We start from the raw sequence: 57,671 nt of genomic DNA, 5'->3' as shown, positions 1-57,671 counted from the left end.
ACCCAGTCGATCCCCATGTCACGGGCGGCGTCGACGGCGGCGAGGGTGTTCTCGGGGGCGTACGCGGAGGCGCCGCGGTGCGCGACGGTCACGACCGGTGCGGCGGAATCGGAGTCGGCTGCGGGCTCGGCAGCGGTCGCGGTGGCGGACGTGGCGGCCGCGGTGAGAACGAGGCCGGCCAGCGCCGTCAGGGCGCCGGACGCGCGCGTAAGCGTGCGGGAGGGCATGCAGTCTCCTCGACTAGAGGTGATCACTTGTCGCCGCAGGGTCCCAGTGGCAGGCGACAGAGTACGAGGCCGCGGATGGCCAGAGATTGAACGCCGATATCGGCGCGGTGAACGCCTGCCGCATCCGGTCGGCGCAGGTGGCAGGCTTGAGGAAGCGCTTGCTATGCCGTTTCCGGCCCCTCCGATCTGGCTGGAAATGATCTGGTCGGGGGCCCGGGGTGTTCGGTATTGGGCCAGGTCAGCGAGGAGCCCGGGGCGATGCGTGCCGCGTTGTCAGTGGCGAGTCGTACGGTGGGGGCATGCGGCCCGTCACAGACATCGAACGCACCATGGCGCCCTTCGAGGTAGTCAGCCCTTATCAGCCGAACGGCGACCAGCCCGCCGCCATCGACGAGCTCGAACGGCGGATCAGGGCGGGCGAGCGGGACGTCGTGCTGCTCGGCGCGACCGGCACCGGCAAGTCGGCCACGACGGCCTGGATGGTCGAGCGCCTGCAGCGCCCCACGCTGGTCCTCGCGCCCAACAAGACGCTGGCCGCCCAGTTGGCGAACGAGTTCCGCGAGCTCCTGCCGAACAATGCGGTGGAGTACTTCGTCTCGTACTACGACTACTACCAGCCCGAGGCGTACGTCCCCCAGACGGACACGTACATCGAGAAGGACTCCTCGATCAACGAGGAGGTGGAGCGCCTGCGCCACTCCGCGACGAACTCGCTGCTCACCCGGCGCGACGTCATCGTGGTCGCCTCCGTCTCCTGCATCTACGGCCTGGGCACGCCGCAGGAGTACGTCGACCGGATGGTGCCGCTGAAGGTCGGCGAGGAGATCGACCGGGACCAGTTGCTGCGCCGCTTCGTCGACATCCAGTACTCCCGCAACGACCAGGCGTTCACGCGCGGCACGTTCCGGGTCCGCGGCGACACCATCGAGATCTTCCCGGTCTACGAGGAACTGGCCGTCCGCATCGAGATGTTCGGGGACGAGATCGAGGCCCTGTCCACGCTCCACCCGCTGACCGGCGAGGTCATGAGCGAGGACGACAGCCTGTACGTCTTCCCGGCCTCGCACTACATCGCGGGGCCCGAGCGCATGGCCAAGGCCGTCGCCGGCATCGAGACCGAGCTGGACGAGCAGCTCGGGACGCTGGAGAAGCAGGGCAAGCTGCTGGAGGCGCAGCGGCTGCGCATGCGGACGACGTACGACCTGGAGATGCTCCAGCAGATCGGCACCTGCTCCGGCGTCGAGAACTACTCGCTGCACATGGACGGCCGCGAGACCGGCTCCCCGCCGCACACCCTGCTGGACTACTTCCCGGAGGACTTCCTCCTCGTCATCGACGAGTCGCACGTCACCGTCCCGCAGATCGGCGCCATGTACGAGGGCGACGCCTCCCGCAAGCGCACCCTCGTCGACCACGGCTTCCGGCTGCCGTCCGCGCTGGACAACCGCCCGCTGAAGTGGGAGGAGTTCCTGGAGCGCATCGGCCAGACGGTCTACCTCTCCGCCACCCCCGGGCCGTACGAGCTGTCCCGCGGCGACGGCGTCGTCGAGCAGATCATCCGGCCCACCGGGCTCGTCGACCCCGAGGTCGTCGTCAAGCCGACCGAGGGCCAGATCGACGACCTGGTGCACGAGATCCGCACGCGCGCGGAGAAGGACGAGCGCGTCCTGGTCACCACGCTGACGAAGAAGATGGCCGAGGACCTCACGGACTACTTCCTGGAGCTGGGCATCCAGGTGCGCTACCTGCACAGCGACGTCGACACGCTGCGCCGCGTCGAGCTGCTGCGCGAGCTGCGCGCCGGGGAGTACGACGTCCTGGTGGGCATCAACCTGCTGCGTGAGGGCCTCGACCTGCCCGAGGTCTCCCTCGTCGCCATCCTCGACGCCGACAAGGAGGGCTTCCTCCGCTCGGGCACGTCGCTGATCCAGACCATCGGCCGTGCCGCGCGCAATGTCTCCGGCGAGGTGCACATGTACGCGGACAAGATCACGCCGGGCATGGAGAAGGCGATCGACGAGACCAACCGGCGCCGCGCCAAGCAGATCGCGTACAACGAGGAACACGGGATCGACCCGCAGCCGCTGCGCAAGAAGATCAACGACATCGTCGCCCAGATCGCCCGCGAGGAGGTCGACACCGAGGCGCTCCTCGGCTCCGGCTACCGGTCCACGAAGCCCGACGCCGCGGCGAAGGCGCCGGTGCCGGAGCTGCGGCAGAAGACGAAGCCCGCCCGCCGGGGCGAGGCCGAGGCCGGTGCGGCGCCCACGGAGACGCCCGCCGCCGACCTGGCCGCGCAGATCGAGGACATGACCGCCCGGATGCGGTCCGCCGCCGCGGACCTCCAGTTCGAGGTCGCGGCCCGGCTGCGCGACGAGGTGGCGGAGATGAAGAAGGAGCTCCGGCAGATGAAGGAGGCGGGGCTGTCGTAGGCCCGGGTTGTGCGGGGCGTGGGAGCGCCCCCGGGCGTACGCGGAGCGTGGCCGTCCGGGAGCGCACAACCGGTGGTGTGTAGCAGGAGCGCCACAAATCCTCCTCCGGGGGGAGCACAGGGCCGCTGTCCTGCGTAATGTGCGTGGCAGCGCGCCGGTCATGGCGCGTTCGGAGCAGGAGGGGAACGTCAGCGTGTCGATCAACTTGTCCAAGGGTCAGGCCATCAGCCTGCAGAAGTCCGATGGCGGCAGCCTCAGTGCGGTCCGCATGGGGCTGGGCTGGCAGGCCGCCGAACGGCGCGGTCTCTTCGGTAAGCGCACGCGCGAGATCGACCTCGACGCCTCCGCGGTGCTCTTCGCCGACAAGGAGCCGGTCGACGTGGTGTTCTTCCAACACCTCGTGAGCGACGACGGCTCCGTGCGGCACACCGGTGACAACCTCGTCGGCGGCGCGGGACAGGGCGGCGACGACGAGTCGATCCTGGTCGACCTGCAGCGCGTGCCGGTGCACATCGACCAGATCATCTTCACCGTGAACTCGTTCACCGGCCAGACCTTCGAAGAGGTGCAGAACGCGTTCTGCCGGCTCGTGGACGAGAGCAACGGCCAGGAGCTGGCGCGCTACACGCTCACCGGCGGCGGCACGTACACCGCCCAGATCATGGCGAAGGTGCACCGGACCGGGTCCGGCTGGGGCATGACCGCCCTCGGCTCGCCGGCCAACGGCCGTACGTTCCAGGACCTGATGCCGTCGATCCAGCCGCTTCTCTAGGAGCGCGGGACGACCGGTTTCCGAGGCATGACGCGACGTCGACGGCCGCAGCGAGTGCAGGGGAGGGCCGCATGACGGCCGAGTTGGTCCGCGGGCAGAACCATCTGCTGCCGCAGACCCGGGTGGAGATCAGGATTTCGGCGGGGAGCCCGGTGACACCGGGCGCCACGCTGGGGGGAGAGGACGGCAGGGTCAGCGACCCGGGCCGGATCGCGCACCCCGGTGCGCCGCAACTGCCGGGCCTCGAAGTGCCGGGACAGGCGGCGGCGGAGCACCGGCTGGCGGTGGACCTGGACGCGGTGCCGCCGGACGTGGAGCGCGTGCACGTGCTGCTGGCGTTGCCCGCGGGCGTGCCGGGACCGCGGAGCTTCGGCGCCATAGCGCCGCCTTCTGTGGCCGTCACGGGCCTCGACGGCACGGCGATCGCGCGGTTCGTCATCACCGGTCTTGACAGCGAGTCGGCGGTCACCGCCGTGGAGCTGTACCGGCGGGGCGACGCGTGGAAGATCCGGGCCGTGGGCCAGGGGTACGCGGGCGGGCTCGCCGCCATGCTCGCGGACCAGGGCCTGCCGGAGGCGCAGCAGCTCGCCGCCGACATCGAACGGGCCGTGGCCGAAGGGCTGGCGCGTGCCGTCGCCCCGGCGCCGCCGCCGGTCACCGGCCAGCCGACCGGCCCCGGCGCCAGGCGGCCGCAGCAGGCCGCCGAGGAGCGGCAGACCCAGGCGGGCCCCGTCGACTACCGCCACCCCCGCCGCGCCGCGGCGGGTGCCGCGGGCGCATCGGGCGGCTCAAGTGGCGGACCGGGTACGCCGGGCGCGTCCGGTGCGCCGCGCGCCCCCGCGTCCGCCGCGGCGCCCCCGCCCCCCGGTGTCGGGGCCGGCGCCGGAGCGGGTGCGCGTCCCGCCGCGGGCGCGGGCAGCGCCGGCGGCGTACCGCCGCAGTCCGGCCGCTCGCAGTCGGGCCCCGCGGCGCCGGTCGCGGGCGACGCCCCCGGCTGGAGCATGGAGGAGCGGCTGTACAACCAGGTCTGGGGCATGTTCGAGGACCTGGCCCGTACGGTCGCGGCGTACCGCAGTGCCGTCGACTTTGCCGACTCCCGGATGGACCGCGAGCTCGACCAGCTCCTGGCAGACCCGCGCGCCCGCATGGGCTCCATCGCCGACTCCGCGCGCGCCGAGGTGCTCGCCCGCCACTCCACCCTGGTGGACCGGGCGCGCGAGGTCCTCGACCGCGACCTCGGGCAGCTCGTCGCCGAGGCCGGCGTCGTCGAGCCCGCCCTGCCGCCCGCGTTCGCCTCCTGGGCGAGCCCCGTGTGGCACGAGTACGAGGTGCCCGAGGACGCCCCGATGGCCCTGCGCCTCGGCGATCTCCACCTGCCCGAGCACACGGAGCTGCGCGTTCCGCTGCTCGTACGGCTGCCGCTGCAGCGCGGCCTGTGGGTGGACAGCGGCACCTCCTCGCTCGGCCCCGGCGCGCTCGAGGGCGACCCCGAGCACGGCTTCCCGGACTCCGCGGAGCGGCGCGCGCTGGCGCTCGACACCGCCGTGGCGCACGCCTCCCGGCTGCTGTCGGTGCACCCGGCGGGCGAGTTCAACGTGCACTTCATCGACCCGGGCGGCACGGCCACCACGGCGCTCACCCCGCTGCTCCACTCCGGCGTGCTCGCCGAGCCGCCGCCGAAGGGCGCCGCGGCCGTCACCGACACCCTCAGCCGGCTGACCCAGCGCATCGACCTCGTCCAGATGGCGCTGCGCAGCGGGGCGGCCGACGCATTGCCGCCGGACCTGGACCCGGCGCAGCAGCTCTTGGTGGTCAACGACTTCCCGCACGGCTTCGACGACCGCGCCATCAATCAACTGCGGTATCTCGCGGACGAGGGCCCGTCGGTCGGCGTGCACCTGCTGGTCGTCGCCGACCGGGAGGACGCCAAGGGCTACGGCCCGCTGCTGGACCCGTTCTGGCGCGGCATGCTGCGGCTCACGCCTACCCCGGACGACCACCTGGCCGACCCCTGGATCGGCCACGCGTGGACGTACGAGCCGGCGCGCGCGCCGATGGGCAGCCGGGTGCTGGAACAGGTGCTGGCCCAGGTCGCGGCGGCCCGCAGGGCGCTGCGCCGCTGACGGGTGGGTCCCGCGTCACCAACGGCCCGCAGGCACTGCGCCTGCGGGCCGTTCCGCGTACCGCATGTCCCGGCCTGTACAGGCTCCGACCTGCACACTTGGTCGGAACTTTGCCATCGCTTGGCTCGTTCTATACAGTCGACGGTTGGGGGTGAGCTTCCAGTTCCACGAGTGGAAGGCACGCCCGGCAACCATCACGCTGAACATGCCGGACCTGCCGCGGAGGACGAGTGGACGTATCGCTGACCCTGTGGGTGCTCACGATCGTGGGCCTGTGTGCCCTGATCGGCACCGACTTCTTCGTCGGCCGGAAGCCCCACGAGGTGACGCTCAAGGAGGCGGGCACCTGGACCATCATCTGGATCGTCCTCGCCGGGCTCTTCGGCATCGGGCTGTGGATCTGGGGCGGCGGCCAGGCGTCCGGTGAGTTCTTCGCCGGCTACGTCACGGAGAAGTCGCTGAGCGTCGACAACCTCTTCATCTTCGTGATCATCATGGCCAAGTTCGCCGTGCCGCCGCAGTACCAGGCCCGGGTGCTCATGGTCGGCGTCCTCATCGCGCTGGTGATGCGCGCGGCCTTCATCGCCGCGGGCGCCGCGCTGATCGCGTCCTTCTCCTGGGTCTTCTACATCTTCGGCGCGTTCCTCATCTACACCGCCTGGAAGCTGATCCAGGAGGCCACGGCCGACGAGGAAGAGGAGTGGGAGGAGAACCGGCTGCTCAAGGCCGTCGAGCGCCGCTTCGCCGCCACGGACAAGTACCACGGCACGAAGCTGTTCATCACCGAGAACGGCAAGCGGCTGATGACGCCGATGCTCATCGTCATGCTGGCGATCGGCACCACGGACCTGCTCTTCGCGCTGGACTCCATCCCCGCGATCTTCGGCCTCACCCAGGACCCGTACATCGTGTTCACGGCCAACGCCTTCGCGCTGATGGGCCTGCGGCAGCTCTACTTCCTCATCGGCGGCCTGCTCAAGAAGCTGGTCCACCTCTCGTACGGGCTGTCGGCCATCCTCGGCTTCATCGGCGTGAAGCTGGTGCTCCACGCCCTGCACGAGTCCGGGGTGCACGTCCCCGAGATCAGCACGGCGATCTCGCTGAGCGTGATCGGCGGCGTCCTGGTCATCACGACGATCACGAGCCTGCGGGCCTCCCGCCGCCTGGAGGCGGAGCAGAAGGACAAGGAAGAGAGCAAGGAAGAGGAGCCCGCCGAGGCCCGCCGGCCGGGCGCGGGCGACGACTGACACAGACCCTCTACGTGCCCGGTCCCGGAGGGCGTCCGGGACCGGGCACGTAGAGCTACACCGTCAGCGGGGCGCGTGGGTCGCCGCGAAGGCGACGAACGAGGCCCATGCCTCGGGCGACACCGTGAGCACGGGGCCCGAAGGGTCCTTGGAGTCGCGCACGTGCACTCGTTCGGGCGCGACGGCCACCTCTATGCAGTTGCCGCCGTCCGACCCGCTGTAACTGCTCTTCACCCATGCCGACTCATGCGAACTGCCGGTGTCCGCTGCCTGCTCCACGCTCATAGCTCTCCTGCCAGGCGGTCGATGAATCGTGCCGATTCATCGGGGTTCAGTGCCAGTGAGCGCATCTTTCCATACCGGTGAGTGAATGAACTGAGACGGTCAGCGTCCGATACGACGAACCCGGCCCCCTGCGATTCCACGTACCCCACCACCTCGTGCTCGGACGTCTCCATGACGACCATGGGTCCGTTGAGCCCCGGGTGGAAACCGCAGGTCCAGGGCATCACCTGGATCTCCACGTGCGGCAGATCCCCATGCTTCCGCAGCGCCTCCAACTGCTCGCGCTGTACCCGCTTTCCGCCCACCGGGTTGCGCAGGGCCGCCTCGCCGACGATGAAGCACAGCTCCACCGGCTTCTTCCTGGTGAGTAGCCTCTGCCGCGACATCCGGGCCTCGACGCTCAGCTCGACCTCCTCCTCGGCGAGGGGCGGGCAATGCGCCGAGAACAACGCCCGCGCGTAGCCCTCCGTCTGCAACAGTCCGGGCACCAACAGTGGATCCCAGTCGTACCGGCTCAACGCCTCCTCTTCCAGAAGCGCGACGTCCCGGAAGAACTCCGGCAGCTTTGCCCGGTCCACCTCCTCCTGGAGCACCATCAGCGTCCCCTGAGCGTCGAGTTCCCGCTCCGCGCCCTGAGTGAAGGCCAGCTTCGCCGGGCGTTTGGCCTGTTCGATGGCGGCGACCGTGTCCACCGAATAACCGACCAGGTCCGCGAGTTGGGGCTGTGTCATGCCCGCGCGCTGGCGGTGGAGCTTGACCAGCTTTCCGTACGCGACCCAGGTCGGCGGCGGCGCCTCCTTCTCCTTCTTGACGCGCTTTCCCGCTTTCCGCTGGTGCCTTGCCTGTTCACTGCCGCCCGTGCCCATACGCGTCACCCCTCGTCAGTCGTCGACGCGATCAGGCTATTCGCGTAGTCGTGCGACTACTCTGCGAATTCGCAATTCGCCACCCCCAAGCCACCCCACCGGGGTGCCGGGCCGGACGTCAGTCCTTCGGCTTGATGTTCGCATTGAGGTGGAAGAGGTTCGCCGGATCGTATTCCGCCTTCACCGCCGACAGCCGTTCGTAGTTCCTGCCGTAGCCCTCACGCAGGAGTTGCTCGCCTTCTTCAAGGAAGCCGGGGAAGTTGAGGTAGACGCCCCCTGCGGAGAACTGGCGCAGGTCGGCGAGGGTGTCGCGTACCCACGTCACGTTCTCGGCCGAATCGGCCTCCGCCTCCCAGTTCGCCTCGATTCCGATCAGGTAGGGAGCGGCGCGGTTGGCGAAGGCGGTCTCCTCCTCGCCGACTCGGGCCATGGCGCCGCCCTGGTACCAGACGTCGATGGTCGACTGGGGCGAAGGCGCCGCGGCGGCGTGCTCGGCGAGCCGCTCGATCAACTCGCCGCTGAGCGCGGGCACGTTCATGGACTTCCAGTAGTAGCACCAGCCGTCGGGGTACTCCTCGTCCACGATCGACTGGGCCTCGGTGTAGGGCATCGTCCCGCTGAGGTCGCCTATCGGGTCGGCGATCTCCCGCAGCGGGCGCAGGAGCCGCTCGCCCTCCGCCGGGTCGCCCGGATACGGCGCGAGCAGTGCCACGAAGTCCTTCCCGTGCGACTCGGGCGGGAAGTCCGCTGTCTCCGGGACCTTCCCGAGGAGCCCGATCGGGGCGAAGTCGTCCGGCCGCTGTGCCAGGTAGCGCTCGCAGGAGCGCAGCACCTCCTCGGCGCGGGCCGCTGGGTAGAGCACGAAGCAGACGAAGACCTCCGGCCCGACGGGATGCAGCCGGTACTCGAACGAGGTGACGACGCCGAAGTTGCCGCCACCGCCGCGGACCGCCCAGAACAGATCCTGGTTCCGGCTCCCGTCGGCGACCAGGAGGCGCCCGTCGGCGGTGACGATCCGTACCGACAGGAGGTTGTCGCAGCTCAACCCGTGCTTGCGCCGGAGCCAGCCCATTCCCCCGGACAGGGTCAGGCCGGCTATCCCGGTCCCCGTCACCACGCCCAGCGGAGTGGCGAGCCCGTAACGCTGGGTCTCCCGGTCGACGTCCCCCAGCGTGCAGCCTCCCTGCGCGACCGCCCGCCGCCCTTCCGGGTCGACGTCCACCTGTCGCATCTCCGACAGATCGATGACGAGACCGCCGTCGCAGACCGCGTGACCGGCGACGCCGTGCCCGCCCCCGCGCACGGCGACCGGCATCCCGTTGTCGCGGGCGAAGTCGACCGCGGCGACCACGTCCTCGTCGCCCGCGCACCGGGCCACCAGTGCCGGGCGCCTGTCGACCATGCCGTTCCAGAGTGCTCGTGCGTGCTCGTAGCCCGGGTCCCCGGGCCGGATGAGCTGTCCGGCCAACCTGGAGGCGAACGCGTTCACGAGCGGATCTGGAACGTCCGCCTCCGCGCCGCTCCGCTCCCTTCCCCCTGGCGTGCCACCGCTGTGGCCGTGGCTCCCGCTCATGCTGACCACCTCGCAGTTTCAGCATCACGCCAAGCGGGAGGAGACGCCATCCGGGGACTACGGGCGCTCCCTCACCAGCCGCGTTCGCGCCACTCCGCGAGGTGCGGGCGTTCCGCGCCCAGGGTGGTGTCGTCGCCGTGGCCCGGGTAGACCCAGGTCTCGTCGGGGAGCTCGGCGAAGATCTTGGTCTCCACGTCGTGCAGCAGTGACGTGAAGCGCTCCGCGTCGCCCCAGGTGTTACCCACGCCGCCGGGGAAGAGGCAGTCGCCCGTGAAGACGTGGGGGTGGCCGTGGGGGTCGTCGTAGACCAGGGCGATGGAGCCCGGGGTGTGGCCGACGAGGTGGCGGGCGGTGAGGGGGATCCGGCCCACCGTGATCGTGTCGCCGTCGTCCACGAGGACGTCCGTGGGGACGTCGATGTCGGCGGCGTCCGCGCGGCCCGCGTAGGTGCGGGCGCCCGTGGCCGCGACGACCGGGGCCAGGGCCTGCCAGTGGTCGCCGTGGCCGTGGGTGGTGACGGCGGAGGTGATGCCGTCGCGGCCGATGAGGGTGAGCAGCGTGTGGGGCTCGTTCGCGGCGTCGATCAGCAACTGCTCGTCCGTCGCGCGGCAGCGCAGCAGATAGGCGTTGTTGTTCATCGGCCCGACGGCGACCTTGGAGATCATCAGGTCCGTCAGCTCGTGTACGTCGGCGGCGCCGCCGACGGTGACCTTGCCCGTGTACGACATGGGGCCAGCTTCTCAGAGCGGGGGCAGGGTCGGCAGCGCGGCGCCGTTCTCCGTGCGTACGCCCGTACCCGTGGTGCGGCCGGCGAGCCAGCCCATCAGGGCGTACGGGGCGCCGGTGACCCGCACCGGATCACCGGCCGACGGCGGGGCACCGGTGGTCCAGGTGCTGCCGTCGGGAGCGGAGAGTGACAGCGGCGTCACCTGTTCGTCGCCCGCGAAGCGGGCGGTGAGGAAGTCGATCTCCCGGGTCACGAACTCCTCAGGGAGCCGGTCCAGGGTGTAGCCCGCGTCCAGGTCCACGTGGTGCAGCTCCACCTCCACCAGCCGCCGGAACGGGATCCGGGCCATGACATCCGTCACGCCGTTGCGCAGCTCGCAGCGGGCCGACCAGCCGTCCGCCGGGATGTCCGCCGCCGTCCCCGCCAGCCGGTCCGCGGTCGCCCGTACGTCGTCGAGCTGCTCGGTGAGCGAGCGGGTGGCGCCGGCCTCGATGTCGGCGTCGCGGGCTTCCGCGCTCGCGTACATGGGGCGGCCGGAGAGCACGTTGACCAGGGCGTCGGCGTTGCGGGCGAGGTGGGAGAGCACGTGGCCGCGGGTCCAGCCGGGCAGCGCGCTCGGCGCCCGTACCGCGTCGTCCCCGAGGCGGGCGGCGCTGTCGAGGAGCCTGTCGGTGGCGGCTCGTAGGGTGGCCATGTCGCGTACGGGGTCGTACGTGCGACCTGCGCTTTCTGTCATCGGATCCCCTGGTGGCGAGCGGGTGGGAATGCTGGGCCGGGCGTCGTTGTCAGACCCAGACGTTAGCGTGTGGCTCGATGGGAGAAAGCCGCGGACAGCTCCGCGGCCACCCCCATACGCTTGACAAGGGGTGCCGCCCGCCCGGACGGCCCCCGCCCATCATCAAGAAAGGTCCGACCGGCGTGGCCGACCGTCTCCTCGTCCGTGGCGCTCGCGAGCACAATCTGAAGAACGTCTCGCTCGACCTGCCCCGCGACTCCCTCATCGTCTTCACGGGACTCTCGGGGTCCGGCAAGTCGTCCCTGGCGTTCGACACGATCTTCGCCGAGGGCCAGCGCCGCTACGTCGAGTCGCTGTCCAGCTACGCGCGGCAGTTCCTCGGCCAGATGGACAAGCCGGACGTCGACTTCATCGAGGGCCTGTCGCCGGCCGTCTCCATCGACCAGAAGTCCACGTCGCGCAACCCGCGGTCCACGGTCGGCACGATCACCGAGGTCTACGACTACCTGCGGCTGCTCTTCGCCCGCATCGGCAAGCCGCACTGCCCGGTCTGCGGCCGGCCGATCACCCGGCAGTCGCCGCAGGCGATCGTGGACAAGGTGCTGGCGCTGCCGGAGGGAAGCCGCTTCCAGGTGCTGTCGCCGCTGGTGCGCGAGCGCAAGGGCGAGTTCGTGGACCTCTTCTCCGACCTGCAGTCGAAGGGGTACAGCCGGGCGCGGGTCGACGGGCAGACGTCGTCGCTGACCGACCCGCCCAAGCTGAAGAAGCAGGAGAAGCACACGATCGAGGTGGTCGTCGACCGCCTCACGGTCAAGGAGAGCGCCAAGCGCCGGCTGACCGACTCCGTCGAGACCGCCCTCGGGCTCTCCGGCGGCATGGTCATCCTCGACTTCGTCGACCTGGACGCGGACGACCCGGACCGCGAGCGGATGTACTCCGAGCATCTCTACTGCCCGTACGACGACCTGTCCTTCGAGGAGATGGAGCCGCGCTCCTTCTCGTTCAACTCGCCGTTCGGCGCCTGCCCCGACTGCACGGGCATCGGCAGCCGGATGGAGGTCGACCCGGAGCTGATCGTCCCCGACCCGGACAAGTCGCTGGACGAGGGCGCCATCCACCCGTGGTCGCACGGCCACACCAAGGACTACTTCGCCCGGCTCGTCGGCGCGCTCGCCGACGACCTCGGGTTCCGTACGGACATCCCGTGGGCCGGGCTGCCGCAGCGGGCGCAGAAGGCACTGCTCCAGGGGCACCGGACGAAGATCGAGGTGCGCTACCGCAACCGGTACGGGCGCGAGAGGTCGTACACCACCTCCTTCGAGGGCGCCGTGCCGTTCGTCAAGCGGCGGCACGCGGAGGCGGAGAGCGACGCCAGCCGCGAGCGCTTCGAGGGGTACATGCGGGAGGTCCCCTGCCCGACCTGCGACGGGACGCGGCTGAAGCCGGTCGTCCTCGCGGTCACCGTGCAGGACAGGTCGATCGCCGACATCTCGGCGATGTCGATCAGCGACTGCGCCGACTTCCTCGGTGCGATGGAGCTGACCGACCGCGAGAAGACCATCGCCGAGCGCGTGCTGAAGGAGGTCAACGAGCGGCTGCGGTTCCTGGTCGACGTGGGCCTGGACTACCTGTCGCTCAACCGCGCCGCGGGCACCCTCTCCGGCGGCGAGGCCCAGCGCATCCGGCTCGCCACGCAGATCGGCTCCGGCCTCGTCGGCGTGCTGTACGTGCTGGACGAGCCGTCCATCGGACTGCACCAGCGGGACAACCACCGGCTGATCGAGACCCTGGTCCGCCTCCGCGACCTGGGGAACACGCTGATCGTCGTCGAGCACGACGAGGACACCATCAAGACCTCCGACTGGGTCGTCGACATCGGCCCGGGCGCCGGCGAGCACGGCGGCACGGTCGTGCACAGCGGCCCGCTCAAGGAACTGCTGGACAACGACGCGTCGGTCACCGGGCAGTATCTGTCGGGGAAGAGGGAGATCCCGACGCCGGAGATCCGGCGGCCCGTCGACGGCGGGCGGCAGCTCGTCGTCCGCGGCGCGCGGGAGAACAATCTGCAGGACATCGACGTGGCGTTCCCGCTCGGGGTGCTCACGGCGGTCACGGGCGTCTCGGGCTCCGGGAAGTCGACGCTGGTCAACGACATCCTGTACACGCACCTGGCGCGCGAGCTGAACGGCGCGCGGAGCGTGCCCGGGCGGCACACCCGGGTCGACGGGGACGACCTGGTGGACAAGGTGGTGCACGTCGACCAGTCGCCCATCGGCCGTACGCCGCGCTCCAACCCCGCGACGTACACGGGCGTCTTCGACCACGTCCGCAAGCTCTTCGCGGAGACGACGGAGGCGAAGGTCCGCGGCTATCAGCCGGGCCGGTTCTCCTTCAACGTCAAGGGCGGTCGCTGCGAGAACTGCTCCGGTGACGGCACGATCAAGATCGAGATGAACTTCCTCCCGGACGTCTACGTGCCGTGCGAGGTCTGCCACGGCGCGCGGTACAACCGCGAGACCCTGGACGTGCACTACAAGGGCAAGTCCATCGCCGAGGTGCTGGACATGCCGATCGAGGAGGCGCTGTCCTTCTTCGAGGCGGTGCCGGCGATCGCGCGCCACCTCAGGACGCTCAACGAGGTGGGACTGGGGTACGTGCGGCTGGGCCAGCCGGCGCCGACGCTGTCGGGCGGCGAGGCGCAGCGGGTGAAGCTCTCGAGCGAGCTGCAGAAGCGCTCGACGGGCCGCACGGTGTACGTGCTGGACGAGCCCACGACCGGGCTGCACTTCGAGGACATCAAGAAGCTGATCGGCGTGCTCACCGGCCTGGTCGACAAGGGCAACACGGTGATCGTCATCGAGCACAACCTCGACGTCATCAAGACCGCCGACTGGGTCGTCGACCTCGGCCCCGAGGGCGGCAGCGGCGGCGGCCTGGTGGTCGCGGAGGGCTCGCCGGAGGAGGTGGCGGCCGTGCCGGCCAGCCACACGGGGAAGTTCCTGCGGGAGATCCTGGGCGACCGGGTGAGCGACTCGCCGCCGGCCCGCAGGCGTACGACGGCCAAGAAGCCGGCCAAGAAGGCGGCTGCCAAGACGGCGTCGGCCAAGGCACCCGCCAAGAAGGCGGCGGCGAAGAAGACCGCGGCCAAGCGGCGCGGCTGACGCCCGGACGACACGCGGCGGGCGTGTCGCGCGACACGCCCGCCCACCGTCCCACCTGGCACGGACCTTCCTGACACGATCTCAAATGACGGACCGGCGGCGGCAATTGTTCGGTCGGAGTTTGCGCGCGCCCTCTGGTGTAGACCACTCTCCACTGCCAGGCTGTGGCCCGCCGTGCGCAAGAAGCGTGCGTTCCCGTGTCCTTCCAAGGAGAAAACGTGCTCAGAGCGGGAGTACGCAGTAAACCCTTCCGACCCAGGGCCGTCGCGGCAGCGGCGGCTTCCTTGTTGCTCCTCGGCGCCCCCGCGGCCGTCGGTCAGGAGCGGCCCGCAGCCCCGGCCGGGGCCGCCGGCGCGGTGTCCGTACCGGCGGGCGAGGGCATGGACATCGCCTCCGTCTCCCGGCCCGTCGCCCCCGGCATGGAACTGACCTCCTTCGAGCGGCTGGAGACCGACAAGTGGCTCAAGGCCGACGCGCTCAGCGTCGACCTGGGGGCCGGCACCCGCGTCGACTACCTCGGCGGCAAGGTCTCCGAGCGCGCCTCCGTCTCCCAGCTCGCCGCCGAGCACGACCCCGGCCCCGGCCGCACCACCGTGGCCGCCATCAACGCCGACTTCTTCGACATCAACGAGACCGGCGCGCCCCTCGGCCCCGGCGTCGAGGAAGGCCGCCCGACGCACTCGCCCGCGCCCGGCGTCTCCGAGGCGGTCGGCGTCGGCCCCGACCAGGCGGGCCGCGTGCTCGACCTCTACTTCGACGGCACCCTCACCCTCCCGGACGGCGCACACCCGCTCGGCGGCCACAACGCCGCCAACGTCCCCGCGGACGGCATCGGCGCGTACAACGCCCAGTGGGGCGAGGCCGACCGCGCCATGACCGTCGACGGCGCCACCGAGGTCACCGAGGTCGCCGTGCGGGACGGCAAGGTCGCCGAGGTGACCGCCGGGCCGGGGAAGGGCGCGATAGCCGAAGGCACCACGGTGCTCGTCGGCCGCGACACCGGCGCCAAGATCCTCGCCCAACTGCGGCCGGGCGACGCGGTGCAGGTGGAGTACGACGTCCGTACCGACGACGGCAGCCCCGTGCCCCGTACCGCGGTCGGCGGCCGCGGCGTCCTCGTCGAGGACGGCGTGCCGCAGGACTGGGAGGGCCGGCCGAACAACACCGCCGCCCCCCGCACCGCGGTCGGCTTCTCCCAGGACGGCGGCACCATGCACGTGCTGACCGTCGACGGCCGCCAGGCGGATGCCGGCGGCGTCACGCTCACGCAACTGGCGAAGATGATGGACGCCCTCGGCGCGTACGACGCGCTGAACCTCGACGGCGGCGGCTCCTCCACCCTCGTCGCCCGCGCGCCCGGCTCCGACGAGCGGTTCGTGGAGAACTCCCCGTCCGACGGCGAGGAGCGGGAGGTCCCCAACGGCCTGGCGTTCACCGCCCCCGGCGGCAGCGGCACGCTCAAGGACTTCCGCGTCACCACCGCCGCGGACCCCGCGCTCGCGCCCGGCGTCGACCCGGTGCCCGGCGGCCACCCCGACCGCGTCTTCCCGGGCCTCACCCGCGAACTCGACGCCGCCGGCTACGACGAGACGTACGGCCCCGCGCCCGGCCGCCCGTCGTGGTCCAGCGACCGCGGCGACATCGGCGGCGTCGACGGCGACGGTACGTTCACCGCCCGCCGCGGGGGCACCGCGAAGGTCACCGCCCGGCGCGGCCACGCGGCCGGGAGCATCGAACTGACCGTCCTGGACAAGCTGGAGCGGATCACGCCCACCAGCGAGCGCGTCGGGCTGGCCGCCCCCGGGGACGCGGCGGCCTTCGGCATCGTCGGCCGCGACGCCCACGGCGCCAGCGCCCCCGTCGACCCCGCCGACGTACGCCTCGACTACGACCGCACGCTCTTCGACATCGCCCCCGACGAGCGCAGCGGCGGCTTCACCGTACGGGCCCGCACCACCGGGCCGACGGCCTCCGGCGTGCTCAAGGCGACCGTGCAGGGGAAGGTCACGCACGTCGCGCTCACCGTCGGGCTCACCGAAAGCGTGCTGGCGGACTTCGGGAACGCGGCCGACTGGAAGTTCTCCACCGCCCGCGCCACCGGCTCGCTCGCCCCGGAGCCCGCGGGCCACGCGGGCGCCGGGATGAAGATCACGTACGACTTCTCCCAGTCCACCGCCACCCGCGCCGCCTACGTCACGCCGCCGCAGCGCATCGAGATCCCCGGCCAGCCGCTCAGCTTCGGACTGTGGATCAAGGGCGACGGCAAGGGCGCCTGGCCGTCGCTCCAGCTCAAGGACGGCGCGGGCGCCGACCTGATACTCCGCGGCGACTACGTCACCTGGCAGGGCTGGAAGCAGGTGGTCTTCCAGGTGCCGGAGGGCACGCAGTACCCGCTGTCGGTCTTCCGCTTCTACCTCGCGGAGGCCAAGCCCACCAGCCAGTACAGCAGCGAGGTCGTCATCGACGAGCTGACCGCGCAGAGCCCGCCCGAGGTCGACCTGCCGCGCACGGCGGCGCACCGCGACCCGCTGATCGACTCCGGTGCCGCGACGGCGGGCCGGGACTGGCGGTACGCGGTGATGTCCGACGCGCAGTTCGTCGCCCGCGAGCCGGACAGCGCGCTCGTCCGGCAGACCCGGCGCACGCTGCGGGAGATCAGGGCGGCCCGGCCGGACTTCCTCGTCATCAACGGCGACCTGGTCGACGAGGGTTCGCCCGCGGACCTGACGTTCGCCCGCGGGATACTGGAGGAGGAGCTGGGCGACGCCGTGCCCTGGTACTACGTGCCGGGCAACCACGAGGTGATGGGCGGCTCCGTCGCCAACTTCGTCGCCGAGTTCGGCCCCGCGCAGCGGACGTTCGACCACAAGGGCACCCGCTTCCTCACCCTCGACACCTCCTCGCTGACCCTCCGCGGCGGCGGCTACCCGCAGATCGCGGAGGTGAAGCGGCAGTTGGAGGCGGCGGCGGAGGACCCGTCGGTGCGCTCGGTGACCGTGATCCAGCACGTCCCGCCGCGCGACCCGACCGCGCAGCGCGCCAGCCAGCTCAGCGACCGCAAGGAGGCGCGGGTGCTGGAGGACTGGCTGGCGGACTTCCGGGCCCGTACGGGCAAGGGCGCCGCGTTCGTCGGCGGGCACGTCGGCACGTTCCACGCCGAGCACGTCGACGGGGTGCCGTACCTGATCAACGGCAACTCCGGGAAGGCCCCGGCCACCCCGCCCGGCGAGGGCGGGTTCTCCGGCTGGTCGCTGATCGGCGTCGACCAGGTGACGCGCGGCGAGCAGCAGGAGGCGCGGAACGCGCCGTACCGCGGACTGCCCGACTGGGTGTCCGTGCAGACCAGGCCGCACGTGGACGGGCTGGCGGTGACCGCGCCCGAGGAGGTGCGCGTCGGCCGCTCGGCCGCGGCCACGGCAGCGGTCGCGCAGGGCACGCGGCAGGTGCCGGTGGCCTGGCCGGTGAGCGCGGACTGGTCCGGTACGGACCGGCTGCACATCGGCCCGCCGCGGGAGGCGGACCGGAGTGACATCGCGGCGTACGACCCGGCCACCGGCGAGGTGACGGGGCTGCGGCCGGGGACGGTCACGCTGACGGTGACGGTGAACGGCGTCACGCAGGGGGACCGGGTCACGGTCACCCGCTAGCGGGGAGGGCGGTCGCGGGGTCCCGCGGGACCCCGCGACCGCACCGCCGCGGTTCAGCCGTCCGCGAACCCGTCCAGCTCCGCCGCGTACGGCGGCTCGGCGCCCGCGCGCGAGCAGGTGATCGCCGCGGCGCGGGCGGCGTGGCCGAGCGCGGCGCGCCAGCCGTCGGGGCCGAGGCCGGCCAGGGCGCCGGGGGTGAGGGCGTCGTGGGCGGCGAACCAGTGCAGCAGCGCCGCGTTCACGGTGTCGCCGGCGCCGATCGTGTCGACCACGTCGACGGGCGGCGCGGCCACGTCGTACCGCTCCAGGCCCTCCGCGACGACCGCGGTCAGCCCCTCGCCACCGCGGGTCAGTACCACCGCCCGCGGCCCGGCCGCCAGCCACCCGGGCAGCGCCTCGGCCCACGGCCGCCCGCCGGCGAGCCACTGCGCGTCCTCCACCGACAGCTTCAGCACCGCCACGTGCGGCAGCCAGGCCAGGAAGCGGGCGCGGTAGGCGTCCGCGTCGTCGATGAGCCCGGCCCTGACGTTCGGGTCGAGGAGGGTGAACAGCCCGTCCGCGGCGGCCCGCTTCAGCAGCGTCTCGTACGCGGTCGCCCCCGGCTCCAGCACCAGCGAGCACGTCCCCACCGCCAGCGCCCGGGTCTGGGGAGGCAGCGCGTCCGGCGCCCGGAAGAGCCGGTCGGCGGTGCCCTCGGCGTAGAAGCGGAACCCGGCGGAGCCGTCCGGGCTGACGTCGGCGACGGCCAGCGTCGTGGGCTCCGCACCCCGCTGGACGAGCCCGGTCGCCACCCCCGCCGCGTCGAGCCCGGCCATCAGCGCCGCCCCGAAGGCGTCCGTGGAGACCCGCGAGGCGAACGCGACGTCCGCCCCGAGCCGCCCCAGCGCCACCGCCGTGTTGTACGGCCCGCCGCCCCGCACCGGCTGCAGCGCGGGAAGCACACCCCCGCCTCCGGCCGGCACGAGATCGATCAGAGCCTCACCACCAACCACGATCATGCGCCCAGCGTACGGTCCGGCCGCCGCCCACAGGTCCCCGGCAGGCAACACGGGCACGCCCCGGCGACCATACGGTCACCGGACTGTCGCGGGCTCGGCACACGGGTGTGGACGGACGGCTCCGCGTCAGTGGTCGACAGTAGGGTGGGAACCATGGCCGATCCGTCCAGTTACCGTCCCAAGCCCGGGCAGATTCCCGACTCCCCGGGGGTCTACAGGTTCCGGGACGAGCACGGCCGGGTGATCTACGTCGGCAAGGCCAAGAGCCTGCGGCAGCGGCTCTCGTCGTACTTCCAGGACCTCGCCGGGCTGCACCAGCGCACGCGCACGATGGTCACGACCGCCGCCTCCGTGGAGTGGACCGTGGTGGCCACGGAGGTCGAGGCGCTCCAGCTCGAGTACACCTGGATCAAGCAGTACGACCCCCGGTTCAACGTCAAGTACCGGGACGACAAGAGCTATCCGTCCCTCGCCGTGACGCTCAACGAGGAGTATCCGCGGGTGCAGGTCATGCGCGGCCCCAAGCGCAAGGGCGTGCGCTACTTCGGGCCGTACGCGCACGCGTGGGCCATCCGCGAGACCGTCGACCTGATGCTGCGCGCCTTCCCCGTGCGGACCTGCTCCGCCGGGGTCTTCAAGCGCAGCGCGCAGATCGGCCGGCCCTGTCTGCTGGGGTACATCGGCAAGTGCTCCGCGCCCTGCGTCGGCCGGGTCACGGCCGCCGAGCACCGGGAGCTGGCCGAGGAGTTCTGCGACTTCATGGCGGGCCGCACGGGCGCCTATCTGAAGCGGCTGGAGCGGCAGATGCACGAGGCCGCCGAGGAGATGGAGTACGAGAAGGCGGCGCGGCTGCGCGACGACATAGGGGCGCTGCGGAGCGCCATGGAGAAGAACGTGGTCGTCCTCGCCGACGCCACCGACGCCGACCTGATCGCCCTCGCCGAGGACGAGCTGGAGGCGGCGGTGCAGATCTTCCACGTCCGCGGCGGCCGGGTGCGCGGTCAGCGGGGCTGGGTCACCGACCGGGTGGAGGCCGTCGACACCGCCGGCCTCGTGGAGCACGCCCTCCAGCAGCTCTACGGGGACGAGCAGGCCGAGGCCATCCCGCGCGAGGTGCTGGTCCCGGCGCTGCCGCGGCCCGCCGGGCCCGTGCGGGAGTGGCTGACCGAGCGTCGCGGGGCCCGGGTGGACCTGCGGGTGCCGCAGCGCGGCGACAAGAAGGACCTGCTCGCCACGGTCGCGCGGAACGCCCAGCAGGCCCTCGCCCTGCACAAGACCAAGCGCGCCTCCGATCTGACCACCCGCTCCCGGGCGCTGGAGGAGATCGCCGAGGCGCTGGAGCTGGACTCCGCGCCGCTGCGCATCGAGTGCTATGACATCTCGCATCTGCAGGGCGACGACGTGGTGGGCTCCATGGTCGTCTTCGAGGACGGCCTCGCCCGCAAGAGCGAGTACCGCCGCTTCGAGATCAAGGGCTTCACCGGCCAGGACGACGTCCGGGCGATGCACGAGGTGATCACCCGGAGGTTCCGGCGGTACGTGCAGGAGAAGCAGAAGACGGGGGAGTGGGGCGACCCGGAGGCCGAGGCGGCTGCCGAGCGCGGCCGTGCCGGCACCGACGACGCCACTGCCGGCGCCGACGCGGCGGCGGAGGGGCCCGCCGGGCGGGATCCCGACACCGGGCGGCCCAGGAAGTTCGCGTACCCGCCCCAGCTCGTGGTCGTCGACGGCGGTCAGCCGCAGGTCGCCGCCGCCAAGCGGGCCCTGGGCGAGCTGGGCGTGGACGACGTGGCCGTGGTCGGTCTGGCGAAGCGCCTCGAAGAGGTCTGGCTGCCGGACAGCGACGACCCCGTCATCCTGCCGCGCAGCAGCGAGGGCCTGTACATGCTGCAGCGCGTACGGGACGAGGCCCACCGCTTCGCGATCGCCTACCAGCGCAAGAAACGGGCCAAGAGCATGAAGGCCGGACCGCTGGACGACGTGCCGGGCCTGGGGGAGAGCCGCCGCCGGGCGCTGCTGCGGCACTTCGGTTCGGTGAAACGGCTCAGAGCTGCGACTATTGATCAGATCTGTGAGGTTCCCGGCATCGGCCGCAAGACGGCCGAAAACATCGCCGCGACCCTTGCGCAGGCGGCACCTGCCGCGCCGGCGGTGAACACCGCCACCGGAGAGATCATGGACGAGTGAGGACCGGGGGACAGAGCGATGAACGACAACGGGACAGACGAGACCGACGAGACCACTGTGACCACGGGTGACCAGGCCGCCGCGCCGGGCGAGACGGGTGACTCCGCGCAGGCGGGCATCCCCGAGCTGGTGATCATCTCCGGGATGTCGGGCGCCGGCCGGAGCACGGCCGCGAAGTGCCTGGAGGACCTCGGCTGGTTCGTGGTGGACAACCTGCCGCCCGCGCTCATCCCCACCATGGTGGAGCTGGGCGCCCGCTCGCAGGGGAACGTGGCGCGGATCGCGGTCGTCGTGGACGTCCGCGGCCGGCGCTTCTTCGACAATCTGAAGGAGTCCCTGGCCGACCTGAAGGAGAAGGGGGTGCCCCGGCGCATCGTCTTCCTGGAGGCGTCGGACAACTCGCTGGTGGCCCGCTTCGAGTCCGTGCGCCGCCCGCACCCGCTGCAGGGCGACGGGACGATCCTCGACGGCATCGCCGCCGAGCGAGACCTGCTGCGCGAGCTGCGCGGCGACGCCGACCTGGTGATCGACACCTCCAGCCTGAACGTGCACGAGCTGCGCGCGAAGATGGACGCCCAGTTCGCCGGCGGCGAGGAGCCCGAGCTGCGCGCCACGGTGATGTCCTTCGGCTACAAGTACGGCCTGCCGGTCGACGCCGACCTGGTGGTGGACTGCCGCTTCCTGCCGAACCCGCACTGGGTCCCCGAGCTGCGCCAGTTCACCGGGCTGAACGAGGACGTCGCGCAGTACGTCTTCAACCAGCCCGGCGCCAAGGAGTTCCTCAACGGCTACGCGGAGCTGATGCACCTGGTCACCGAGGGCTACCGGCGCGAGGGCAAGCGGTACGTGACCATCGCCGTCGGCTGTACCGGCGGCAAGCACCGCTCCGTGGCGATGTCCGAGCGGCTGGCCCGCCGGCTCGCCTCGGACGGCATCGAGACCGTCGTCGTCCACCGGGACATGGGGCGCGAGTGAGCCGGATCGCCGGCGGCCGGAACCTCCGGCTGCGCCGCCGGGGCGCCCGCAGACCCGGTTCGCAGCCGAAGGTGGTCGCGCTCGGCGGGGGGATGGGCCTGTCCGCCTCCCTCGCCGCGCTGCGCCGGATCACCGGCGATCTCACCGCCGTCGTCACCGTCGCCGACGACGGCGGCTCGTCCGGGCGGCTCCGCGCCGAGCTGGGCGTGCTGCCGCCGGGCGACCTGCGCAAGGCGCTGGCGGCGCTCTGCGGCGACGACGACTGGGGCCAGACCTGGTCCCGCGTCATCCAGCACCGTTTCACCAGCCAGGGCGAGCTGCACGACCACGCCGTCGGCAATCTGCTGATCGTCGCGCTCTGGGAGCAGCTCGGCGACCATGTCGCGGCCCTCGACCTGGTCGGTACGCTCCTGGGCGCGCACGGCCGGGTGCTGCCCATGTCCGCGGTGCCCCTGGAGCTCCGCGCCGACGTGCGCGGCCACGCGCCGGAGCGCCCCGAGCAGGTCACCACCGTGGCCGGCCAGGCCACGGTGGCCCTCACCCCCGGCGAGGTGCAGCAGGTCTACCTGGTGCCCGCCGACCCGCCGGCCGTCCCCGCCGCCGTCGAGGCCGTCCGCGAGGCGGACTGGGTGGTGCTCGGCCCGGGCTCGTGGTTCTCCTCCGTCATCCCGCACCTGCTCGTGCCCGACCTGCGCCAGGCCCTGGTGGAGACCAAGGCCCGCAAGGTCCTCTCCCTGAACCTCGCCCCGCAGCCGGGGGAAACGGACGGATTTTCCCCGCAGCGTCATTTGGAGGTTTTGCGACGACACGCCCCTAAACTCGCCCTCGACGTGGTGCTGGCCGACAAGGATGCAGTGCCCGGTGCGGCAGAGCGCGACGGGTTGCGCGAGGCTGCGAAAGAGCTCGAGGGCTCGGTCGAGCTGGCGCCGGTGGCGCGGACCGACGGGACTCCCCGGCACGATCCGGAGCTGCTGGCCGCCGCGTACGACCGTATTTTTCGGATGCATGGAAGGATCGGGCCATGGCGATGACGGCAGCGGTGAAGGACGAGATCTCGCGGCTCCCCGTGACCCGGACGTGCTGCCGCAAGGCGGAGGTCTCGGCCACGCTCCGGTTCGCCGGCGGGCTGCACCTCGTCAGCGGCCGCATCGTGATCGAGGCCGAGCTGGACACCGGGGTCGCCGCACGGCGGCTGAAGAAGGACATCCTGGAGATCTTCGGGCACGGGTCCGAGATGATCGTCATGGCTCCGGGCGGACTGCGCCGCAGCAGCCGGTACGTGGTCCGCGTGGTCGCCGGCGGTGAGCAACTGGCCCGGCAGACGGGCCTGGTCGACGGCCGCGGCCGGCCCATCCGCGGGCTGCCCCCGCAGGTCGTCTCCGGCGCCACCTGCGACGCCGAGGCCGCCTGGCGCGGCGCCTTCCTCGCCCACGGCTCGCTCACCGAGCCCGGCCGCTCCTCCTCGCTGGAGGTCACCTGCCCGGGCCCGGAGGCGGCCCTCGCCCTGGTCGGCGCCGCCCGCCGGCTCAGTATCCCGGCCAAGGCCCGCGAGGTGCGCGGCGTGGACCGCGTGGTCGTACGGGACGGGGACGCCATCGGCGCCCTGCTCACCCGGCTCGGCGCGCACGAGTCGGTGCTGGCCTGGGAGGAGCGCCGGATGCGCCGCGAGGTGCGCGCCACCGCCAACCGGCTCGCCAACTTCGACGACGCCAACCTGCGCCGCTCCGCCCGTGCGGCGGTCGCGGCCGGCGCGCGCGTGCAGCGGGCGCTGGAGATCCTCGGCGACGAGGTGCCGGAGCACCTGGCGGCGGCCGGCCGGCTGCGCATGGAGCACAAGCAGGCGTCGCTGGAGGAGCTGGGCGCGCTCGCCGACCCGCCGCTGACGAAGGACGCGGTCGCGGGACGTATCCGCCGGCTGCTCGCCATGGCCGACAAGCGGGCGGGCGACCTGGGCATCCCGGGCACGGAGGCGAACCTCACGGAGGAGATGGTGGGCTGACGCCCGCCCGGCCCGGCGGCGCCCGGCGCCGATCCCGCACACCCCCTCAACAGCGGCCGTACCGCGGTTTCCGCACCCCTCCGGCATCTTGACGTGGACATGGGCCCCCCGCAGCCTGGCTGCTGTTCGTCCACGAGACAGACGACTCAAAGAGGGGCACATGAGACGAAGAGCCAGTGCGATCCTCGCATCAGCCGCCTTGCTGCTCGGCGGCCTCGCGGCCGCGCCCGTCGCCGGTGCCGCCGCCGGCGCCGGTCCGGGCCCGGCCGCCGGGACCGCCGCCGATGAGATCAAGGTCTTCACCGCCGACGTCACCCGCGCCCAGGTCCCGCTGCTGCTGGCCGCGGGACAGGACGCCCACGAACTCGGCGAGCGGGCCCCGGCCCGCGGCACCGCCGAGGTCGAGCTGTTCCTCACCGACGCGCAGGCCGCGAAGCTGGAGCGGCAGGGCGTCGACCTCGCCGAGCGCACCGTCCCGGCCCGCGCCGAGGCCCGCACGGAGGCCGCGGCGGAGGGTGTCTTCCGCCCGTACAGCGGTGCCGGCGGGCTGCAGGAGGAGCTGGCCGGGATCGCCCGGCAGTACCCGAAGCTCACCAAGCTCGTCTCGATCGGCAAGACCCTCCAGGGCAAGGACATCCTCGCCCTGAAGCTCACCAAGGGCGCCAAGACCTCCCGGGACGGCGCCAAGCCGGCCGTGCTCTACATGTCCAACCAGCACGCCCGCGAGTGGATCACCCCGGAGATGACGCGCCGGCTGCTGCACCACTTCCTCGACGGCTACGGCGCGGACCGCAAGCTCACCCGCATCGTCGACTCCACCGAGCTGTGGTTCGTGCTGTCCGCCAACCCCGACGGCTACGACTGGACGCACGACCCCGACGGCGCCCGCCTCTGGCGCAAGAACATGCGCGACGTCAACGGCGACGGCCGGTACACCAGCGGCGACGGCATCGACCTGAACCGCAACTTCTCCTACAAGTGGGGCTACGACAACGAGGGCTCCTCGCCCAACCCGCGCAGCGAGACCTACCGCGGCGCGGGCCCGGGATCCGAGCCCGAGACCCGCGCCATCGACGCCTTCCAGAAGCGCATCGGCTTCGAGTACGGGATCAACTACCACTCCGCCGCCGAACTGCTGCTCTACGGCGTCGGCTGGCAGGTCGCCACCGACACCCCCGACGACGTGCTCTACCGCGCGCTCGCCGGTACCCCGGAGAACTCCGCCGTCCCCGGATACCGCCCCCAGGTCTCCTCCGAGCTGTACACCACCAACGGCGAAGCGGACGGCCACGCCGCCAACGTCAACGGGATGATGATGTTCACCCCGGAGATGACGACCTGCCAGACGGCCTCCGCCCTCGACCCCGACGACCCCTGGAACCCGCGCGACTGCCAGTCGGGCTTCAACTTCCCCGACGACGAGAAGCTGATCCAGGACGAGTTCGCCAAGAACATCCCCTTCGCCCTCTCCGTCGCCGAGACCGCCGCCCACCCCGACCAGCCGGCGTCCTCCGTCGGCATCGAGGCCCCCGACTTCACCGTCGACGACTTCGCCGTCTCCTACGCACGCGGCGGGGCCGGGCAGGAGGTCTCCGTCGTCGCCCGCAAGTCCGTACGGGACAAGGAGCTGAACTACCGCGTCAACGGCGGCCGCACCCGTGACGAGGACGTCGGCTCGTGGAAGGGCGGCGAGACCTACGGCGGCGAGGACAACGTCCTCTTCGACGAGTACCGCGCCGAGGTCGAGGACGTCGGGCCCGGCGACGAGGTCGAGGTCTGGTTCACCGGCCGCACCCGCGCCGGCAAGCGGACCGCCAGCGAGCACTTCACCTTCACCGTCGCCGAACGCCCCCGCGCCGACACCCTCGTCGTCGCCGAGGAGGGCGCGCAGGCCCGGCACGCCGGCGCGTACGTCGACGCCCTGCGCGCCTCCGGCCGCTCCGCCGCCGTCTGGGACGTCGCGACCCAGGGGCCGCCGCACGCCCTCGGCGTCCTCGGCCACTTCCGCAGCGTGGTCCACTACACCGGCGCCGGCGCCCCCGGCGGCGACACCCAACTCGCCCTGCGCGCCTACCTCAACGAGGGCGGCAAGCTGGTCGAGGCCGGCGAGCGGACCGGCGGCGACGCGCTCGTCGGCCGGGCCCAGACGGACGACTTCAGCCAGTACTACCTGGGCGCCTACTCCCGCTCCGCCACCGTGGGGCCCGACGGCTTCACCGGTGCCGGGGTGCTCGGCGGCACGGCCGGCGGCCTCGGCGACGCCGCGGGCAACCCGCTGGACGGCGCCGGCGCGTACACCGTCACCTCCGACGCGCTCCCGCCCGCCGAGTTCCCGCAGTTCGACTCCGCGCGGGCCGGGGCGTACGAGGGCGGCGTCAACCCCTATGCCCCGTACGAGGGCGAGTGGATGGCGATCGCCGAGCACGAGAACAACGACTGGCAGCGCCTCACACGCACCGTGGACCTCACCGGCGTCACCGCCGCCGAGACGCCCGCGCTGCGCACCGCGCTCAACTGGGACACCGAGGGTGGCTACGACTTCGTGCTGCTGGAGGCCCGTACCGCGGGCGGGGACGACTGGACGACGCTGCCGGAGGCCGGCGGCGCCACCACCGACCGGGTGCCCGAGGAGTGCGGCCAGGGCTTCTTCATCCAGGCCCACCCGTTCCTGCGCCGGTACCTCACCCAGGGCGCGGACGGCTGCACCGCGAGCGGCACCAGCGGCGCCTGGCACGGCCTGACCGACTCCTCCGGCGGCTGGCAGGAGGTCTCGTACGACCTCTCCGCCTACGCCGGCAAGCAGGTCGAGCTGTCCCTGTCGTACGTCACCGACCCGGGCACCGGCGGCAGCGGACTCTACGCCGACGACACCGCCGTGGTGGCCGGCGGCACCGAGCGCGACACCGAGGGCTTCGAGAGCGGACTCGGCGCCTGGACGGCGCCCGGACCGCCGCCCGGCAGCCCCGCGACCGCCGCCGACTGGGCCCGTAGCGGCAAGCTCTTCGAGAGCTACGCGGCCGTCTCCACCCGCGACACCGTCCTCGTCGGCTTCGGGGTCGAGCACCTCGCCGACAAGCCCGCGCGCGCCGCTCTTCTGAGCCGCGCACTGTCCCATCTGAGGCGCTGATACAGGCCCGCTGACCGGCGGCGACGCCGGATCGCGGCGGCGGCCCGTAGCCCTACCGGGGGGTACGGGCCGCCGTCCGCGTCACCGGCGGGGTCCGGGCCGCCGCGCGGGGGCGGAAGCGGTAGGGTCGGCAGTGGTCGGGGATTCCCAGTCAGAGCACCGGTCGATGAAGGACCGGCGTACCAACGAGGAGATCGGTTCGTGACGATCCGCGTAGGCATCAACGGCTTCGGCCGCATCGGCCGCAACTACTTCCGCGCCATCCTGGAGCAGGGTGCGGACATCGAGGTCGTGGCGTTCAACGACCTGGGTGACGCCGCGACCATCGCACACCTGCTGAAGTACGACACGCTGCTCGGCAAGCTCAAGGCCGAGGTGAGCCACACCGCCGACGCCATCACCGTCGACGGCCGCCCCATCAAGATGCTCGCCGAGCGCGACCCGGCGAACCTGCCCTGGGGCGACCTGGGCGTGGACGTGGTGATCGAGTCCACCGGCATCTTCACCAAGTCCGAGGACGCCAAGAAGCACCTGGACGCCGGGGCGAAGAAGGTCATCATCTCCGCGCCCGCCAAGGGCGAGGACATCACCATCGTGATGGGGGTCAACGAGGACTCCTACGACCCGGCCGCCCACCACATCATCTCCAACGCCTCGTGTACGACGAACTGCGTCGCGCCGATGGCGAAGGTGCTGGACGAGAACTTCGGCATCGTGCAGGGCATGATGACCACCGTCCACGCCTACACCAACGACCAGCGCATCCTGGACTTCCCGCACAAGGACCTGCGCCGCGCCCGCGCCGCCGCCGAGAACATCATCCCGACCACCACCGGCGCCGCGAAGGCCACCGCGCTCGTCCTGCCGCAGCTCAAGGGCAAGCTGGACGGCATCGCCATGCGCGTGCCGGTGCCCACCGGCTCCGTCACCGACCTGGTGGTCGAGCTGAGCCGCGAGGTCACCAAGGACGAGGTCAACGCCGCGTACCAGAAGGCCGCCGAGGGCCAGCTCAAGGGCATCCTGGAGTACACCGAGGACCCGATCGTCTCCTCGGACATCGTCAACACCGCGCCGTCCTGCACCTTCGACTCCCTGCTGACCATGGCGCAGGGCAAGCAGGTCAAGATCGTCGGCTGGTACGACAACGAGTGGGGCTACTCCAACCGTCTGGTCGACATCACCACCTTCGTCGGCGAGCGCCTCTGAGGCGGCGCGGCCGCCCGGCCGGGGGGCCGCGGCTCCCCGGGCGGCTCACCCCCGCCGGGGCCCGGCCGCCGCACGGCGGCGGGCCCCGCCCGTTCCGACGACCAGGCCGTCGCGCGCGCCGCTCCGCGGCGGCGCGCGGGCGGTGTCAGCAGTGATGCAGGAGTCTCCATGAAGACGCTCGACGACCTCCTCGGCGAAGGCATCGCCGGCAAGCGGGTCTTCGTCCGCGCGGACCTCAACGTGCCGCTGGACGGCACCACCATCACCGACGACGGCCGCATCCGCGCCGTCGTCCCGACGATCGCCAAGCTGGCCGAGGCCGGCGCCCGGGTGGTCGTCGCCTCCCACCTCGGCCGCCCCAAGGGGGCGCCGGACCCGGCGTTCTCGCTCGCGCCGGTGGCGCGCCGGCTGGGCGAACTGCTCGGGGACTCCGCGAAGAAGACGGAGTTCGCCACGGACACCGTGGGCGAGAGCGCGAAGGCCACCGTCGCCGGGCTCGGCGACGGCGAGGTCACGCTCCTCGAAAACCTGCGGTTCAACCCCGGCGAGACCGCGAAGGACGACGCCGAGCGCGGCGCGTTCGCGGACGAGCTGGCCCAACTGGCCGACGTGTACGTGGGCGACGGCTTCGGCGCCGTCCACCGCAGGCACGCCTCGGTGTACGACCTGCCCGCCCGGCTGCCGCACTACGTCGGCTACCTGATCGCCGCCGAGGTGGGCGTCCTGCGCAAGCTCACCGAGGACGTCGCGCGGCCGTACGCGGTCGTGCTCGGCGGCGCCAAGGTCTCCGACAAGCTCGGGGTCATCGACCACCTGCTGGAGAAGGCCGACCGCATCCTCATCGGCGGCGGCATGGCGTACACCTTCCTCAAGGCCAAGGGGTACGAGGTCGGCTCCAGCCTGCTCCAAGAGGAGCAGGTGCCCGCGGTCCGCGAGTACCTGGCGCGGGCCGAGAAGCTCGGCGTGGAGTTCGTGCTCCCCGTCGACGTGGTCGCCGCCCGGGAGTTCCCGGACGTCAAGGCGCAGGCGCCGACCGAGCCCGTGACCGTGCCGGCAGACGCCGTCCCCGCCGACGTGATGGGTCTCGACATCGGCCCGGCGTCCGGCCGGCTCTTCGCCTCGAAGATCGCCGACGCCGCCACGGTCTTCTGGAACGGGCCGATGGGCGTGTTCGAGCACCCCGACTACGCCGAGGGCACCCGCGCGGTCGCGCAGGCCCTGGTGGACAGCTCCGCGTTCACCGTCGTCGGCGGCGGTGACAGCGCCGCCGCCGTCCGCATCCTGGGCTTCGACGAGAATGCGTTCGGCCACATCTCGACCGGTGGCGGCGCCAGCCTCGAATACCTCGAGGGCAAGACGCTCCCCGGCCTCGCCGCACTGGAGGACTGACCCGTAACGATGAACGACAAGCCGACCCGTATCCCGTTCATGGCGGGCAACTGGAAGATGAACCTCAACCACCTTGAGGGCATCGCGCACGTCCAGAAGCTCGCCTTCGCGCTCCACGACAAGGACTACGAGGCCGTCGAGGTGGCCGTCCTGCCGCCGTACACCGATCTGCGCTCGGTGCAGACGCTCGTGGACGGCGACAAGCTCAAGATCAAGTACGGCGCCCAGGACATCTCGCCGCACGACGCCGGCGCGTACACGGGCGACATCTCGGGCCCGATGCTGGCCAAGCTCCACTGCACGTACGTCGTCGTCGGCCACTCCGAGCGGCGGCAGTACCACGGCGAGGACGACGCGCTCGTCAACGCGAAGGTCAAGGCCGCGTTCAAGTACGGCATCACGCCGATCCTCTGCATCGGCGAGGGCCTGGAGGTGCGCAAGGCCGGCGAGCAGGTCGCGTACACCCTGGCGCAGCTCGACGGGGCGCTGAAGGGCGTCAACGCGGCGGACGCGGAGAGCATCGTCGTCGCGTACGAGCCGGTGTGGGCCATCGGCACCGGCGAGGTCGCCACGCCTGAGGACGCGCAGGAGGTCTGCGGCGCGATCCGGCAGCGGCTGGCGGAGCTGTACAGCGAGGAGGTGGCGGCCGCGGTGCGCATCCAGTACGGCGGCTCCGTCAAGAGCGGCAACGTCGCGGCGATCATGGCGCAGCCCGACGTGGACGGCGCGCTGATCGGCGGCGCTTCGCTGGACGCCGACGAGTTCGTCAAGATCGTCCGCTTCCGGGACCAGTGAGGTCCGCGGTCCCGGGCCCCTTCCCGCCGACCGGGGAGTAGGCCCGGGCCGCCTGTTCGTCGTAGGCTGTCGGGGGCCGGTCACGCAGGATGACCGCACCGGCCGTGTTTCGTGTCCGTCCGTCACCGAGAGAGTTGGAAAAGCCGTGACCGTAGGGTTCTCCATCGCCCTGATCATCTTCAGCGGGCTGCTGATGATGCTCGTCCTCATGCACAAGGGCAAGGGCGGCGGCCTGTCCGACATGTTCGGCGGCGGCATGCAGTCCTCCGTCGGCGGCTCCTCCGTCGCCGAGCGCAACCTGGACCGGATCACCGTGGTCGTCGGCCTGATCTGGTTCGCCATCATCGTCGTGCTGGGCCTGCTGATGAAGTTCGACGGCTGAGCCACCACGGCGACTGGCGGTACGTAGACTAGGGCGCCCGCGGCGGGGTCGCCGACGATGCCTCGCCGCATTTCACGCAGGGAGTTACGACCGTGGCAAGTGGCAACGCGATCCGTGGAAGCCGGGTCGGCGCCGGGCCGATGGGGGAGGCGGAGCGAGGCGAGTCAGCGCCGCGCCTGCGCGTCTCCTTCTGGTGCTCCAACGGGCACGAGACCCGACCCAGCTTCGCCACCGACGCGCAGATCCCGGACAGTTGGGACTGCCCGCGCTGTGGTTTCCCGGCGGGCCAGGACCGGGACAACCCGCCGGACCCGCCGCGCACCGAGCCGTACAAGACGCACCTCGCGTACGTGCGCGAGCGGCGCAGCGACGCCGACGGCGAGGCCATCCTCGCCGAGGCCCTCGCCAAGCTCCGCGGCGAGATCTGACCCCGGCCGAGCTCGCGGGCGGCCCCCGGCCCTGCCGAGCCGCCCGAGCCGCGCCGGCGGCACTCTCCTTCTTCCCCCCGGCACCGGCAGCAGTACCGGCTCCACCGGCAGCGCGCCGTCGCGCGCGCCGGGCCGTCACGCCGCAGGACCGGCCGCCCAGATCTGAGGCGGCGGATAGGGCAACCGCCCGAGGTGCCCCGGGCACCCGCGTACCTACGGTCCCGGCATGCGATCCGAGACCACCCACCCGCGGCAGACCGCCGCACCCGCCTGGCGCGGCGGCTTCGGACGGCTGTGGGCCGCCGCCGTCGTCTCCCGCTTCGGCGACGCCCTGCGGGGCGCCGCGCTGCCGCTGCTCGCCGTCGAGCTGACCGACTCCGCCCTGCTCGTCGCGCTCGTCACCGCCTGCGGCTTCCTGCCCTGGCTGCTCTTCGGGCTCATCGGCGGCGCCCTCGCGGACCGGGTCGACCAGCGGCGCGCGATGTGGATCACGGACGTGCTGCGCGGACTCCTCATGGCCGCGTTCGCGCTCGCGGTATGGCAGGAGCGGGCCGGGATCGCCCTGCTCCTCGTCCTCGCCTTCGCGCTCACCGCGCTCCAGACGGTCTTCGACAACGCCGCCACCGCCCTGCTGCCCGCCGTCGTGCCCACCGCAGCCCTCGGCACCGCGAACGGGCGGCTGCTGGCCGGCCAGGAGGCCGTGCACCGCTTCGCCGGTACGCCGCTGGTGCCCGTGCTCGTCGGCGCCGGGGCGGCCGTGCCGTACGCCGTGGACGCCGTCTCGTACCTGCTGGCCGCCGTCCTGGTCGCCGGCCTCCCGCAGCGTCGGCGGCCCGCCGCCCAGCGGCCCCGGACGCCGCTGCGCCGGGACGTCGCCGACGGGCTGCGCGCCCTGTGGACGGAACCGGTGCTCCGGGGCGTCTGCGCGGCCACCGTCGTCGCCAACACGGGCTTCGGCGCCCTCGTCGCCACCCTCGTGCTGCACCTGACCGGCTGGCTCGGCGCGGGCACCACCGGCTACGCCCTCGCGCTCACCGCGTACGGCATCGGCAGCGTCAGCGGCGGCATGGCCGCGGGCCGGGTCGCCGCCGCCCTCGGCGCCCCGCGCACCCTGGTCTGGGCGGGCCTCGCCCAGGCGGCGTGCCTGACCGCCTTCGGCACGGTACGCAGCCTGCCCGCGGCCGGCGCCGCGCTCGCCGTCCTCGGCTTCGCCGGCATGCTCTGGACCGCCACCGAGATCACCGTCCTGCAGCGGCGCAGCCCCGCCGGGGCCATCGGCCGGACGAGCGCCGCGTTCCGTACCCTGTCGATCTCCGTGGTGCCGCTCGGTGCCGTGCTCGGCGGGGTGCTCGCCGGCTCCCTCGGAGAGAACACCCCGGCGCTGGCCGCCGCCGTCCTCACCGCCCTCGGGGTGGCCGCGCTCGGACCGGCGGCGCGCTCCGGGATCAATTAGGTTGGACGGCATGGCCGACACCACGTCACGCACCAGGCTCGACCAGACCCCCGAGTGGCACGCACTCGCCAAGCACCGCGAGGAGTTCGGCGCCACGCACCTGCGCGAGCTGTTCGCCGCCGACCCCGAGCGCGGCCGCCGGTACACGCTCCGCGTCGGCGACCTCTATCTGGACTACTCCAAGCACCTCGTCACCGACGAGACCCTGCGCCTGCTGCGCGAACTGGCCGCCGCGACCGGTGTCGCCGAGCTGCGCGACGCCATGTTCCGCGGCGAGAAGATCAACATCACCGAGGACCGGGCCGTGCTGCACACCGCGCTGCGCGCGCCCAGCGCCGAGACCGTCGAGGTGGACGGCGTGGACGTGGTGCCCGGCGTGCACCACGTGCTGACCCGGATGACCACCTTCGCCGACCGGGTCCGCTCGGGCGACTGGCGCGGCCACACCGGCAAGCCGGTGCGCGCCGTCGTCAACGTCGGCATCGGCGGCTCCGACCTGGGCCCGGCCATGGCGTACGAGGCGCTGCGCGCGTACACCCAGCGGGATCTGACCGTCCGCTTCGTCTCCAACGTCGACGGCGCCGACCTGCACGAGGCCGTGCGGGACCTCGACCCCGAGACCACGCTCTTCGTCATCGCCTCCAAGACCTTCACCACCATCGAGACGATCACCAACGCCACCGCCGCGAAGCGCTGGCTGCTGGCGGGCCTCGGCGCCGGCGACGAGGCGGTCGCCAAGCACTTCGTCGCCCTGTCGACCAACGCGGCGAAGGTCGCCGAGTTCGGCATCGACACGGACAACATGTTCGAGTTCTGGGACTGGGTCGGCGGGCGCTACTCGTACGACTCGGCCATCGGCCTGTCCCTCATGGTCGCCATCGGCCCGGTCGCCTTCCGCGAGATGCTGGCCGGCTTCCGGCTCGTCGACGAGCACTTCCGCACCGCGCCGCCGGAGGAGAACGCGCCGCTGCTGATGGGCCTCCTCGGCATCTGGTACGGCAACTTCTTCGACGCGCAGTCGCACGCCGTGCTCCCGTACAGCCACTACCTGTCGAAGTTCACCGCCTACCTCCAGCAGCTCGACATGGAGTCCAACGGCAAGGCCACCGACCGCGGCGGCGAGCGCGTCGGCTGGCAGACCGGGCCCGTGGTCTGGGGCACGCCCGGCACCAACGGCCAGCACGCGTACTACCAACTGCTCCACCAGGGCACCAAGATGATCCCCGCCGACCTGATCGGCTTCGCCCGGCCGGTCCCCGAGCTGGGCGAGCTGACCGGGCAGCACGACCTGCTCATGGCCAACCTCTTCGCCCAGGGACAGGCGCTCGCCTTCGGCAAGACGGCGGCGGAGGTGGCGGCCGAGGGCGTACCCGAGGCGCAGGTGCCGCACCGGACGTTCCCGGGCAACCACCCGACGACGACGATCCTGGCCGACGGCCTGACGCCCTCGGTGCTGGGGCAGCTCGTCGCGCTCTACGAGCACAAGGTCTTCGTCCAGGGCGCGGTGTGGGACATCGACTCCTTCGACCAGTGGGGCGTCGAGCTGGGCAAGGTGCTGGCCAAGCGGCTGGAGCCGGCGCTGGCGGACGGCACGGAGGTCCCCGGCCTCGACGGCTCGACCCTCGCGCTGGTCGACGCCTACCGGGCGCTGCGCGGGCGGTGACGCACTGAGGGCCGCCGAACGGCGCTGACCTGCGGCGTTCGGCGGCGTTCTGCTGGCGGGGCGGGGTTCCGCGCGGCAGCCTGGAGAGATGCGGTGGCTGCGCGGGACCTCCTACTGGGTCGCGGGGGGCTTTCTGGCGGGCGCCACCGCCGTGGACATCGCGGCCGCGCAGGGCCACACGATGGAGGCCCTGTTCGCCGTGGTGCCGGTGTTCGTCGCGGTCAACGGCACGCGCCGGGCGATCCTCGTCGCCGGTGCCGGCGCGCTGATCCTCGGCACCGCGCTGAGCTGGTGGAACTTCAGGCAGCTCGATCTCGGCTTCTGGTCGGGCATCCTCGCCATCGGCTGCGCCACCGTGGTCGGGCTCGTCGTGTACCGCGAGCGCCTCGCCCGCGAGCGGCGGCTCACCAGCGTCATCCGGGTCGCCAACGTCGTACAGCAGGCCCTGCTGCCCGCGCCGCCCGCCCGCGCCGGGCCGCTGGAGGTGGCGCACTCGTACCGCTCCGCCGCCGACGAGGCGATGATCGGCGGCGACTTCTACAAGGTGCTCACCACCCGCTGGGGCGTCCGGGTCCTCATCGGCGACGTGCGCGGCAACGGCCTCGGCGTCGTCCGCACCACCGGCATGGCCATCGGCGTCTTCCGCGAGGCCGCGCACGAGGAGCCGGAGCTGGACCGGATCGCCGCCCGCATGGACCGCAGCCTCGCGCGCGACGGCGGCCCCGAGGACTTCGCCACCGTGCTGCTGCTGACGATCTCCGCGGAGGGCCTCTGCCGGGCCCTCAACCACGGCCACCCCCCGCCGCTGCTGCGCAGCGCAGCGGGCCGCGTCCGCGAGGCCGACCTGCACGGCGGGCCGCCGCTGGGTCTCGGTCTGTCGCGGTCCCTCCAGGACGTGGAGGAGACCACCATGGCGCTCGCCGAGGGCGACGAGCTGCTGCTGGCCACCGACGGCGTGCTGGAGGCGCGCAGCGCGGCGGGCGAGTTCTTCCCGCTGGCGGAGCGCTACGCCCGCGCGCCGCGCGAGCGCCCGCCGGCCGACGTTCTGGCCGCGCTGCGGCACGACCTCGCGGACTGGGCGCCCGACCTGCACGACGACTCGGCGCTGGTGCTGCTCCGCTACGCCCCGCGGCGGATCCGGCCCGCGTAGCGGGCCTCCAGGGCGGCGTTGTGCGCGTCGCCCTCGGGGATGTTCGCCGACAGGTACACCGGCGGCGTCACGCCGCGCTCCAGCAGCAGCCGGATCGCCTCGGCCACGACCTGCTGCACGAGCAGGGCGCCGGTGATCGACGACACCGCGCAGGCCGTGCCGCCGCCGGGCAGGGTGAGGACGGAGTCGCCGAAGGGGGCGCCGTTGTCGAGCACCACGTCGGCGTGGTCGGCCAGCCGCTTGCCCGAGGGGTGGCGGGACTCGGCGCGGGCGCCGTGGGAGAGCGAGGTGACGGCGACGAGCGGGTGCCCCTGCTCCTTCACGACGGCGGCCATCTCCACGACGCAGCCGTTGATGCCGGAGTTCGAGGCGATGACGAAGGCGTCGGCGGGGTGCGGCGCGGCCAGCTCGTACAGCCGGCGGGCGGTCGCGGGGTCGCGCTCCAGCTTGGCGTCGGAGAGCAGCGCCGGGGGCTCGCCGCCGTAGATCACGAGATCCCGCAGGGCGATCTTGTTCGTCGGTACGAAGCCGCCGGCGCGGCCGGCGATCTCGGTCGCCAGCGACTCGGAGTGCCCGGTGCCGAACGCCTGGATCACGCCGTCGCCGCCCAGCGCGTCCGCGAACACCGTCGCGGCGGCGCCGACCTCGGCGCGCTGCCCCTCGGCGACCCGCCGGAGTGAGGTCAGGGCCGCGGCGGTGAAGGCGGCCGCGCTGATCGGCTTGAGGGTCATCGGTGCTCCCGGGAGTGGTCTGGACAACAGGCCGTACGCGGGGTCAATCTCAGGCAGTGGCGCGCGGTGCGTCAAGGGCGCGGTGCGGGGCCGACCACCGGGAGCGGGCAGTGGAGAAGCTGGTCATCGGCATCGACGTGGGCGGGACGAGGATCCGCGCGGCGCTCGCACGCTCGGCGGGCGGCGGAGTGCTGCGGACGGCGTCGGCGGGGGCGGGAAACCCGCGCTCGGTGCCGCCCGAGGTGCTGGCGTCCCGGCTGGCGGCGTGCGTGGCGCCGCTGGCGGAGGCGGCGGAGGCGCCGGGCACGGGACGGATCGCGGCGGTGGTCGCGGGCGTCGCCGGTGCGGAGCCCCGCAACCCGGACGACGCGGGCACGCGGGTGGCGCACGCGGCGCTGCGCACGGCGCTGCGCCAGGGCGGGGTCCGGCCGGTGCCGCTGCAGATCCGCGGCGACACGGAGATCGCCTTTGCGGCCGGCCCGGACGCACCGTCGGAGGGGGTCGTGGCCATCGCCGGCACGGGCGCGTGCGCGGCCCGGATCAGGGACCGGCGGCAGACGGCGACGATCGACGGCCATGGCTGGCTCCTGGGCGACGAGGGCAGCGGCTTCTGGATCGCCCGGCAGGCGCTGCGAGCGGCGCTGCGGTCCCTGGACGGCAGGGGCCCGGCGACGGCGCTGGCGGGGCTGCTGACGGCGGCGACGGGCGGAGGAGAGCCGGGGGAGCGGGGCGCAGGCGCGACTGCTGTGCGGGCGGCGGCCGACCCGGTGGTCCGGATCGCGCTGGTGGATGCCGGGTTCGCGGGGGCGCCGGTGGAGATCGCGCGGCTGTGCCCGGTGGTCGTACGGGCCGCTGCGGCCGGTGACACGGTGGCCGGGGCGATCCTCGACGAAGCCGCGGACCACCTCGCGGAGACGGTCGCCGTGCTCGCCCCCGCGCCCGGCGAGCCCCTGGTGACCACCGGCGCGCTCCTCGCCCCCGCGGGCCCCCTCCTGCCCCGCTTCACGGCCCGCATGCGCCCGTACGACGTGACCCCGGCCCCGGTTCCGGACGGCCTGGCGGGCGCCGTGGCGCTGGCCCGGACGATGCTCTGACGCGAGCCCTCACCCGCGCGTACCGCTGCCCGTCTCCCGCGGCGCCCGCGCGCTACGGCGACGCCGGCGGGTACAGGGCCGGGGGGAGCAGGGCCGCGGCGGGGCGGTCCAGCAGCCAGAGAGTGCGGGTCCGGCCGCGGGCGCCCGCCGCCGGTGTCTGGATCTCCCCCGCGCCCGACAGCGCCATCGCCGCCGCCCGCGCCTTGTCCTCGCCCGCCGCCAGCAGCCACACCTCCCGCGCCGCCCGGATCGCCGGCAGCGTCAGCGAGATCCGCGTCGGCGGCGGCTTCGGCGCCCCGTGGACGCCGACGACCGTGCGCTCCGTCTCCCGTACCCCCGGCAGCTCGGGGAAGAGCGACGCGACGTGCGTGTCCGGGCCCACGCCCAGCAGCAGCACGTCGAACGCCGGGACCGGCCCGTGGTCCTCCGGCCGGGCCGCGGCGGCCAGTTCGCGCGCGTACGCCGCCGCCGCCGCGTCCGCGTCGGCGCCGAACTCCGCCTGCGCCGCCGGCATCTCGTGCACCCGCGCGGGGTCGAGCGGCACCGCGTCCAGCAGCGCCTCCCTGGCCTGGGTCGCGTTGCGGTCGGGGTGGTCCGCGGGCAGGAAGCGCTCGTCGCCCCACCACAGGTCCAGCCGCGACCAGTCGACCGCGTCCCGGGCCGGGGCGGCGGCGAGCGCCGCCAGCAGGCCGTTGCCGTTGCGGCCGCCCGTGAGCACGACCGACGCCGCGCCCCGGGCGGACTGCGCGTCCACGACCTTCGTGATCAGCCGGGCGGCGGCCGCCTCGGCCATCAGCTCCTTGTCGCGGTGGACGACGATCTGCGGCGTGCTCACGGCGCCCCGTTCACGACGACTTCGCCGAGGAGGACTTCGCCGCGGCCTTCTTCGCCGGCTGCTTCTTCGGCGCCGCCTTCTTCGCGGTCCCGGCCCCGGCTTCCGCCTCCGCCTCCGCTACGTCGGCCTCCACGGCCCCCGCGGGCGCCAGCCGCTCCACGCCGTACGCCACCGCCTGCGCGTACGCCTCGTCCGGGTCGAGACGCCGCAGCTCCTCCGCGATCAGCTCCGCCGTCGTGCGCCGCTTGAGCGCCACGTGCCGCTCCGGCTGCCCCGGCACCGCCAGCTCCGCCAGCGCGCCGTTCGGCCGGTCGAGGCAGATCACGCCGTCCGTCGTCAGCAGCCGCACCGCGGTCAGCCCCGGGCCCGGCGAGCCGGTGCGCTCCACCGGCACCCGCAGCCGTTCGGCCAGCCACAGCGCCAGCAGCTCCGAGGAGGGGTTGTACTCCTCGCCCTCCACCACCGCCGACTCGATGGCCGCGTGCCGCTGGTCCAGCGCCGCCGCGAGCATGCTGCGCCACGGCGTGATCCGCGTCCACGCCAGGTCGGTGTCCCCGGGCGCGTACGCCGTGGCCCGCTGCCGCAGCGCGCCGACCGGGTCCTCGCAGGCCGCCGCGTCCGTGATGCGGCGGGTGGCGAGCCGGCCGAGCAGGTCCTCCGCAGGGTTCTCCGGCGCGTCCTCCGGCCACCAGACCACCACCGGCGCGTCCGGCAGCAGCAGCGGCAGCACGACGCTCTCCGGGTGCCCCGCCAGCTCGCCGTGGAGCCGGAGGAGCACCGTCTCGCCGGTGTCCGTCTCGTTGCCGACGCGCACCTCCGCGTCCAGCCGCGCCAGCGCCCGCTCGCGCGGGGAGCGCCCCGGCCGCTTGATGACGACCAGGATCCGCGACGGGTGCTCCTTGGACGCCTGGCTGGCGGCCTTGAGCGCGTCGTAGTGGTTGCCCTCGTCGGTGACTATCACCAGCGTGAGCACCATCCCGACCGCCGGCGTGCCGGTGGACCGCCGGGCGCCCACGAGCGCGGCGTTGATCTGGGCCGAGGTGGTCTCGGTGAGGTCGATGTTCATGGCCGCCGCCAGCTCCGTCCGTCTCGTGCCAGCATCTCGTCCGCCGCCTTCGGCCCCCAGGTGCCCGCGGTGTACGACGCGGGCTTGCCGTGCCTGGCCCAGTGCTCCTCGATCGGGTCGAGGATCTTCCAGGACAGCTCGACCTCCTGGGGCCGCGGGAAGAGGTTCGCGTCGCCGAGGAGCACGTCCAGCAGCAGCCGCTCGTACGCCTCGGGGCTGGACTCGGTGAAGGACTCGCCGTAGGCGAAGTCCATCGTCACGTCCCGCACCTCCATCGACGTGCCCGGCACCTTGGAGCCGAACCGCACGGTGATGCCCTCGTCCGGCTGGACGCGGATCACCAGGGCGTTCTGGCCCAGCTCCATCGTGTCGGTGGTGTCGAACGGCAGGTGCGGCGCCCGCTGGAAGACGACGGCGATCTCCGTCACCCGGCGGCCGAGCCGCTTGCCGGCGCGCAGGTAGAACGGCACACCCGCCCAGCGGCGGTTGTCGATCTCCAGCTTGATCGCGGCGTAGGTGTCGGTCCCGGAGTGCGGGTCGATGCCCTCTTCCTCCAGGTAGCCGCGGACCTTCTCGCCGCCCTGCCAGCCGGCCGTGTACTGCGCCCGTACGGTGTGCCGGCCCAGGTCCTCCGGCAGCCGCACCGACTCCAGCGCCTTGGTCTTCTCCGCCACCAGCGCCTGCGCGTCGAAGGCCGTCGGCTCCTCCATCGCGGTGAGCGCCAGCAGTTGCAGCAGGTGGTTCTGGATGACGTCACGGGCGGCGCCGATGCCGTCGTAGTAGCCGGCGCGGCCGCCGATGCCGATGTCCTCGGCCATGGTGATCTGCACGTGGTCCACGTACGACCGGTTCCAGATCGGCTCGAACATCGTGTTGGCGAAGCGGAGCGCCAGGATGTTCTGGACGGTCTCCTTGCCGAGGTAGTGGTCGATGCGGAAGACCTGGTCGGGCTCGAAGACCTCGTGGACGATCCGGTTGAGCTCCTCCGCGCTCTTCAGGTCGTGCCCGAAGGGCTTCTCGATGACCGCGCGCCGCCAGGAGTCGCCGGCCGGGTCGGCCAGGCGGTGCTCCTTGAGCTGCTGGACGACCAGCGGGAAGAACTTCGGCGGCACCGAGAGGTAGAAGGCGAAGTTGCCGCCGGTGCCGCGTGCCTTGTCCAGGTCCTCGACGGTGGTGCGCAGCCGCTCGAACGCCTCGTCGTCGTCGAAGTCGCCCTGGACGAACCGGAAGCCCTCGGAGAGCTGCTGCCACACCTCCTCGCGGAACGGCGTGCGCGCGTGCTCCTTGACCGAGTCGTGGACGACCTGCGCGAAGTCCTCGTCCTCCCAGTCGCGGCGGGCGAAGCCGACCAGGGAGAAGCCGGGCGGCAGCAGCCCCCGGTTCGCCAGGTCGTACACGGCGGGCATCAGCTTCTTGCGCGACAGGTCGCCGGTGACGCCGAAGATCACCAGGCCCGAGGGGCCCGCGATCCGCGGCAGCCGCCGGTCCTGCGGGTCCCGCAGCGGGTTGGTCTCAGGGCCGGTCACCGTCGATTACGCCCCCTTCGGTACACGGCGCTCCAGCTCCTGCCGCGTGGAGTCGAGCAGGTCGGTCCAGGACTTCGCGAACTTCTCCACGCCCTCGTCCTCCAGCAGGCCGACCACCTCGTCGTACGAGATGCCCACCTTCTCCAGGGCGTCGAGGTCGGCACGGGCCCCGGCGTACGTGCCGCGCACCGCGTCGCCCTCGATCCCGCCGTGGTCGGCGACGGCGTGCAGCGTGGACTCCGGCATCGTGTTGACCGTCCCCGGGGCGACCAGGTCGTCCACGTAGAGCGTGTCCTTGTACGCCTTGTCCTTCACGCCCGTCGACGCCCACAGGGGGCGCTGCTTGTGGGCGCCGGCCTTCTCCAGCGCGAGCCAGCGGTCCGAGGAGAAGACCTCCTCGTACGCCTCGTAGGCGAGCCGGGCGTTGGCGACGGCGGCCTTGCCGCGCAGCGCCTTCGCCTCGTCGGTGCCCAGGGCGTCGAGCCGCTTGTCGACCTCGGTGTCCACGCGGGAGACGAAGAACGAGGCGACCGAGCGGATCTCCGCCAGGTCCAGGCCCGCGGCCTTCGCCTGCTCCAGGCCGGCGAGGAACGCGTCCATCACCTCGCGGTAGCGCTCCAGGGAGAAGATCAGCGTGACGTTGACGCTGATGCCCTTGCCGAGCACCTCCGTGATGGCGGGCAGCCCGGCGCGGGTGGCGGGGATCTTCACGAACATGTTGGGCCGGTCCACCAGCCAGGCAAGCTGCTTGGCCTCGGCGACGGTGGCGGCCGTGTGGTGGGCGAGGCGCGGGTCGACCTCGATGGAGACCCGGCCGTCCTGGCCCTCGGTGGCGTCGAACACCGGGCGGAGCACGTCGGCCGCGTCGCGTACGTCGGCCGTCGTGATCATGCGGACGGCCTCCTCGACGGTGACGCCGCGGGTGGCGAGGTCCGTGAGCTGGCCGTCGTAGCCGTCGCCCGCCGAGATGGCCTTCTGGAAGATCGTGGGGTTGGTGGTCACGCCCACGACGTGGCTCTCGTCGATCAGTTCGGCGAGGTTGCCGGACGTGATGCGCTTGCGGGACAGGTCGTCGAGCCAGATCGCGACGCCTTCACCGGAGAGGCGCTCGAGTGCGTCGGTCATCGGTATTGCATCTCCTGACATCGTGTCGTCTGTAACCGTCAGCGACTTCCGGCCCGCAGGGATTCCCGGGCGGCGTCGGCGACGGCGTCGGCGGTGAGCCCGTACTCGCGGAACAGGACCTTGTAGTCGGCGGAGGCGCCGAAGTGCTCCAGGGAGACGACGCGTCCGGCGTCCCCGACGAAGCGCCGCCACGTCATCCCGACGCCCGCCTCCACCGCCACCCGGGCCTTGACCGCGGGCGGCAGCACCGCGTCGCGGTACTCCTGCGGCTGCTCGTCGAACCACTCCACGGACGGCATCGAGACCACCCGCACCGGCACGCCCTCGGCCTGCAGCAGCTCGCGGGCGGCGACCGCGAGCTGCACCTCGGAGCCGGTGCCGATGAGGATGACCTGCGGCTCGGTGTCCTCGCCGCCGGGGCCCTCGGCCTCGAACATCACGTAGCCGCCGCGGGCGGTGTCGTCGTTGGCCTCGTACGTCGGCACGCCCTGCCTGGTCAGTGCCAGGCCGTGCGGGGCGCCGACGCCGTACTCCTTGGTGTAGCGGCGCAGTATCTCGCGCCAGGCGATGACCGTCTCGTTGGCGTCCGCCGGGCGGACCACGTTCAGCCCGGGGATCGCGCGGAGGCTCGTCAGGTGCTCGACCGGCTGGTGGGTCGGGCCGTCCTCGCCGAGGCCGACGGAGTCGTGCGTCCACACGTACGTCACCGGCAGGTGCATGAGCGCCGACAGCCGCACCGCGTTGCGCATGTAGTCGGAGAAGACCAGGAACGTGCCGCCGTAGACACGGGTGTTGCCGTGCAGCGTGATGCCGTTCATGGCGGCGGCCATGGCGTGCTCGCGGATCCCGTTGTGGACGGTCCTGCCGTACGGGTCGGCGCCGGGCAGCGGGTTGTCCGCGGGCAGGAACGAGGCCGAGCCGGGGATGGTGGTGTTGTTGGAGCCGGCGAGGTCGGCCGAGCCGCCCCAGAGTTCCGGCACCACCGGGCCGAGCGCCTTCAGCACCTCACCCGACGCCTTGCGGGTGGCGACGGCCTTGCCGGCCGGGAACGACGGCAGCTTGTCCGCCCAGCCCGCGGGCAGTTCGCCCGCGCGGATCCGGTCGAACTCCGCGGCGCGCTCGGGGTGGGCCTCCCGCCAGGCGGTGAACTGCTTGTCCCACTTGGCGTGCGCCTCCGCGCCGCGCGCGCCCAGCGCGCGGGCGTGCGCGAGCACGTCACCGTCGACCTCGAAGTGCCGCTCGGGGTCGAAGCCGAGGACCCGCTTGGTCGCGGCGACCTCCTCCGCGCCCAGCGCCGAGCCGTGCGCGGCCTCGGTGTTCTGCGCGTTCGGCGCCGGCCAGGCGATGATCGAGCGGGCGGCGATGAACGACGGCCGGTCGGTGACGGCCTTGGCCTCCTGGAACGCCCGGTACAGCGCCTCGGGGTCGAGGTCGCCGTTCGGCTTCTGCGCGACGCGCTGGACGTGCCAGCCGTACGCCTCGTAGCGCGCGACGGTGTCCTCGGAGACGGCGGCGGCGGTGTCGCCCTCGATGGAGATGTGGTTGTCGTCCCAGAGCAGTATGAGGTTGCCCAGCTTCTGGTGGCCGGCCAGCGAGGACGCCTCGTGCGAGATGCCCTCCTGGAGGCAGCCGTCGCCCGCGATCACCCAGATGTGGTGGTCGAACGGGGAGGTGCCGGCGGGGGCGTCGGGGTCGAAGAGGCCGCGCTCGTAGCGCGCGGACATCGCCATGCCGACGGCGTTGGCGACGCCCTGGCCGAGCGGCCCGGTCGTCGTCTCGACGCCGGCGGTGTGCCCGTACTCGGGGTGCCCGGGGGTCTTGGAGCCCCAGGTGCGGAACGCCTCCAGGTCGGCCAGCTCAAGGCCGAACCCGCCCAGGTAGAGCTGGGTGTAGAGGGTCAGGCTGGAGTGGCCGGCGGAGAGGACGAAGCGGTCCCGGCCGGTCCACTGCGGGTCGGCGGGGTCGTGCCGCATCACCTTCTGGAAGAGCGTGTACGCGGCGGGGGCCAGGCTCATCGCCGTGCCGGGGTGGCCGTTGCCGACCTTCTGTACGGCGTCCATTGCCAGAACGCGAGCGGTGTCCACCGCGCGGTCGTCCAGTTCGTTCCACTCGAAGTCGGTGGTCGGCTGCGTGCTCACCCTTGTTCAGGGCTCCTCTCTCCACGGTCGGGAACTCCGGCGACCGGAAAGCACCGGGCGCCTTCGAGCCTATCCCGCTGAAATCCAGAGTGCCGTTGCCGGGCCGGTCGCGCCTGCCGGACGGCACCCGCGCGTACGGGCCCCGGGGCCGGTGCGGGCGGCCCCAACACGGGGCACCCCCCGCGCGGGGGGCCGATACGCAGCGTCTACAGTGACGACGTACAGAATCCCTTGACCCCGAGCAGAGGTGTCCGTGACGGCCGTCGAATCCCGACCCGCAGGGGTGCTCGGGCAGGGCACTGCGCACCGGCCGGCCGGTGCCCGGGTCAAGGCGTTCGTGGCGCTGACCAAGCCGCGCATCATCGAGCTGCTGCTCATCACCACCGTTCCGGTGATGTTCCTGGCCGCCGAGGGCGTGCCCGACCTGTGGCTGGTGCTCGCCACCTGTATCGGCGGCTATCTGTCCGCCGGCGGTGCCAACGCGCTGAACATGTACCTGGACCGGGACATCGACGCGCTGATGCACCGCACCGAGCAGCGGCCGCTGGTGACCGGGATGGTCCGGCCCGCCGAGGGGCTGGCCTTCGGCCTGGCCCTGACGGTGGTCTCGACCGTGTGGTTCGCCACACTCGTCAACCCGCTGTCGGCGGCGCTCGCGCTCGGCGCGAACCTCTTCTACGTCCTCGTCTACACGATGCTGCTGAAGCGGCGCACCTCGCAGAACATCGTCTGGGGCGGCATCGCCGGCTGCATGCCGGTCGCCATCGGCTGGTCCGCGGTGACGAACTCCGTCTCCTGGGCGTCGCTGATCCTCTTCCTGGTGATGTTCTTCTGGACGCCGCCGCACTACTGGCCGCTGTCGATGAAGGTCAAGGACGACTACGCGCGCGTCAAGGTGCCGATGCTGCCGGTGGTGGCGTCGAACAAGGTCGTGGCGCGGCAGATCGTCGCCTATAGCTGGGTGATGGTCGCCGTCTCCCTGCTGCTGTGGCCGCTGGGCTACACCGGCTGGTTCTACCCGGTGGTGGCCGCGGTGCTCGGCGCGGTGTGGCTGCGCGAGGCGCACGGGCTGCTGCGGCGGGCGAAGAGCGGGGTCGTGGGCGCGAAGCTCAAGGAGATGCGGCTCTTCCACTGGTCGATCACCTATGTGTCGCTGCTGTTCATCGCGGTGGCCGTGGACCCCTTCCTGCGCTGAGTCCCTTCCTGTGCCGACTTACCGGCGGGTAGCATCTGCGGCATGAGCAACGACGACCGCAGGACCCGCAAGCTCACCCGGCAGATCGAATCCTTCGCCGGCCGCCACGGCGGCGCGCGGGGACAGGTCGCGTACCTCGGCGAGCCGGGTGCCCGGCTGGTGCTGGTCGGGGCGGACGGCACGTGGGGCGACCTGGTGGCGCCGAGCATGCGCAGCGCGACGGCGGCGGCGGAGGCCGCCGGGGTGGCGCTGCAGGAGGACTTCGACGGCGACCTGGCGGCGGGGGTACGGACCGGCCCGTACGAATGGACGCGGATGGCCGGAATCCAGGTCGGCGGCCAGGCCAACCCGGCTGCGCCGGGCAGCGAGCCCGAAGCGGAGCCGGCCGCGGTGGGCGAGGAGGCGACGGCCTCCGGCGGGGGAGCCGAGCAGAGCGAACCGTCCGCGCCCGAGCCGGCTCAGTCGGCGGGGGAGGCCGGCACGGACGCTGCCGGGAGTACGGAAGGCGGCGGCGTGAAGTCCGGGGACGGCCTCGCTGTGGGAGCCCGTGGTGACGCCGGGGCGGGTAGCGCAGAGGACGGCGGGGAGAAGGGTTCCTGACCTCCACCCCGTGGGTGGTCCCCGTCCCGCCGGAGGCGTTCGGTGCTACGAGGCCGTGGAGCCCACCGGCCGCACCTCAGCCGGCGTCGCCGCCGGAGGCGAAGCCGCGGGCGCCACCTCCGGCCGGTGGCGCAGCGAGACCACCACCCGCAGCACCGCGATCCACACCAGCGTCGAACCGAACAGGTGGATCATGACCAGGAATTCGGGCACGTCGGTCAGGTACTGCGCGTAGCCGACGACGGCTTGCGACATCAGCACCCAGAACAGGTCCCGGGTCCGGGATAGCGGCCCCGGCGGGCCGTCGACGAGCTTCAGCGTCACCCAGATCGCGATCGTCAGGGCGACCACCGCCCACGCCGTGAACGAGTGCACCTTCGCCGCGTGGTCCCAGCTGATCCACCCCATCCGGGGCACGTCGCTGGAGTCGCCCGCGTGCGGCCCGGTGCCGGTCACGACGGTGCCCGCGGCCAGCAGCAGGACGGACACCGCCACCAGCGCCCGGGTGAGCCGGCGCACCACGGCGCCGACGAGCAGGTCGGGCCCGCCGTCGCCCTCGCGGGCGCGGTGCCAGGTGAGGTACGTGATCGTGATCAGCCCGGTGGCGAGCAGGAAGTGGGCGGCGACGGTGTACGGGTTGAGCTCCGTGAGCACCGCGGCACCGCCGAGGACGGCGTTGCCCATGACCACCCAGAACTGCACCCAGCCCAGCCGCGTCAGCTCGCGGCGCCACGGCTTGGTGGCGCGGGCGGCGACGATGGCCCAGCCGACGGCGGCGCACAGCACGTACGTGAGCAGCCGGTTGCCGAACTCGATGGCGCCGTGCACGCCCATCTCGGACGTCGCCAGGAGGCTGTCGTTCGAGCACTTGGGCCACGTGTCGCAGCCGAGCCCGGAGCCGGTCAGCCGGACGGCGCCCCCGGTGACGACGATGACGATGCTCATCAGCAGTGCGGAGAGCGTCGCGCGCTGGACCGTCTTCTGCGTCGGGGTCCAGCGCTCGGCGATGAGGGCGAGGGGGTTCTGCACGGCGCCTATCGTATGCCGCCCCTTGTGCGCGGTTTCACGAGGGGGGAGCCGCCCGTTTCCGTACGCCCGTAGAACCCGGCCGGGTCACTCCCAGCGGAAGAACCGCGCGGCGGCGGCGAGTCCCAGCACCGCCCAGCCGGCCAGCAGCCCGACCTCGCCCCACGGCATGCCGCCGCCGTCCTGGAGCACGCCCCGCAGCCCGTCCGAGAGGGCCGCGACGGGCAGCACTTCGAGCACCGCGCGGGCGCCGTCGGGGAACTTCTCCAGCGGCACGATCACGCCGCCCGCCACCAGCAGCAGGACGAAGACGAGGTTCGCCGCGGCGAGCGTCGCCTCCGCGCGCAGCGTGCCGGCCATCAGCAGCCCCAGGCCGGAGAACGCGGCCGTGCCCAGCGCGACGAGCAGCACCACGGCGAGCGCGCCGCCGGCGCCGCCGCGCGGCGACCAGCCGAGCGCCAGCGCGATGGCGGTCAGGAGCACGAGTTGCAGCGCGATCGTGGCCAGCACCGCCGCCGCCTTCGCCGCCATCAGCCCGGCGCGCGGCAGCGGCGAGGCGCCGAGCCGCTTCAGCACGCCGTAGCGGCGGTCGAAGCCGGTGCCGATGGCCTGGCCGGTGAAGGCGGTGGCCAGGACGGCGAGCGCGATGGCGCCGGGGGCGAGGAAGTCGACGCGCTGGCCGGGTCCCGTGTCGACGACGTCGACCGTGCTGAAGAGCAGCAGCAGCACGGCCGGGATGATCATGGTGAGGAGTACCTGCTCGCCGTTGCGCAGGAGCAGCCGCGTCTCCAGTCCCGCCTGCGCGGCGACCATGCGGCGCAGCGGCGCCGCTCCGGGACGGGGCGCGTGGACACCCGTCCCCGCCTGCCGAGCACTCATGCGCGCAGATCCTTCCCCGTCAGCTCCAAGAAGACGTCCTCCAGCGTGCGCCGCTCCACCGTCATCTGCTCCGGCAGCACCCCGTTCTGCGCGCACCAGGTCGTGACCGTGGCCAGCAGCTCCGGATTGATCTCACCGGTTATCCGGTACGAGCCCGGGGCCAGCTCCAGCGCCGCGGTCTCCGCCGGCAGCGCCTTCAGCAGCGAGCCGAGGTCGAGCCCCGCGCGGCCGGTGAAGCGCATGGTGTTCTCCGCGCCGCCGCGGCACAGCTCGTCGGGAGCGCCCTCGATCAGCAGCCGGCCGCCGTCGATGATCGCGACCTTGTCGGAGAGCTGTTCCGCCTCGTCCATGTGGTGGGTGGTGAGCACCACGGACACCCCGTCGGCGCGCAGCTCGCGGATCAGCTCCCAGGTGGCGCGGCGGGCCTGCGGGTCGAGGCCCGCCGTCGGCTCGTCGAGGAAGACCAGCTCGGGGCGGCCGACGACGGCCATGGCGAGCGCGAGGCGCTGCTGCTGGCCGCCGGAGAGCCGGCGGTAGGGCGTGCGGCCGCAGGAGCCGAGGCCCAGCCGCTCGATGAGCGCGACGACGTCCAGGGGGTGGGCGTGCAGCCGGGCGACGTGCCGCAGCATCTCCTCGGCGCGGGCGGCGGGGTAGACGCCGCCGGACTGCAGCATCACGCCGACCCGGGGGCGCAGCTCGGCGGCGTCGGCGAGGGGGTCGCGGCCGAGGACGCGGACGGTGCCGGCGTCCGGACGGCGGTAGCCCTCGCAGACCTCCACGGTGGTCGTCTTGCCCGCGCCGTTGGGGCCGAGGACGGCGGTGACGTCGCCGCGGGCGGCGGTCAGGTCGAGCCCGGCGACGGCGGTCTTCCCGCCGTACCGCTTGACGAGGCCGGACACCGCGACGGCCGCGTCGGTGGAGGGCTGTTGCATGAGTGCGAGTCTAAAGAGCCCGCGGGCCCGGCCGGCGCCGCCCCGGGAGGGTTCACGCCAGGGGCGGGCGGATCCCGTACGGAACTTAGGTAACCCTAAGTGACGCATTCCACCGCACGGTGATCGCGACCCGGCTTGTCGCGCCCCGGCGAATTAAGCAACAATGGCGTTGTGAAAAACGTGGACCCGGGTGGGAGCACGGCGAAGGAGCAGGCGGCCGGGCCGGCCGCCGGCGCCGTCGTGCCCGGTGACGGGACGCGCAACCGCGTGGCCCGCTCCATCCTCGACCACGGCCCGTCGACCGCCGCCGACCTGGCCCACCGGCTCGAACTCACCCCTGCCGCCGTCCGGCGGCATCTTGACGTGCTCGTCGCCGAGGGCATCGTGGAACCCCGCGACCAGCGGGTCTACGGGACCCGCGGCCGCGGCCGTCCGGCCAAGGTCTTCGCCCTCACCGACTGCGGCCGCGACGCCTTCGACCAGGCGTACGATCAGCTCGCCGCCGACGCACTGCGCTGGATCGCCCAGAGCGCGGGCGGCGGCGTGCGGGGCGAGGCGGCCGTCGCCGCCTTCGCCCGCGACCGGGTCGCCGAGCAGGCCGAGCGGTACGCCGCGGAGCTGGCCGGCATGCCCCCCGAGAGCCGGGTCGAGGCTCTCGCCCGGCTGCTCTCCGAGGACGGGTACGCTGCCACCGCGCGCAGTGCGCCCGGAGCCCCCGGCGAGCAGCTCTGCCAGCACCACTGCCCGGTGGCGCACACCGCCGAGCAATACCCGCAGCTCTGCGAGGCGGAGACCGAGGTCTTCTCCCGCTTGCTCGGCACCCATGTGCAGCGTCTGGCCACCATCGCCCACGGCGACGGGGTGTGTACGACGTTCGTCCCCGAAATCCGCGAGCACCACGCTCGCAGGCAGCCACCGACATCCGGGAGGAACCCCGCATGACTGCGCCCATCGAGACCGCTCCGGAGCATCCCGAACTCGAAGGACTGGGACGCTACGAGTACGGCTGGGCCGACTCCGACGCGGCCGGCGCCGCCGCGAAGCGCGGCCTGTCCGAGGACGTCGTCCGGGACATCTCCAGCAAGAAGTCCGAGCCCGACTGGATGCTGAAGACCCGGCTGAAGGGCCTGCGGCTGTTCGGCAAGAAGCCCATGCCCACCTGGGGCTCCGACCTCTCCGGCATCGACTTCGACAACATCAAGTACTTCGTCCGGTCCACCGAGAAGCAGGCCCAGTCCTGGGAGGACCTGCCGGAGGACATCAAGAACACCTACGACAAGCTCGGCATCCCCGAGGCGGAGAAGCAGCGCCTGGTCGCCGGCGTCGCCGCGCAGTACGAGTCGGAGGTCGTCTACCACCAGATCCGCGAGGACCTGGAGGAGCAGGGCGTCGTCTTCCTGGACACCGACACCGCGCTCAAGGAGCACCCGGAGCTCTTCAAGGAGTACTACGGCACGGTCATCCCGCCCGGTGACAACAAGTTCGCCTCCCTCAACACCGCGGTCTGGTCCGGCGGCTCGTTCATCTACGTCCCCAAGGGCGTGCACGTCGAGATCCCGCTGCAGGCGTACTTCCGGATCAACACCGAGAACATGGGCCAGTTCGAGCGGACGCTGATCATCGTCGACGAGGGTGCGTACGTGCACTACGTCGAGGGCTGCACCGCGCCGATCTACCAGTCGGACTCGCTGCACTCGGCGGTCGTCGAGATCATCGTGAAGAAGAACGCCCGCTGCCGGTACACCACGATCCAGAACTGGTCGAACAACGTGTACAACCTGGTCACCAAGCGCGCGGTGGCCTACGAGGGCGCGACCATGGAGTGGGTCGACGGCAACATCGGCTCCAAGGTCACCATGAAGTACCCGGCGATCTACCTGATGGGCGAGCACGCCAAGGGCGAGACGCTGTCCGTCGCCTTCGCCGGCGAGGGCCAGCACCAGGACGCCGGCGCCAAGATGGTGCACATGGCGCCGAACACGTCGTCCAACATCGTCTCCAAGTCGGTGGCGCGGGGCGGCGGGCGGACCTCGTACCGCGGCCTGATCGAGATCGGCGAGGGCGCGGAGAACTCGAAGTCCAACGTCCTCTGCGACGCGCTCCTGGTCGACACCATCTCCCGCTCGGACACCTACCCGTACGTCGACGTCCGCGAGGACGACGTGACGATGGGCCACGAGGCGACCGTCTCCAAGGTCAGCGACGACCAGCTCTTCTACCTGATGCAGCGCGGCCTGTCCGAGGACGAGGCGATGGCGATGATCGTCCGCGGCTTCGTCGAGCCGATCGCCAAGGAACTGCCGATGGAGTACGCGCTGGAGCTCAACCGGCTGATCGAGCTGCAGATGGAGGGCGCGGTCGGCTAGCCGGCCGCCGTACGCCCGCACAGGCCGGAACAGCCTCCGAGACGATTCCCGAGAAAGCGAGTACGAGAACAGTCATGGCCGACGCCCAGAAGATCCCGGCCGGCTCCACCGCCGCCGGAAGCATCGCGGTGGCCGCCGAGTCCACCGTGGCCACCAGGATGAGCGCCCCACCGTCCTTCGACGTGGCCGACTTCCCGGTCCCGCACGGCCGGGAGGAGGAGTGGCGCTTCACCCCGCTGGAGCGGACCCGCGGCCTGCACGACGGCAGCGCCACCGCCACCGGCGAGCCCAAGACGGCCATCACCGCGCCCGACGGCGTCACCGTCGAGACCGTCGGCCGCGACGACGCCCGGCTGGGCCGGGCCGGCACTCCGGTGGACCGGATCGCCGCCCAGGCGTACTCCTCGTTCGAGAAGGCCACGGTCGTGACCGTGCCGAAGGACACGCAGCTCACGGAGCCGATCCGGGTCTCGGTGCACGGGGAGGGCGGCGTCTCGTACGGGCACCAGCTCATCGAGCTGGGCGCCTTCGCCGAGGCCGTCGTCGTCATCGACCACACCGGCGACGCGGTGCTCGCCGAGAACACCGAGTACGTGCTCGGCGACGGCGCCAAGCTCACCGTCGTCTCCGTGCAGGACTGGGCCGACGGGGCCGTGCACGTCGCGCAGCAGTCCGCGCTCATCGGCCGGGACGCCAGCTTCAAGTCCGTGATCGTCACCTTCGGCGGCGACCTCGTCCGGCTGCACCCCCGGGCGCACTATGCGGGCCCGGGCGCCGAGGCCGAGCTGTACGGGCTGTACTTCACCGACGCGGGACAGCACCAGGAGCACCGCCTCTTCGTCGACCACGACGCCCCGCACTGCCGGAGCAACGTGGCGTACAAGGGCGCGCTCCAGGGCGCCGACGCGCACGCCGTGTGGATCGGCGACGTGCTGATCCGCAAGCGCGCCGAGGGCACCGACACGTACGAGCTCAACCGCAACCTGGTGCTCACCGACGGCGCCCGCGTCGACTCGGTGCCCAACCTGGAGATCGAGACCGGCGAGATCGTCGGCGCGGGCCACGCGTCGGCCACCGGCCGCTTCGAGGACGAGCAGCTCTTCTACCTGATGGCCCGCGGCATCCCGGCCGACGAGGCCCGCAGGCTGGTCGTCCGCGGCTTCTTCGCCGAGCTGGTGCAGCAGATCGGCATCGAGGACGTCGAGCAGCGCCTGATCGAGAAGATCGAGGCCGAGCTGGAGGCGTCCGTGGCATGACCGACACGACCAACGCGACGTACGTACGCGCCTGTGCGCTGAGCGAGCTGGAGGAGGACCTCCCCAAGCGGGTGGACCTCGGCGGCACGCCGGTGTCGGTCGTGCTCACCGGGGACGAGGTGTTCGCGATCTACGACATCTGCTCGCACGCGAACGTCTCGCTCTCCGAAGGCGAGGTGGAGGACTGCCAGATCGAGTGCTGGCTGCACGGCTCCACCTTCGACCTGCGTACCGGCAAGCCCTCCGGGCTGCCCGCGACGCGCCCCGTCCCCGTGTACCCCGTCAAGATCGAAGGGGACGACGTGCTCGTCTCCGTCACCCAGGAGTCCTGAAGGCACCATGGCAACGCTTGAAATCCGCGACCTGCACGTCTCCGTCGAGGCCGACAACGCCACGAAGGAGATCCTCAAGGGCGTCGACCTGACCGTGAAGCAGGGCGAGACTCACGCCATCATGGGCCCCAACGGCTCCGGCAAGTCCACCCTGGCGTACTCCGTCGCCGGCCACCCCAAGTACCAGATCACCTCCGGGACCGTCACCATCGACGGCGAGGACGTGCTGGAGATGAGCGTCGACGAGCGCGCCCGCGCCGGCCTCTTCCTCGCCATGCAGTACCCGGTCGAGGTCCCCGGGGTCACCGTCTCCAACTTCCTGCGCACCTCCGCCACCGCCATCCGCGGCGAGGCACCCAAGCTCCGCACCTGGGTCAAGGAGGTCAAGGAGGCGATGGAGCGGCTGAACATCGACCCCGCCTTCGCCGAGCGCAACGTCAACGAGGGCTTCTCCGGCGGTGAGAAGAAGCGCCACGAGATCCTCCAGCTCGAACTCCTCAAGCCGAAGATCGCGATCCTCGACGAGACCGACTCGGGCCTGGACGTCGACGCGCTGCGCATCGTCTCCGAGGGCGTCAACCGGATCCGCGAGAGCGGCGAGGTCGGCACCCTCCTGATCACCCACTACACCCGCATCCTGCGCTACATCAAGCCCGACCACGTGCACGTCTTCGCGGGCGGCCGGATCGCCGAGTCCGGCGGCCCGGAGCTGGCGGACAAGCTGGAGGAAGAGGGCTACGCAGCCTACGTGAAGGGCGGCGCATCAGCGTGACCCCACTGCCGGGCCTCCTCGACACCGAGGCGATCCGCAAGGACTTCCCGATCCTGGACCGCACGGTCCACGACGGGAAGAAGCTCGTGTACCTGGACAACGCGGCGACCTCGCAGAAGCCGCGCCAGGTGCTCGACGCGTTGAACGCGTACTACGAGCGGCACAACGCCAACGTGCACCGCGGTGTACACGTCCTCGCCGAGGAGGCCACGGCGCTGTACGAGGGCGCGCGTGACAAGGTCGCCGCCTTCGTCAACGCGCCCAGCAGGGACGAGGTGGTCTTCACCAAGAACGCCTCCGAGTCGCTGAACCTCGTGGCCAACATGCTCGGCTTCGCCGACGAGCCGTACCGCGTGGACCGCGACACGGAGATCGTCATCACGGAGATGGAGCACCACTCCAACATCGTCCCGTGGCAACTGCTCGCGCAGCGCACGGGTGCGAAGCTGAAGTGGTTCGGCCTCACCGACGACGGCCGCCTCGACCTGAGCGACCTGGACGAGGTCATCACGGAGAAGACGAAGGTCGTCTCCTTCGTGCTGGTCTCCAACATCCTCGGCACGCACAACCCCGTCGAGGCCATCGTCCGGCGCGCCCAGGAGGTCGGCGCGCTGGTCGTCGTCGACGCCTCCCAGGCCGCGCCGCACATGCCGCTGGACGTGCAGGCCCTCCAGGCCGACTTCGTCGCCTTCACCGGGCACAAGATGGCCGGGCCCACCGGCATCGGGGTGCTCTGGGGCCGCAAGGGGCTGCTGGACGACCTGCCGCCGTTCCTCGGCGGCGGCGAGATGATCGAGACCGTCTCGATGCACTCCTCGACGTACGCCCCGGCGCCGCACAAGTTCGAGGCCGGCACGCCGCCCATCGCCCAGGCCGTCGGCCTCGGCGCCGCGGTGGACTACCTCGGCGGCATCGGCATGGAACAGATCGAGGCGCACGAGCGCGCCATCACCGAGTACGCGCTCGGGCGGCTCCAGGAGGTCCCCGACCTGCGGATCATCGGCCCGACGTCGGCCGAGGACCGCGGCGCCGCGATCTCCTTCACGCTCGGCGACATCCACCCCCACGACGTCGGCCAGGTGCTCGACGAGCAGGGCATCGCGGTCCGGGTCGGCCACCACTGCGCGCGGCCGGTCTGCCTGCGGTACGGAATTCCTGCGACCACGCGGGCGTCGTTCTATCTGTACTCCACCCCGGGCGAGGTCGACGCGCTGATCGACGGCCTGGAGTACGTCCGGAACTTCTTCGGCTGAAGGGCGTGGGAACAGCGTGAAGCTCGATTCGATGTACCAGGACGTCATCCTGGACCACTACAAGCACCCGCACGGGCGGGGCTTGCGGGACGGCGACGCCGAGGTGCACCACGTGAACCCGACCTGCGGCGACGAGATCACACTGCGCGTGAAGCTCGACGGACGGACCATCGAGGACGTCTCGTACGAGGGCCAGGGCTGCTCCATCAGCCAGGCCAGCGCTTCCGTGCTCAACGAGCTGCTGGTCGGCAAGGAGCTGGGCGAGGCGCAGCGGATCCAGGAGCGGTTCCTGGAGCTGATGCAGTCGCGTGGGAGGATCGAGCCGGACGACGCCATGGAGGAGGTGCTGGAGGACGCGGTCGCGTTCGCCGGCGTCTCGAAGTACCCGGCGCGCGTGAAGTGCGCCCTGCTGTCCTGGATGGCGTGGAAAGACGCCACGGCCCAGGCGCTGAAGGAGGCCGCAGCATGACCGACACCAGCACGACGGACACGGGCACGGCGGACGCCGGCACCTCCGCCGCCGGCACCACGCCGGCCGGGGAGGACGAGATCCGCGAGGCGCTGTACGACGTCGTCGACCCCGAGCTGGGCATCGACGTCGTCAACCTCGGCCTCATCTACGGCATCCACGTGGACGAGGGCAACATCGCCACCCTGGACATGACGCTCACCTCGGCGGCCTGTCCGCTGACCGACGTGATCGAGGACCAGGCGAAGGCCGCCACCGAGGGCATCGTCAACGACCTGAAGATCAACTGGGTCTGGATGCCCCCGTGGGGTCCCGACAAGATCACCGACGAGGGCCGCGAGCAACTGCGCGCGCTCGGCTTCAACGTCTGACGTCCGCACCAGGCCCGCCCCGGTCCACCCGGGGCGGGCTTTTCGCGTGAGAACGCGTTCGGCCCCATCGGGCAAGAAGAGGTGACAGGGCTCCGCCACCACCTCTTCGATCGGGGAACCGCCCAGTGACCGACCCACCGCACGACTTCGCGGAGAAGACCGCGCAACCCCCCGGCGACGTCTCGCCACTTGTCGACGGAGACGCCGCCGTGATCGAGGAGTCGCTGGACCGGCCCGAGGCGTTCGCCGAGTTGTACGACCGGTACGCCCCCGCGATACACCGCTACGCGACCCGCCGGCTCGGCGCCGGCGCGGCCGACGACATCACCGCCGACACCTTCCTGGCCGCGTTCCGCGCCCGCGGACGCTTCGACCCCGCCCGCGCCAGCGCCCGGCCCTGGCTCTACGGCATCGCCGCCAACCTCATCGGCCGGCACCGCCGTGCCGAGGTACGGGGGCTGCGCGCCCTGGCCCGTACCGGCGTCGACCCCGTGGCGCACTCCTGGGTGGACGAGGCCGACGACCGGCTCATCGCCCAGGCCGCGCACGCGCCGCTCGCGGGCGCGCTCGCCGGTCTCGCGGCCGGCGACCGGCACGTGCTGCTGCTGGTGGCCTGGGCCGACCTCAGCTACGCGGAGGTCGCCGAGGCGCTGGAGATACCCGTCGGCACCGTGCGCTCCCGGCTGAGCCGGGCCCGGCGCAAAGTGCGCGCGGTCCTTGGGACCGATCCCCACTCCACGTACGACACACCCGAGGCGGCAACCCATGGATGAGATGACGAAGCTGCGCGAGTGGCGCGAGGACGCGCCGACTCCCGACCGCGCCCGGCTCGCCCCCGGCCGCCGCCGGCTGCTCGACGCCGCCGGCGCGCGCAAGCGCCGGCGGCTGCCGGTGCTGGGCGACTGGCGCGTGGTGGCGGGCGCGGTGGCCGCGGGCGTCACGGCAGTGGCACTGCTGACGGTGTCCCTCGGCGGCGGCCCGGGCGGAGAGGGGGTCTCCCCGGCGGGGGGGAAGGGGGAGGTGGCGGTGCAGACGCCGGTCCACGAAAGCGCACCGGAGCTGCTGCGGCGGGCCGCGGACGCGGTGCGTGACGAGCCGGTGCCGGAGCCGGAGGCGGGGGACTGGGTGTACGTGGAGACGGTCGCGGAGAACGAAGGCGCCGTGCGCGCTGGCTCTCCGGTCTCGCGGGAGCAGTGGTACAAGTACGCCGATCCCGAGTTCGAGGACTGGAACGAGGGCGACGACCACTCGCCGCGGGAGCGCTTCGAGTACCTTGCCGCACTGCCCGAGGAGACCGACGAGGTGCTGCAGAAGGCCCGCTGGTTCTACCCCGAGAACGGCGGCCGGCCCGACAGCGACCATCCCGGCGCCGGGCGCAGCGACAAGGAGCTGGCCGCCTGGAACTTCGGGTCGCTGCGCGTGCTGCTGGCCTCGGCGCCGATGCACCCCGTCGGGCAGTCCCGCGTCTACGAGGCGATGGCCACGATCCCGGGGCTGCGCGTGGCGGACAGCACCGTCACGGATGCGGCGGGCCGGCCGGCGCTGGCGTTCTACCGCGACGCCGGCGTCGACGCAGGGTTCCGCGACGAACTGCTGGTCGATCCCCAGACGTACGCCTACCTGGGCGAGCGCTGGGTCGCCACCGAAGCCTCGGACGGCGGGGGCGACTTGAAGGTGAAGGCGAAGAAGGGTGAGGTCGTGATGGGCTCGGCGGTCATCCGGTCCGCGCTGGTGGACGGCGACGGCGTACGGCCCTGAGGGCCGCCCGGCGGCGTACGGAGCGGGGTGCACGGCACGCCCGGCGGACCGGACTCGCGTGGGCGACACGGGGACGGCGGGCGGTCCGGCTGTGCCGGGCCGCCCGCCCGCCGCCGTGCAGCGCCGGGTCGTGTCGCCATGCGGACCGGTTCGCCTCCCGCGCCGGGCGGCGGTTAGCGTTCGGGTATGACCGACGCAGCGACCTCCACCACCCTCCCCACCGGCGCCGCGGCCACCGGCCTGGCCACCGTCACCCCCGACGGCACCGTCCTCGACACCTGGTTCCCCGCCCCCGCGCTCGCCGACGACCCCGGCCCGGCGGGCACCGAGCGGCTGACCGCCGAGCGCGCGGCCGAGCTGCTCGGGGAGCACGCGCGGGCGGCGCTCGGCCCCGACCCG

General features: G+C 72.4%; 49 protein-coding genes (2 of these 49 only partly in view). 33 read left to right on the top strand and 16 right to left on the bottom strand.

The window, feature by feature from the left end; translation table 11 throughout:
- A protein-coding gene (locus DMB38_RS05990; protein ID WP_125934261.1) for a glycerophosphodiester phosphodiesterase family protein crosses the window boundary here: on the bottom strand, nucleotides 1–227 show its 5' end (the start). The gene continues 700 nt to the left of window position 1, outside the view; the window shows 227 of its 927 coding nt (coding positions 1–227); its start codon is at nucleotides 225–227; its stop codon lies beyond the left edge, outside the window.
- Nucleotides 228–526: 299 nt separating this feature from the next.
- Here DMB38_RS05990 and uvrB point away from each other — a divergent pair, with 299 nt between their 5' ends.
- The 4 genes from uvrB to DMB38_RS05970 all read left to right on the top strand — a co-directional run bounded on the left by uvrB (nucleotide 527) and on the right by DMB38_RS05970 (nucleotide 6,801).
- Nucleotides 527–2,659 carry an excinuclease ABC subunit UvrB gene (gene uvrB / locus DMB38_RS05985; RefSeq protein WP_125934260.1) on the top strand — a complete coding sequence of 711 codons (2,133 nt, stop codon included), beginning with the start codon at nucleotides 527–529 and terminating at the stop codon, nucleotides 2,657–2,659.
- Between the two features lie 193 nt (nucleotides 2,660–2,852).
- A complete protein-coding gene (locus DMB38_RS05980; RefSeq protein WP_047019809.1) occupies nucleotides 2,853–3,431 on the top strand; it encodes a TerD family protein in 579 nt (192 codons plus the stop codon).
- A gap of 71 nt (nucleotides 3,432–3,502) precedes the next feature.
- On the top strand, nucleotides 3,503–5,554 hold the full coding sequence (locus tag DMB38_RS05975) for a TerD family protein (RefSeq protein WP_125934259.1): 2,052 nt from the start codon (nucleotides 3,503–3,505) through the stop codon (nucleotides 5,552–5,554).
- Between the two features lie 230 nt (nucleotides 5,555–5,784).
- Entirely contained in the window at nucleotides 5,785–6,801 is a 1,017-nt protein-coding gene (locus DMB38_RS05970; protein ID WP_125934258.1) for a TerC family protein, read from the top strand.
- 63 nt (nucleotides 6,802–6,864) lie between these two features.
- On the opposite strand, the gene DMB38_RS05965 is transcribed toward DMB38_RS05970, so the two are convergent.
- The 5 genes from DMB38_RS05965 to DMB38_RS05945 form a co-directional block, all read right to left on the bottom strand.
- The gene (locus tag DMB38_RS05965; RefSeq protein ID WP_125934257.1) at nucleotides 6,865–7,086 is read right to left on the bottom strand and encodes a DUF397 domain-containing protein; all 222 of its coding nucleotides are present in this window, start codon (nucleotides 7,084–7,086) and stop codon (nucleotides 6,865–6,867) included.
- Nucleotides 7,083–7,952 (bottom strand): helix-turn-helix transcriptional regulator, encoded by an 870-nt coding sequence (locus DMB38_RS05960; RefSeq protein ID WP_125934256.1) that lies wholly within the window; start codon nucleotides 7,950–7,952, stop codon nucleotides 7,083–7,085. Before DMB38_RS05960 ends, DMB38_RS05965 begins: the two co-directional genes overlap by 4 nt.
- A 118-nt stretch (nucleotides 7,953–8,070) precedes the next feature.
- Entirely contained in the window at nucleotides 8,071–9,354 is a 1,284-nt protein-coding gene (locus tag DMB38_RS05955) for an FAD-binding oxidoreductase (RefSeq protein WP_240661999.1), read from the bottom strand.
- A 242-nt stretch (nucleotides 9,355–9,596) separates the two neighbouring features.
- Nucleotides 9,597–10,253, bottom strand: coding sequence for an MBL fold metallo-hydrolase (locus DMB38_RS05950; RefSeq protein WP_125934255.1), 657 nt, complete (start codon nucleotides 10,251–10,253; stop codon nucleotides 9,597–9,599).
- A 12-nt stretch (nucleotides 10,254–10,265) separates the two neighbouring features.
- A complete protein-coding gene (locus DMB38_RS05945) occupies nucleotides 10,266–10,946 on the bottom strand; it encodes a maleylpyruvate isomerase family mycothiol-dependent enzyme (protein ID WP_125938837.1) in 681 nt (226 codons plus the stop codon).
- Between the two features lie 224 nt (nucleotides 10,947–11,170).
- Between DMB38_RS05945 and uvrA the strand changes: the two genes are divergently transcribed.
- Nucleotides 11,171–14,149 (top strand): excinuclease ABC subunit UvrA, encoded by a 2,979-nt coding sequence (gene uvrA, locus DMB38_RS05940; protein ID WP_125934254.1) that lies wholly within the window; start codon nucleotides 11,171–11,173, stop codon nucleotides 14,147–14,149.
- A 380-nt stretch (nucleotides 14,150–14,529) separates the two neighbouring features.
- Nucleotides 14,530–17,796, top strand: a complete 3,267-nt coding sequence (locus DMB38_RS05935; RefSeq protein WP_125938836.1) for a phosphodiester glycosidase family protein — start codon at nucleotides 14,530–14,532, stop codon at nucleotides 17,794–17,796.
- A 53-nt stretch (nucleotides 17,797–17,849) separates the two neighbouring features.
- On the opposite strand, the gene DMB38_RS05930 is transcribed toward DMB38_RS05935, so the two are convergent.
- Nucleotides 17,850–18,794 (bottom strand): carbohydrate kinase, encoded by a 945-nt coding sequence (locus DMB38_RS05930; RefSeq protein WP_125934253.1) that lies wholly within the window; start codon nucleotides 18,792–18,794, stop codon nucleotides 17,850–17,852.
- A 153-nt stretch (nucleotides 18,795–18,947) separates the two neighbouring features.
- On the opposite strand from DMB38_RS05930, the gene uvrC reads away from it, so the two are divergent.
- The 13 genes from uvrC to DMB38_RS05865 all read left to right on the top strand — a co-directional run bounded on the left by uvrC (nucleotide 18,948) and on the right by DMB38_RS05865 (nucleotide 35,548).
- On the top strand, nucleotides 18,948–20,981 hold the full coding sequence (gene uvrC / locus DMB38_RS05925) for an excinuclease ABC subunit UvrC (RefSeq protein ID WP_125934252.1): 2,034 nt from the start codon (nucleotides 18,948–18,950) through the stop codon (nucleotides 20,979–20,981).
- Nucleotides 20,982–20,999: 18 nt separating this feature from the next.
- Complete coding sequence (gene rapZ / locus DMB38_RS05920; protein WP_125934251.1) at nucleotides 21,000–21,956, top strand: RNase adapter RapZ; 957 nt, start codon at nucleotides 21,000–21,002, stop codon at nucleotides 21,954–21,956.
- Nucleotides 21,953–22,987: a uridine diphosphate-N-acetylglucosamine-binding protein YvcK gene (gene yvcK / locus DMB38_RS05915; protein WP_125934250.1), complete on the top strand. Its 1,035-nt coding sequence runs from the start codon at nucleotides 21,953–21,955 to the stop codon at nucleotides 22,985–22,987. Before rapZ ends, yvcK begins: the two co-directional genes overlap by 4 nt.
- A complete protein-coding gene (gene whiA, locus DMB38_RS05910) occupies nucleotides 22,978–23,955 on the top strand; it encodes a DNA-binding protein WhiA (protein ID WP_047015130.1) in 978 nt (325 codons plus the stop codon). Before yvcK ends, whiA begins: the two co-directional genes overlap by 10 nt.
- Before the next feature lie 160 nt (nucleotides 23,956–24,115).
- Entirely contained in the window at nucleotides 24,116–27,082 is a 2,967-nt protein-coding gene (locus DMB38_RS05905; protein WP_125934249.1) for a M14 family metallopeptidase, read from the top strand.
- 201 nt (nucleotides 27,083–27,283) lie between these two features.
- Nucleotides 27,284–28,288, top strand: coding sequence for a type I glyceraldehyde-3-phosphate dehydrogenase (gene gap, locus DMB38_RS05900; protein ID WP_125934248.1), 1,005 nt, complete (start codon nucleotides 27,284–27,286; stop codon nucleotides 28,286–28,288).
- A 168-nt stretch (nucleotides 28,289–28,456) separates the two neighbouring features.
- On the top strand, nucleotides 28,457–29,677 hold the full coding sequence (locus DMB38_RS05895) for a phosphoglycerate kinase (RefSeq protein ID WP_125934247.1): 1,221 nt from the start codon (nucleotides 28,457–28,459) through the stop codon (nucleotides 29,675–29,677).
- 9 nt (nucleotides 29,678–29,686) lie between these two features.
- Nucleotides 29,687–30,472 carry a triose-phosphate isomerase gene (tpiA, locus tag DMB38_RS05890; RefSeq protein ID WP_125934246.1) on the top strand — a complete coding sequence of 262 codons (786 nt, stop codon included), beginning with the start codon at nucleotides 29,687–29,689 and terminating at the stop codon, nucleotides 30,470–30,472.
- Nucleotides 30,473–30,617: 145 nt separating this feature from the next.
- Nucleotides 30,618–30,854, top strand: a complete 237-nt coding sequence (gene secG, locus DMB38_RS05885) for a preprotein translocase subunit SecG (protein ID WP_125934245.1) — start codon at nucleotides 30,618–30,620, stop codon at nucleotides 30,852–30,854.
- Nucleotides 30,855–30,946: 92 nt separating this feature from the next.
- A complete protein-coding gene (locus tag DMB38_RS05880; RefSeq protein WP_078560063.1) occupies nucleotides 30,947–31,282 on the top strand; it encodes an RNA polymerase-binding protein RbpA in 336 nt (111 codons plus the stop codon).
- Between the two features lie 226 nt (nucleotides 31,283–31,508).
- Nucleotides 31,509–32,735: an MFS transporter gene (locus DMB38_RS05875; RefSeq protein WP_125934244.1), complete on the top strand. Its 1,227-nt coding sequence runs from the start codon at nucleotides 31,509–31,511 to the stop codon at nucleotides 32,733–32,735.
- Nucleotides 32,736–32,745: 10 nt separating this feature from the next.
- Nucleotides 32,746–34,398, top strand: a complete 1,653-nt coding sequence (gene pgi / locus DMB38_RS05870) for a glucose-6-phosphate isomerase (protein WP_125934243.1) — start codon at nucleotides 32,746–32,748, stop codon at nucleotides 34,396–34,398.
- Nucleotides 34,399–34,486: 88 nt separating this feature from the next.
- A complete protein-coding gene (locus DMB38_RS05865) occupies nucleotides 34,487–35,548 on the top strand; it encodes a PP2C family protein-serine/threonine phosphatase (protein ID WP_125934242.1) in 1,062 nt (353 codons plus the stop codon).
- On the opposite strand, the gene DMB38_RS05860 is transcribed toward DMB38_RS05865, so the two are convergent.
- Nucleotides 35,518–36,279 carry an SIS domain-containing protein gene (locus tag DMB38_RS05860; protein ID WP_125934241.1) on the bottom strand — a complete coding sequence of 254 codons (762 nt, stop codon included), beginning with the start codon at nucleotides 36,277–36,279 and terminating at the stop codon, nucleotides 35,518–35,520. The genes DMB38_RS05865 and DMB38_RS05860 overlap by 31 nt on opposite strands.
- Before the next feature lie 110 nt (nucleotides 36,280–36,389).
- Between DMB38_RS05860 and DMB38_RS05855 the strand changes: the two genes are divergently transcribed.
- Nucleotides 36,390–37,373, top strand: coding sequence for a BadF/BadG/BcrA/BcrD ATPase family protein (locus tag DMB38_RS05855; protein WP_125934240.1), 984 nt, complete (start codon nucleotides 36,390–36,392; stop codon nucleotides 37,371–37,373).
- Nucleotides 37,374–37,425: 52 nt separating this feature from the next.
- Here the strand turns inward: DMB38_RS05855 and pgl are convergent, their stop codons facing one another.
- Genes pgl through tkt form a run of 5 tightly spaced genes read right to left on the bottom strand, consistent with a single transcriptional unit; the run spans nucleotide 37,426 to nucleotide 44,063 of the window.
- Nucleotides 37,426–38,208 (bottom strand): 6-phosphogluconolactonase, encoded by a 783-nt coding sequence (gene pgl / locus DMB38_RS05850; RefSeq protein ID WP_125934239.1) that lies wholly within the window; start codon nucleotides 38,206–38,208, stop codon nucleotides 37,426–37,428.
- A 10-nt stretch (nucleotides 38,209–38,218) separates the two neighbouring features.
- Entirely contained in the window at nucleotides 38,219–39,274 is a 1,056-nt protein-coding gene (opcA, locus tag DMB38_RS05845; RefSeq protein ID WP_125934238.1) for a glucose-6-phosphate dehydrogenase assembly protein OpcA, read from the bottom strand.
- A complete protein-coding gene (gene zwf / locus DMB38_RS05840; protein ID WP_125934237.1) occupies nucleotides 39,271–40,800 on the bottom strand; it encodes a glucose-6-phosphate dehydrogenase in 1,530 nt (509 codons plus the stop codon). Before zwf ends, opcA begins: the two co-directional genes overlap by 4 nt.
- Nucleotides 40,801–40,806: 6 nt before the next feature.
- Nucleotides 40,807–41,925 carry a transaldolase gene (tal, locus tag DMB38_RS05835; protein WP_125934236.1) on the bottom strand — a complete coding sequence of 373 codons (1,119 nt, stop codon included), beginning with the start codon at nucleotides 41,923–41,925 and terminating at the stop codon, nucleotides 40,807–40,809.
- A gap of 38 nt (nucleotides 41,926–41,963) precedes the next feature.
- A complete protein-coding gene (gene tkt, locus DMB38_RS05830) occupies nucleotides 41,964–44,063 on the bottom strand; it encodes a transketolase (RefSeq protein WP_125934235.1) in 2,100 nt (699 codons plus the stop codon).
- 253 nt (nucleotides 44,064–44,316) lie between these two features.
- Between tkt and DMB38_RS05825 the strand changes: the two genes are divergently transcribed.
- The gene (locus DMB38_RS05825) at nucleotides 44,317–45,258 is read left to right on the top strand and encodes a heme o synthase (RefSeq protein ID WP_125934234.1); all 942 of its coding nucleotides are present in this window, start codon (nucleotides 44,317–44,319) and stop codon (nucleotides 45,256–45,258) included.
- 42 nt (nucleotides 45,259–45,300) lie between these two features.
- Nucleotides 45,301–45,858: a hypothetical protein gene (locus DMB38_RS37645; RefSeq protein WP_125934233.1), complete on the top strand. Its 558-nt coding sequence runs from the start codon at nucleotides 45,301–45,303 to the stop codon at nucleotides 45,856–45,858.
- Nucleotides 45,859–45,903: 45 nt separating this feature from the next.
- Here the strand turns inward: DMB38_RS37645 and DMB38_RS05815 are convergent, their stop codons facing one another.
- The 3 genes from DMB38_RS05815 to DMB38_RS05805 form a co-directional block, all read right to left on the bottom strand.
- A complete protein-coding gene (locus DMB38_RS05815) occupies nucleotides 45,904–46,887 on the bottom strand; it encodes a COX15/CtaA family protein (protein ID WP_125934232.1) in 984 nt (327 codons plus the stop codon).
- 84 nt (nucleotides 46,888–46,971) lie between these two features.
- On the bottom strand, nucleotides 46,972–47,763 hold the full coding sequence (locus DMB38_RS05810) for an ABC transporter permease (protein WP_125934231.1): 792 nt from the start codon (nucleotides 47,761–47,763) through the stop codon (nucleotides 46,972–46,974).
- Nucleotides 47,760–48,695, bottom strand: a complete 936-nt coding sequence (locus tag DMB38_RS05805) for an ABC transporter ATP-binding protein (RefSeq protein ID WP_125934230.1) — start codon at nucleotides 48,693–48,695, stop codon at nucleotides 47,760–47,762. Before DMB38_RS05805 ends, DMB38_RS05810 begins: the two co-directional genes overlap by 4 nt.
- Before the next feature lie 240 nt (nucleotides 48,696–48,935).
- Here DMB38_RS05805 and DMB38_RS05800 point away from each other — a divergent pair, with 240 nt between their 5' ends.
- The 11 genes from DMB38_RS05800 to dapD form a co-directional block, all read left to right on the top strand.
- On the top strand, nucleotides 48,936–49,637 hold the full coding sequence (locus tag DMB38_RS05800; RefSeq protein WP_240662674.1) for a metalloregulator ArsR/SmtB family transcription factor: 702 nt from the start codon (nucleotides 48,936–48,938) through the stop codon (nucleotides 49,635–49,637).
- Nucleotides 49,634–51,061 carry a Fe-S cluster assembly protein SufB gene (gene sufB / locus DMB38_RS05795; RefSeq protein WP_047015112.1) on the top strand — a complete coding sequence of 476 codons (1,428 nt, stop codon included), beginning with the start codon at nucleotides 49,634–49,636 and terminating at the stop codon, nucleotides 51,059–51,061. The genes DMB38_RS05800 and sufB overlap by 4 nt, the downstream gene beginning before the upstream one ends.
- A 74-nt stretch (nucleotides 51,062–51,135) precedes the next feature.
- Nucleotides 51,136–52,317 carry a Fe-S cluster assembly protein SufD gene (gene sufD / locus DMB38_RS05790; protein ID WP_125934229.1) on the top strand — a complete coding sequence of 394 codons (1,182 nt, stop codon included), beginning with the start codon at nucleotides 51,136–51,138 and terminating at the stop codon, nucleotides 52,315–52,317.
- The gene (locus tag DMB38_RS05785) at nucleotides 52,314–52,649 is read left to right on the top strand and encodes a non-heme iron oxygenase ferredoxin subunit (protein ID WP_101425177.1); all 336 of its coding nucleotides are present in this window, start codon (nucleotides 52,314–52,316) and stop codon (nucleotides 52,647–52,649) included. Before sufD ends, DMB38_RS05785 begins: the two co-directional genes overlap by 4 nt.
- A 7-nt stretch (nucleotides 52,650–52,656) precedes the next feature.
- Nucleotides 52,657–53,421 (top strand): Fe-S cluster assembly ATPase SufC, encoded by a 765-nt coding sequence (gene sufC, locus DMB38_RS05780; protein WP_101425178.1) that lies wholly within the window; start codon nucleotides 52,657–52,659, stop codon nucleotides 53,419–53,421.
- On the top strand, nucleotides 53,418–54,674 hold the full coding sequence (locus tag DMB38_RS05775) for a cysteine desulfurase (protein WP_125934228.1): 1,257 nt from the start codon (nucleotides 53,418–53,420) through the stop codon (nucleotides 54,672–54,674). The genes sufC and DMB38_RS05775 overlap by 4 nt, the downstream gene beginning before the upstream one ends.
- A 16-nt stretch (nucleotides 54,675–54,690) precedes the next feature.
- Nucleotides 54,691–55,143, top strand: a complete 453-nt coding sequence (gene sufU / locus DMB38_RS05770; RefSeq protein ID WP_047015107.1) for a Fe-S cluster assembly sulfur transfer protein SufU — start codon at nucleotides 54,691–54,693, stop codon at nucleotides 55,141–55,143.
- A complete protein-coding gene (locus DMB38_RS05765) occupies nucleotides 55,140–55,514 on the top strand; it encodes a metal-sulfur cluster assembly factor (protein ID WP_240661998.1) in 375 nt (124 codons plus the stop codon). Before sufU ends, DMB38_RS05765 begins: the two co-directional genes overlap by 4 nt.
- A gap of 209 nt (nucleotides 55,515–55,723) precedes the next feature.
- Nucleotides 55,724–56,287: a sigma-70 family RNA polymerase sigma factor gene (locus DMB38_RS05760; protein WP_164716184.1), complete on the top strand. Its 564-nt coding sequence runs from the start codon at nucleotides 55,724–55,726 to the stop codon at nucleotides 56,285–56,287.
- Nucleotides 56,280–57,272, top strand: coding sequence for a CU044_5270 family protein (locus tag DMB38_RS05755; protein ID WP_240661997.1), 993 nt, complete (start codon nucleotides 56,280–56,282; stop codon nucleotides 57,270–57,272). The genes DMB38_RS05760 and DMB38_RS05755 overlap by 8 nt, the downstream gene beginning before the upstream one ends.
- 186 nt (nucleotides 57,273–57,458) lie before the next feature.
- A protein-coding gene (gene dapD, locus DMB38_RS05750) for a 2,3,4,5-tetrahydropyridine-2,6-dicarboxylate N-succinyltransferase (RefSeq protein ID WP_125934226.1) crosses the window boundary here: on the top strand, nucleotides 57,459–57,671 show its start. Its footprint extends 783 nt past the window's final position; only the first 213 of its 996 coding nucleotides appear in the window; the start codon lies at nucleotides 57,459–57,461; its stop codon lies beyond the right edge, outside the window.

The organism is Streptomyces sp. WAC 06738 (assembly GCF_003945505.1).
Classification (GTDB): domain Bacteria; phylum Actinomycetota; class Actinomycetes; order Streptomycetales; family Streptomycetaceae; genus Streptomyces.
The sequence above is the reverse complement of the archived record's forward strand: the minus strand, read 5'-3'. Positions and strand labels throughout refer to the sequence as shown.

Bases quoted from the DNA above. Each gene is read 5' to 3' on its own strand.
- sufB (WP_047015112.1), top strand. From the start codon at position 49,634: ATGACTGCGCCCATCGAGACCGCTCCGGAGCATCCCGAACTCGAAGGA.
- DMB38_RS05975 (WP_125934259.1), top strand. From the start codon at position 3,503: ATGACGGCCGAGTTGGTCCGCGGGCAGAACCATCTGCTGCCGCAGACC.
- DMB38_RS05930 (WP_125934253.1), bottom strand. From the start codon at position 18,794: ATGATCGTGGTTGGTGGTGAGGCTCTGATCGATCTCGTGCCGGCCGGA.
- uvrC (WP_125934252.1), top strand. From the start codon at position 18,948: ATGGCCGATCCGTCCAGTTACCGTCCCAAGCCCGGGCAGATTCCCGAC.
- uvrB (WP_125934260.1), top strand. From the start codon at position 527: ATGCGGCCCGTCACAGACATCGAACGCACCATGGCGCCCTTCGAGGTA.
- DMB38_RS05865 (WP_125934242.1), top strand. From the start codon at position 34,487: ATGCGGTGGCTGCGCGGGACCTCCTACTGGGTCGCGGGGGGCTTTCTG.
- tal (WP_125934236.1), bottom strand. From the start codon at position 41,925: ATGACCGACGCACTCGAGCGCCTCTCCGGTGAAGGCGTCGCGATCTGG.
- rapZ (WP_125934251.1), top strand. From the start codon at position 21,000: ATGAACGACAACGGGACAGACGAGACCGACGAGACCACTGTGACCACG.
- DMB38_RS05755 (WP_240661997.1), top strand. From the start codon at position 56,280: ATGGATGAGATGACGAAGCTGCGCGAGTGGCGCGAGGACGCGCCGACT.
- DMB38_RS05785 (WP_101425177.1), top strand. From the start codon at position 52,314: ATGACCGACACGACCAACGCGACGTACGTACGCGCCTGTGCGCTGAGC.
- DMB38_RS05765 (WP_240661998.1), top strand. From the start codon at position 55,140: ATGACCGACACCAGCACGACGGACACGGGCACGGCGGACGCCGGCACC.
- DMB38_RS05905 (WP_125934249.1), top strand. From the start codon at position 24,116: ATGAGACGAAGAGCCAGTGCGATCCTCGCATCAGCCGCCTTGCTGCTC.
- DMB38_RS05805 (WP_125934230.1), bottom strand. From the start codon at position 48,695: ATGCAACAGCCCTCCACCGACGCGGCCGTCGCGGTGTCCGGCCTCGTC.
- DMB38_RS05960 (WP_125934256.1), bottom strand. From the start codon at position 7,952: ATGGGCACGGGCGGCAGTGAACAGGCAAGGCACCAGCGGAAAGCGGGA.
- sufC (WP_101425178.1), top strand. From the start codon at position 52,657: ATGGCAACGCTTGAAATCCGCGACCTGCACGTCTCCGTCGAGGCCGAC.
- DMB38_RS05895 (WP_125934247.1), top strand. From the start codon at position 28,457: ATGAAGACGCTCGACGACCTCCTCGGCGAAGGCATCGCCGGCAAGCGG.
- DMB38_RS05810 (WP_125934231.1), bottom strand. From the start codon at position 47,763: ATGAGTGCTCGGCAGGCGGGGACGGGTGTCCACGCGCCCCGTCCCGGA.
- DMB38_RS05860 (WP_125934241.1), bottom strand. From the start codon at position 36,279: ATGACCCTCAAGCCGATCAGCGCGGCCGCCTTCACCGCCGCGGCCCTG.
- DMB38_RS05965 (WP_125934257.1), bottom strand. From the start codon at position 7,086: ATGAGCGTGGAGCAGGCAGCGGACACCGGCAGTTCGCATGAGTCGGCA.
- sufD (WP_125934229.1), top strand. From the start codon at position 51,136: ATGGCCGACGCCCAGAAGATCCCGGCCGGCTCCACCGCCGCCGGAAGC.
- DMB38_RS05875 (WP_125934244.1), top strand. From the start codon at position 31,509: ATGCGATCCGAGACCACCCACCCGCGGCAGACCGCCGCACCCGCCTGG.
- DMB38_RS05955 (WP_240661999.1), bottom strand. From the start codon at position 9,354: ATGGTCGACAGGCGCCCGGCACTGGTGGCCCGGTGCGCGGGCGACGAG.
- DMB38_RS05950 (WP_125934255.1), bottom strand. From the start codon at position 10,253: ATGTCGTACACGGGCAAGGTCACCGTCGGCGGCGCCGCCGACGTACAC.
- whiA (WP_047015130.1), top strand. From the start codon at position 22,978: ATGGCGATGACGGCAGCGGTGAAGGACGAGATCTCGCGGCTCCCCGTG.
- tpiA (WP_125934246.1), top strand. From the start codon at position 29,687: ATGAACGACAAGCCGACCCGTATCCCGTTCATGGCGGGCAACTGGAAG.
- DMB38_RS37645 (WP_125934233.1), top strand. From the start codon at position 45,301: ATGAGCAACGACGACCGCAGGACCCGCAAGCTCACCCGGCAGATCGAA.
- DMB38_RS05945 (WP_125938837.1), bottom strand. From the start codon at position 10,946: ATGGCCACCCTACGAGCCGCCACCGACAGGCTCCTCGACAGCGCCGCC.
- DMB38_RS05935 (WP_125938836.1), top strand. From the start codon at position 14,530: ATGGACATCGCCTCCGTCTCCCGGCCCGTCGCCCCCGGCATGGAACTG.
- pgi (WP_125934243.1), top strand. From the start codon at position 32,746: ATGGCCGACACCACGTCACGCACCAGGCTCGACCAGACCCCCGAGTGG.
- opcA (WP_125934238.1), bottom strand. From the start codon at position 39,274: ATGAACATCGACCTCACCGAGACCACCTCGGCCCAGATCAACGCCGCG.